Raw genomic sequence first — 50,753 nt, forward strand, 5'->3', positions numbered from 1 at the left:
AGCTTGCCTCGCGATCTTTTAAAAGCCCCAAAGATCGCGAGGCAAGCTCGCTCCTACAGTGAGTCAATGCGCTCGCCATTGCCCCAGGCGTGCGCGCAAACGGGCGGCGCACTGGCTGTGCAACTGGCTGACACGCGACTCGCTGACCCCCAGCACCTCACCGATTTCCTTGAGGTTGAGTTCTTCGTCGTAGTACAGCGCCAACACCAGCCGCTCACGCTCGGGCAACAAGCTGATGGCCTCGGCCAACGCAGCCTGAAAGCGCTCGTCTTCGAGGTCGCGCGATGGCTCAAGGTGCGCGCTGGCGCCATCTTCATGCAGCCCCTCGTGCTCGCCGTCCTGCAACAGGTCGTCGAAGCTGAACAGACGGCTGCCCAGGGTGTCGTTCAAGATGGCGTAATAATCATCAAGGCTTAACTGGAGTTCGGCCGCAACCTCGTGATCTTTAGCGTCACAGCCGGTTTTTGCTTCAATAACGCGAATTGCGTCACTGACCATGCGCGTATTGCGGTGCACCGAGCGTGGCGCCCAGTCACCCTTGCGCACCTCATCGAGCATGGCACCGCGAATGCGAATGCCGGCGTAGGTCTCAAAACTCGCGCCTTTGGTGGCGTCGTATTTGCTCGAAACCTCAAGCAGACCGATCATCCCGGCCTGAATCAGGTCGTCCACTTGCACGCTGGCAGGCAAACGCGCCAACAGGTGATAAGCGATGCGTTTGACCAACGGCGCATAACGCTCGATCAGCTCATATTGGCTGTCACGCGACGGCTTGCTGTACATGCGATAGCCGCTGGCAGTCATCAGACTCGTCCTCCACCTGCTTGCTGAACCAAACGCTCGACAAAGAACTCCAGGTGGCCACGAGGATTAGCCGGCAGCGGCCAGGTATCGACCTTCTGCGCGATAGCCTTGAACGCCAGGGAGCACTTGGAACGCGGGAATGCTTCGTACACGGCGCGCTGCTTTTGTACAGCCTTGCGCACGCACTCGTCGTACGGCACGGCGCCCACATATTGCAGGGCAACGTCAAGAAAGCGGTCGGTCACTTTGGTTAGCTTGGCGAACAGGTTGCGCCCTTCTTGCGGGCTCTGGACCATGTTCGCCAGCACCCGGAAACGGTTCATGCCGTAGTCACGGTTAAGCAGTTTGATCAACGCGTAGGCGTCGGTGATAGAGGTCGGCTCGTCACACACCACCAGCAAGACCTCTTGGGCGGCGCGGACAAAACTGACCACCGACTCACCGATCCCGGCAGCGGTATCAATCACCAGCACATCGAGGTTGTCGCTCAGGTCGCTGAACGCCTGGATCAGGCCGGCGTGTTGCGCAGGGCTCAACTGCACCATGCTCTGGGCGCCAGACGCGGCGGGCACGATACGAATCCCGCCGGGGCCCAGGAGCAATACATCACGCAGCTCGCAGCGACCCTCGACCACATCGGCCAGGGTAAATTTCGGTGTCAGCCCCAACAGGACATCAACATTCGCCAACCCGAGGTCGGCGTCCATCAACATGACGCGCCTGCCCAGTTCGGCCAGCGCGATGGACAAATTGACTGACACGTTAGTTTTACCGACGCCACCCTTGCCGCCGGTCACTGCGATCACCTGTACGGGATGCATGCTGCCCATGATCTTTTTTTACCTTGTCTTACTTAGACGCGGCTACAGAGAGTGCTGCGTGTTCCCCCAGGAACAACACTGTGCAGACCTTCAATGTAGGTACATTGCAACGTTTCATCTTTAACCTAGCCAACCCGTTTGGGCGGGCTGTGGTAAATGTCAGCGAACATATCGGCCATGGCTTCTTCGCTGGGTTCTTCCTGCATTTGCACACTCACCGCCCGGCTCACCAATTGGTGGCGGCGCGGCAAGTGCAGATCGTCCGGGATCCGTGGGCCGTCCGTGAGGTACGCCACGGGCAAGTCATTGCTGATCGCCAGGCTCAGTACTTCGCCAAGGCTGGCGGTTTCATCCAGCTTGGTCAGAATGCAACCGGCCAGCCCGCAGCGCTTGTAGCTCAGGTACGCGGCAGACAGCACCTGCTTCTGGCTGGTGGTGGCGAGGACCAGATAATTGCGCGCCTTGATCCCGCGCCCGGCGAGGCTGTCCAGTTGCAGGCGCAACGCCGGGTCACTGGCTTGCAGCCCGGCGGTGTCGACCAGCACCACGCGCTTGCGCGCCAGCGGCTCAAGGGTTTGGCCCAATGACTGGCCGGGGGCCACGTGGGTCACCGGCACGTTGAGAATGCGCCCCAGGGTTTTAAGCTGCTCCTGGGCGCCGATACGAAAGCTGTCCATGCTCACCAATGCAATATTTTGCGCGCCGTACTTGAGCACATAACGTGCCGCCAGCTTGGCCAGCGTTGTGGTTTTACCCATGCCTGCAGGACCGACCATTGCGATCACACCGCCCTCTTCCAGCGGCTCCAGTTCAGGGGTGGTAATCATCCGCGCCAGGTGCGCCAACAGCATGCGCCAGGCCTGACGCGGCTCTTCAATCTCGGTCACCTGGGTCAACAAACTATGGGACAACGGACCGGACAAGCCGATGCGCTGCAAACGCCGCCACAAATTGGCCTGTTCAGGCCTTGAGCCTTGCAACTGGTTCCAGGCCAGCGAGCCCAGCTGCACTTCGAGCAACTCGCGCAGGCCGTTCAGCTCATTGCGCATGTCGTCAAAAATCCGCTGGTCAATCGATGGCGCCGGTGCAGGTGCAGGCTGTGGCCGCGACGGTTCGTCAAAGCGCGGCTCAATCAACGGTTCTGCGGCGGTCAGCGGCAAGCCGGCAAACAACTGGCGGCTGGCATCCATGTCGCCTTCTGCGCGCAAGCTCAACTCGGCCTGAGCCGAGACAATCTTGGACTGGGTCTTGCGCAGTTCTTCTTCCAGCTCAACGTTCGGCACCCGCGGTGCCAGCGCGGACAGCTTGTAGTCCAGCGCTGCGGTCAACTCAACACCGCCAGCGATGCGGCGATTGCCAATAATGGCGGCATCCGCGCCCAATTCATCACGAATGAGCTTCATGGCCTGACGCATGTCGGCGGCGAAAAATCGCTTCACTTGCATAGATCAAACCCTCAGCCGTTAGGGCCCACTGTCGCAACGATGGTCACTTGCTTGTTGTCAGGGATTTCCTGGTACGCCAGCACATGCAGGTTGGGTACCGCCAAACGGCCAAACCGCGAAAGCATCGCGCGTACCGGGCCTGCCACCAGCAAGATCACCGGGTTGCCTTGCATCTCCTGACGCTGCGCTGCGTCGATGAGTGAGCGCTGGAGTTTTTCTGCCATGCTTGGCTCCAGCAACACACCGTCTTCCTGGCCTTGTCCGGCCTTCTGCAAACTATTGAGCAATATTTGTTCCAACCTTGGTTCCAAGGTGATCACAGGCAGCTCAGACTCAACGCCGACAATGCTTTGCACGATGGCGCGGGACAAGCCGACACGCACGGCGGCAACCAAAGCGGCAGTATCTTGACTCTTGTGGGCATTGTTGGCGACGGCTTCGGCAATGCTGCGTATATCGCGTACCGGCACCTGCTCGGCCAGCAGCGCCTGCAACACTTTGAGCAACTGCGACAGGCTCAACACACCCGGCACCAACTCTTCGGCCAATTTAGGCGACGACTTGGCCAGCAATTGCATCAGTTGCTGCACTTCCTCATGGCCAATCAGCTCATGGGAATGCTTGTACAGAATCTGGTTAAGGTGCGTCGCCACCACCGTACTGGCATCGACCACGGTATATCCCAGCGATTGCGCCTGGCTGCGCTGGCTGACCTCGATCCACACGGCCTCCAGGCCAAAGGCCGGGTCTTTGGCGGTAATCCCGTTGAGGGTGCCAAACACCTGGCCGGGGTTGATCGCCAGTTCGCGGTCCGGGTAAATCTCGGCCTCGGCCAGAATTACGCCCATGAGTGTCAGGCGATAAGCGCTCGGCGCCAGGTCGAGGTTGTCGCGGATGTGCACGGTGGGCATCAAAAAGCCAAGGTCCTGGGACAGCTTTTTACGCACGCCCTTGATCCGCGCCAGCAATTGCCCGCCCTGGTTGCGGTCCACCAGCGGGATCAGGCGATAGCCCACTTCCAGGCCGATCATGTCGATGGGCGTCACGTCATCCCAGCCCAGTTCTTTGGTCTCTTGGGCGCGGGCGGGCGAAGGCAGCAGCTCTTGTTGGCGCTGCACTTCTTGCAGGGCCTGAACCTTGGCCACGTTTTGTTTTTTCCACATCCAGTAGGCGGCGCCACCGGCCACTGCGGCGAGGCTGAGAAAGGACACGTGGGGCATGCCCGGCACGATCCCCATCACCGCCATCAAACCGGCAGACACCGCCAGCGCCTTGGGCGAGGCGAACATCTGGCGATTGATTTGCTTGCCCATGTCTTCGGAGCCCGAAGCACGGGTCACCATGATCGCGGCAGCGGTGGACAACAACAGCGACGGCAATTGCGCCACCAGACCGTCACCGATGGTCAGCAAGGCGTAGACCTTGCCCGCTTCGCTGAAACTCATGCTGTGCTGGAAGATGCCCACGGCCATGCCGCCGATCAGGTTGATAAACAGGATCAACAGACCGGCGATGGCATCACCGCGCACAAACTTGCTGGCACCGTCCATGGAGCCATAGAACTCGGCCTCCTGGGCGACTTCTTGACGGCGCAGCTTGGCCTGGTTCTGATCGATCAGCCCGGCGTTGAGGTCGGCGTCAATCGCCATTTGTTTGCCGGGCATGGCGTCGAGGGTAAAGCGCGCGCTCACTTCGGAGATCCGCCCGGCACCCTTGGTCACCACCACGAAGTTGATGATCATCAAAATCGCGAACACCACCATACCGACCACATAGTTGCCGCCGATTACCACCTCACCGAAGGCCTGGATCACCTTACCGGCAGCGGCGTGGCCTTCCTGGCCGTGGAGCATCACCACCCGGGTCGATGCCACGTTGAGCGCCAGGCGCATCAGCGTTGCGACCAGCAAAATGGTGGGGAACACCGCGAAATCCAGTGGGCGCAGTGCGTACACACACACCAGCAAGACCACAATCGACAGCGCGATGTTGAAGGTAAAAAACACATCCAGCAGAAACGCCGGGATGGGCAACATCATCATTGCCAGCATCACCAGCAACAACAGCGGCACGCCCAACTGCCCGTGACCCAAACCGGCCAGACCGTTGCGTGCGGTGTTGATTAACTGAGAGCGATCCAATGACATGCCTAAACCTTTAGCAAACTTTTGACGCCAGATGCGTCTGCAAGCCTGCCACTGCAAGAAGCCTTCCAACTTTGGCAAAAGGCCACGTCACCGAGAGGTAAACCCAAAATCTGTAGACGCGAGCTGGGGATCAAGATCAAAAGATCGCGAGCAAGCTCGCTCCTACAGGGGTTGTGGTTACACCGGTCTTAAGCGCCAGCCCAGCACGTCGAGCACGTCGCAGCCATCGCGCAGTAATAACACTGCGGCGTTGGCCAGGTGTTTGAGATCAATGGCGTCAGCCTCGACAAGTTCGCGGCTGGCAAAGGTTTCCATCAGTTGGGTGACCGCCAAAACACGGGCAGCCGCGTTGGCATGCAACACATCCAGTGGCGCATTGTGGTCGATCAATAAGGCGGGAATGGTGCAGTCAATAGCGGTCAGCGGGATGTAAGGTGAATTCGTCATAAGTTAAGTCCAATGGTTAGACGCACTAACGTATTCATCTTTTCATTCCAAGTCGCCAAACCTGGTCGCCATGAGGGCGAGCGCGGACTATAAGCGTCGAGGTGCAACAGCGACAAGCGCCAACGCTGTACGAAGCTGCCGATAAATCGGCAGGCAAACACAAAAATCTGTAGGAGCGAGCTTGCTCGCGATCTTTTGATCTGCCTCTGGCGAGGCAAAAAAGTGAGGCTCAGTTCCAGCGCCATTCGCCCAGATCAATCACCAGACACGCACTGCTGTTTGAACCAAACACGACGTCTATCTTGCGGTTGGGCTCATAGCGGTCAGTACCGCAGCCACCAATCAAAATGGCACCACAACGCCCATCCCGTACATGCGGGTGTTCTTCCCACACCGGCACGCTGTCCAGCTGCAACTGGCGAATGAGTTTGTACAGGATAAAACTGCGCACACAGCGCCCGTTGATGCCTTCAAAGCTCAATGACTTGCGCATAAACGTCAGTATCGAATCACGCTCTTTGTAGCAGCGCTCAACGATCGCGCTGTAGTACTGCTCTCGCCCGCTGCTGTGGGGAACCGTTGGCAAGGAAATGACAGCCAGCAGATTAGTGCCTTCCGTGCTGAAGCCCACGATGTGGCGGTCTTGTAATTGATCCAGCCAGAAAATCGCAAATGTGCCGTCCAGCGCAGGAAACTTCGGGAACAACCCCTCAAGATCCACCTTGGCTTTTTCTCGGGTATCGCTCAACACACAGGTTTTGATAGAGCCATTGGGAATAAGGGTTAACTCGATCGACATCGCGCATCTCCATTGCCTGCACACGAACCAAAAGCACTCGACCTCTCAAGTTAAGCAGGTTTGCGCAAAGCCTCTACTGTCAGAAGTGACAGTCCGTCGTGAAATCTATACCTAGCAGATCTGCCAGTACCCACCACTGCGAATAAAGCCCACAGTGAGTACCCGCGTGCTATTGACGATGTGAAGCATCATGAAGAAAACAGTGCTGTGCTCCTATCACTACGACCCCATGAATCGACTCAAGGGCACATCGCCTGCGCTGCAATCAGGCAGCCTGCGGTTTTATTGCCAGAGCCGGATTGCCACAGAATTCCAGGGCAGCACCCAGCACTCGATCATGCAGCATGGCGATCAATTACTGGCCCAACAGACGCACCAGGCCGATCAACACATCAGCACCTTGCTGGCCACCGATTTACAACGTTCTGTGTTGCAGACGACAAACGGAGCAGAACAACAGACCATCGCCTATACACCGTTTGGTCATCATGCGAACGAAAACACCAACACACACTTGTTAGGCTTTAATGGCGAGCGGGCCGACCCTGTCACCGGGCATTATTTATTGGGCAATGGTTACCGGGCGTTTAATCCAGTACTGATGCGATTTAACAGCCCGGACAGCTGGAGCCCATTTGGAGAGGCAGGAATTAATGCATATGCTTACTGCATGAACAATCCTTTACTCACGAATGATCCAAGCGGCCACATATTCAAATTTATTCAGAAATCCTTTAAGAACTTTTTATTTTCCAACCGAAGAGCACCTATGCAGAGTTATGTCCCAGGCAGCCTTAACGTGAGAGCTCCGGGAGGTAGAGTTGTAATGCTTAAAATCAAGCCAGGCGTCTCATTTTCTGCAGCCTGTAAGGCACGTGACGCAATGATTGAACACCGCAAATTGTGGTCTCGCAATGCCGCAGAAAATGCAATATATTTAAACGATTTAAAAAAACCATACTTACAAAAACTTGATTTGCAATACCTAGCAGCCGGCGCCATAAAATCAAACAATATCTCCACAGGCCCCCTTCCACCCCCCCTTAAAAACTTTGTAGCCAATACAATACCCAACCGACCTCATTATGAATTAATCACAAAACTGAAAAACGGAAACTACGACCCATACACTCAAAAAACGGGCGCAATTAATTTATATACATACACTGACAGCTTTGAAGCTATCGACTATTTAGATAGCTTGAGTGCGCGTGGCCATGCCTTAACTATGGAAAGCGAAAGAAACTACCACTCCATTCTGGACGCACATTTCATTAGGATCGGAGGATAAACAACGTCAAAATCACTCCCCCCCACCTCAATCATCCCGCCGTAAATCCGGCGGAATCGGCAGGTCTTTCAGCGGGTCAGGCCGCTTGCCTTTGCCCGCCTGGTGCTGGCGGATCTGGTAGACGTACGCCAACACCTGCGCCACGGCCAGGTAGAGGCCCGCCGGGATCTCCTGCTCAAGTTCGGTGGAGTGGTAGATCGAGCGCGCCAGCGCCGGGGACTCCAGCAGCAGGATGTTGTGTTTGGCGCCGATTTCTCGAATTTTCAACGCCAAAAAGTCGCTGCCCTTGGCCAGCAACATCGGCGCCCCGCCCTTTTCGGGGTCATATTTGAGGGCCACGGCGTAGTGCGTCGGGTTGGTGATGATCACGTCGGCATCGGGGATGGCGCTCATCATGCGGCGCTGGGACATTTCGCGCTGCACCTGGCGAATGCGCTGTTTAACTTCGGGCCGCCCTTCTTGGTCCTTGTGCTCATCACGCACTTCCTGCTTGGTCATCAGCAGTTTCTTATGGCTTTCCCATAGCTGCACCGGCACGTCGACGGCGGCAATCAAGATCAACCCGCAGGCCATCCACAACGCACTCCAGCCCACCACTTGCAGGCTGTGGATCACCGCCAGTTCCAGGGGCTCGTGGGCGATGCGCAGCAGGTCGTCGATGTCGGATTTCAACACCAGCAAGGCGACGATCAAGATGATGAAAAACTTGGCCAGCGCCTTGAGCAGTTCCACCAGCGCCTTGGCCGAGAACATGCGTTTAAGCCCCGCCAGCGGGTTCATGCGGCTGAATTTGGGGGCCAGGCTGCCCGCGGCAAACAGCCAGCCACCGAGGGCGATGGGGCCGACGATGGCGGCGATCAATAAGGTGATCAGCACCGGCTGCAAGGCGATCAGGGCGATTTTGCCCGAGTGCAGCAAAAAGGCGGCCATGGAGTCGGTGTTGTACAAGGTCTCGCGGCTGATGCTGAAGTTGTAACGCATCACTTCCATCAGGTCTTCGGCCAGCGCCCCGCCAAAAATCAGCAGCCCGGCTGAACCCGCGAGCATGATCGCCAAGGTGTTGAGTTCTTTAGAGCGCGCGATTTCGCCCTTTTCCCTGGAGTCTTTTTTTCGTTTCTCCGTGGGGTCTTCTGTTTTATCGGCGCCGCTCTCGCTCTCTGCCATGGCTATTTCGCCTGCGCCAGTTCACGTAAAAACTGCAAAGCCTCGGAGGCCAGCGGCTGATACTGATTGAGAATATCGGCCATGCTGATCCATAGAATGACCATGCCCAGCACCAGGGTCAGCGGAAAACCGATGGCGAAGATGTTGAGTTGCGGCGCCGCACGGGTCATGACGCCAAACGCGATGTTGACCACCAGCAAGGCAGTGATCGCCGGCAGCACCAGCAACAGCGCCGCGCCCAGGACCCAGCCCAGTTTGTTGGCGATTTCCCAGTAATGATTGGTCATCAGCCCGCCGCCAACCGGCAACGTGGTGAAGCTCTCGGTGAGCACTTCAAACACCACCAGGTGCCCGTTCATTGACAAAAACAGCAAGCTCACCAGCATGGTGAAAAACTGCCCGATCACGGCCACGTTGACCCCGTTGGCCGGGTCGACCATGGAGGCGAAGCCCATGCCCATCTGCACCGCGACGATTTGCCCGGCCACCACAAACGCCTGGAAAAACAGCTGCAACGAGAAGCCGAGCAAGGCACCGATAATAATTTGCTCGGCAATCAGCATCAGGCCGCTGAGGTCCAGCGGGTTGACGGTGGGCAACGGCGGCAAGCTGGGCATGATCGCCAGGGTGATCGCCAAGGCCAGAAACAGCTTGATGCGCTTGGGCACCAGCGTGGTCCCGATGATCGGCATGGTGGCCAGCACCGCACCCACACGGAACAGCGGCAGCATAAAGCTGGCGACCCAGGTACTGATCTGCGCGTCCGTCAGGGCCAGCAGCGACATTTAGCCGATCAACTGCGGAATACTGCCGTACAACTGCAGGATGTATTCCATAAAGGTTTGCACCAACCATGGCCCGGCCACGATCAGGGTGACCAGCATCACCAGCAAACGCGGCAAAAAGCTCAGGGTCTGTTCGTTGATTTGCGTCGCCGCCTGGAACATCGCCACCAGCAAACCCACCAGCAAGCTGGGGATCACCAGCACCGCGACCATCATCGTGGTCAGCCACAACGCATTGCGAAACAGGTCGACTGCGACTTCTGGGGTCATGGGCTCAGACTCCGCCGAAACTGCTGGCCAGGGTGCCGATAATCAGCGCCCAACCGTCCACCAGCACGAACAGCATGATTTTGAACGGCAACGAAATGATCAACGGCGAGAGCATCATCATGCCCATGGCCATCAGCACACTGGCCACCACCAGGTCGATGATCAGGAACGGAATGAAGATCATAAAGCCGATCTGGAACGCGGTTTTAAGCTCGGAGGTGACAAAGGCCGGGACCAGAATGGTCAGCGGCGCCGCGTCGGGCGTCGGGATGTCGGTACGCTTGGACAAGCGCATAAACAGCTCAAGGTCGCTGGTGCGGGTCTGCGCCAGCATAAAGTCCTTGATCGGGCCTTCTGCCTTGAGGATCGCGTCCTGGGCCGTGAGTTTTTCCGCCAGGTACGGCTGCAGGGCGTCGCGGTTCACCTTGTCGAACACCGGCGCCATGATGAACAGGGTCAAGAACAGCGCCATGCCGGTGAGTATCTGGTTGGACGGGGTTTGTTGCAGCCCCAGCGCCTGACGCAGAATCGAAAACACGATGATGATCCGCGTAAAGCTGGTCATCAGCATCACGAACGCCGGGATAAAACTCAGGGCGGTCATGATCAGCAAGATTTGCAGGCTGACCGAATACTCCTGCTGCCCGTTGGCGCCGGTGCCCAGGGTGATCGCCGGGATCGACAACGGGTCGGCCGCCAAGGCGACCGGGGCGAGCAAGGCCAACAACAGTGCGACAGCTAAACGCATTACGGCTTGTCCTTTTGCTGGCCGAGGATTTCCATCAGCCGCTTGGCAAATTCAGGCGTGGCCGGTTGCGTGGTGTCCGGCGCTGCAACCGGCTCTTTGAGCACATGCAGCGGGGTGATGCGGCCCGGCGTGAGGCCAAGCAGGATTTGCTCGTTGCCCACTTGCACCAGCACCAGCCGGTCACGGGTGCCCAAGGCCCGCGAGCTGATCAGCTCGATGACTTGCCCCTGGCGTGCGCCTCCTTGCTGAACCCGGCGCAGCACCCAGGCCAGGGCAAAGATCAGCCCCAGCACCAACAGCAAACCCAGCACCAGTTGCGTCAACTGGCCGCCCAGGCTGCTGGCGGCCACGGGCGCAACGGCGCTCGCGGTGCTGGCCACCGGCTCTGCTGCCAGGGCGCTCAAGGGTAACGCCAGTAAACCGCCGAGAAGCCGCTTCACTTAGCGCAACTTCTTGATGCGTTCGCTTGGGCTGATCACGTCGGTCAGACGGATGCCAAACTTTTCGTTGACCACCACCACTTCGCCATGGGCAATAAGGGTGCCGTTGACCAGCACGTCCAGCGGCTCACCGGCCAGGCGATCGAGTTCGATGACCGAGCCCTGGTTGAGTTGCAGCAGGTTACGAATGTTGATGTCGGTGCTGCCCACTTCCATGGAAATCGACACCGGAATGTCCAGAATCACATCCAGGTTGGGACCGTCCAGCGACACCGGGTCGTTGTTGCGCGGCACGCTGCCGAATTCTTCCATGGGCAAGCGGTTGGACGCCGGTTTTTGCGCGGCGTCAGCGGCCAGCAGCGCGTCGATATCGGCCTGGCCAACATCGCCGGTTTCTTCCAGTGCAGCGGCCCATTCATCGGCCAGCGCCTGGTCGGCGGCGCTTGTATCGTTTTCGTTAGCCATCAGGTGTCCTCACTGAGCAATTGGGGGAGTTCGGTGTTTAACGCCGAACGATGGGTTCAAGCACTTGCAAGGCCAGATTGCCTTTGTGCGAACCCAGTTTGACCTTGAACGTGGGCACGCCATTGGCGCGCATCACCAGTTCGTCCTGCAATTCGATCGGGATCACGTCCCCCGGCGCCATGTGCAAAATGTCGCGCAGGCGCAGTTGGCGGCGGGCCACGGTGGCACTCAGCGGCACGCTGACATCCAGCACGTCTTCGCGCAGGGCTTTGCTCCAGCGTTCATCCTGGTCGTCGAGGTCTGACTGAAAGCCCGCATCGAGCATTTCGCGCACCGGCTCGATCATCGAGTACGGCATGGTCACGTGCAGGTCGCCGCCACCGCCATCGAGTTCGATGTGGAAGGTTGACACCACAATCGCTTCGCTGGGGCCGACGATGTTGGCCATGGCCGGGTTCACTTCCGAGTTGATGTACTCGAAATTGACTTCCATGATCGCCTGCCAGGCTTCTTTCAAATCGACGAAAGCCTGCTCCAGCACCATGCGCACGACGCGCAATTCGGTGGGGGTGAATTCGCGGCCTTCGATTTTGGCGTGACGGCCGTCGCCACCAAAAAAGTTGTCCACCAGCTTGAACACCAGCTTGGCGTCGAGGATGAACAGCGCGGTGCCGCGCAACGGCTTGATCTTGACCAGGTTGAGGCTGGTGGGCACGTACAGCGAGTGCACGTATTCACCGAACTTCATCACCTGCACGCCGCCCACCGCCACATCTGCCGAGCGGCGCAGCATGTTGAACATGCTGATGCGGGTATAGCGGGCGAAACGCTCGTTGATCATTTCCAGGGTCGGCATGCGACCCCGGACAATCCGGTCCTGACTGGTCAGGTCGTAACTTTTGACGCTGCCGGGTTCGGCAGCCGTCTCGGCCTGTACCAGACCGTCATCGACGCCATGCAACAGCGCGTCGATCTCATCCTGGGACAGCAGGTCTTGCACGGCCATGTCGTGTCCTACTGCAATACAAAGTTAGTAAAGAGGGCCTGATCAATAACCACTTTGCCGAGTTCTTTTTGCGCCACTTCCTGCACGCTGGCAGTGGCTTTCTGACGCAACATTTCCTGACCCACCGGAGTGGCGAGGCTGTCAAAAGTCTGTCCGGAGAACAGCATGACCAGGTTGTTGCGGATCACCGGCATATGCACCTTGAGTGCATTGAGGTCATTTTGATCCCGCGCCTGCAAGGTGATGCTCACTTGCAGATAGCGCTGGCGGCCGTTGTCATTGAGGTTGACCACAAAAGCGGGTGGCAGCGGCTCGTAGATGGCCGGGCGCTTGATGTTGGCGTCCACCACAGGCGGCGCGGCGCTTTTCTCGCCGCTCATGAAAAACCAGGTGGCACCCACCGACAGGCCGATGGCCAGCAACAACGCCACGACCACCAGAATAATCAGCTTGAGTTTGCCTTTATCGGCGGGGTCTTTCGGTGCGTCGGTCGTCGCCATGCCAATAATCCGTCACTTTTGGGTTTTCACAGGTGCATGACTAGGCAGAGCAAGTGTTATGCCAGAACGGTAGGAGCTGGCGCAGGCTGCGATCTTTTGATCTGTGAAAGATCGCAGCCATCGTTCCTCGGCAGCTCCTACGGGCGCCTCGGGGTTCAGGCGTAGTAGTCCACGGCGCTGGTGCCCAGCACGATGCTCGGGGCGACGGGTTCGGCGGCGGCTAGCGGCGCATCGTCTTCAAGGCGTCCTCCACTGGCTTGAGAACGCTGCTGGCTTTGTTGTTCCTGGCTTTGCCCCTGCCAACTGCGCGATTGGTCAGACACGTTGACGTCGACCTGGCCCATGCCCTGTTGGGCGAGCATGTCGCGCAGGCGGTGCATCTGGCTGTCCAGCGCTTCTCGCACGGCCGCATGGCCGCTGACAAAGTTGACTTGCGTGGACTGGTCCGCCGCGACGTTGACGCGAATATCCAGGCGCCCAAGCTCCGCCGGCTGCAATTGGATGTCGGCGGATTTGAGGTTGGCGCTGGACAGGTACATCACTCGGTTGACGATTTCTTCTGACCAGCCGCTCTGGTGCATGGCCAGCGGCTGGTTGACCGGCAGCGCATTCGCGGTTTTCGGCACGGCCGCCTGGGTCAGCGCAGCCAGACGGTTGGCAAAGTCATCGACGCGGGTGTCGCTGGAAGCGCTTTTAAGGTCTTTGAGGCCGTCATCCACCAGCCCCTTGAAGGCTTTTTCACCACCCTCGCCCGTGCTGGAGGCATCGGCTTTTGGCTCGAGCATCTGCGCGATCGCATTCGGCTGGCCTTGGTTAGAGGCAGCCAAGTTGTCGGGTTGAGCATTTTTCGCCGGTGACTGGCTGCTGGCGGACACATGACCGCCCTGCTCCATGGCCAGGCGCACAGCCGGCATGTCATCCAGCGGATCGGCTTGCGGATCAAAGGTGTCAACCACCGCAGGCGGTGGCGGCGCTTGCACCGCCATGCTTGCGGCGGCGGCCAGTTGCGCGGCTTGCTCATCAGGCGGTGCCGGGGCGACAGGCGCAGGCGTTTCTGCAACCGCCGGGGGCGCTTGCACAGCAGGGGGTGTGATGTCGGGAGTCGGCAGGCCGTCGTCAGGTTTGACTGGGGCGTCATCTTGATCGGTGCTTTGAGACTTGCCAGCAGGCAAGGGTTTGCCGCTATCGGCAACAGCTGACGGTGGGTTTGCAGCGCTGTTATTGCTCGCATCGCGTGTGATAGCAGGCTTGCTGCTGGTGACACCCGAGGTGGCGTCAGACGCTTTGGCATAGACCTTGGAAAACGGCTCGCCCCCTGTTTTTACGGGCTCGACGTCAGGCTGTGCAGCTTTGCCCGTTGCGGCTTTGGACGCAGCGACGGCAGGTGTCTGAAGGAACGGGTTGGCGGCGAGTGGCATTGGCAAAGTCTCCGCTGTACGGCAGGCATCGGTACAGGTAGGAGAGGCAGAGCAAGGTTCGGGCCAGTTTTGCCGTCAGTTCCCCGAAAGGTAACTGGAGACGCTCACCCGCTGGCGCTCGGCGCGATACAGCTGGCGGACCATTTGGTATTCGTCATTGATTTCGATGACCAGCTCTTTGATGTCCGCCAGTTGCTTCTTTTGCGCACGCTCTTCGAGCTGACCGCACAACAGCGCCAGGCGGGTGGCGCCCATGTTGCTGCTGCTGCCTTTGAAGCTGTGGGCAACCAACGTCAGGTCGCGGGCTTCCTGGGCATTGTGCAATTGGTCGATACGTTCTTCGGAGTCAGAGAGAAAGGTGTCCAGCAGGTCTGCAAACCCCCCTTCCATCACCTCGCGCAACGAACTGATGACTTGTTCATCCATATGAATATCAGACACTTGTTCACTCCTTGATCAAGAATGCTCGGATTATGCCAGAGCCTCCCATAAAAACTCTACGGTCGCTGTACGACCCTCGTCGGACCACCTTGCGGACGGACACAGCTGACGCACCAGATTCAACCCGCGCCCCGACAAACGGTCGAGATCAAGCGGTCTGGCCTGCATGCTGGCCACGTCAAAGCCCGGCCCGCTGTCTTCTACGTGCAGGGTCAGGCGACCACCCTGGCGCTCGGGGACCACGCACATGGCAACCCGCACGAAACCACTTTTTAACGCAATCAGGCGCTGATTGCGCAATTCGTAATATCTTGCAAAACCTTTAGCGTCCCGCTTGAGCCGTGAATCCAGCCCCAGCACACCATGTTCCAACGCATTGCTGTACAGCTCGGACAGCACTGCATGGATCTGCGCGCCCTGAGCACGCAGGCCGTGCACCTCCATCAGCATATGCAGCAAATAGGGCAGCGGGTTGAACCGTTGCAGCGTCGACGCCCGGAATTCGAAACGGGCGGACCAGTCGAGCGGGCTGCATTGGCCGCTGTCGGTGTAGAGCATCGCGGGCATCCCCAGGCGCTGCGGCACCTGCGAGGTGATCTGCACCATGCTGACGTCATCACGGGTCTGCCCTTGAAACTGTCGCAACGCCTGCTCGACTTCATCGATCAAGTGCTGCGGATCGCGATTGGCCTCCAGCACGCGCTGCAACCGTTGCGCACCAAACAGCTGTTCATCCGGGCCTGTGGTTTCGGTCACGCCATCGGTGAGCAAGAACAGTTGGTCGCCGGGCAGCATGGGCAGCACCCGGGTCGAATGGTCAAACGCCTTGGCCTTCAACACCCCCAACGGCAAATGCTGCGAACTGAGCGCGGTACGCTGCCCCGTGGCCAGGGTGTGCAAATAGCCATCGGGCATTCCCCCGCTCCACACTTCAAGGCTGCGCCTCAGCGCGCTGACACAGACCACGTGGGCGCAGCAGAACATGTCGACCGGCAGGATACGTTTGAGCTTGGCATTCATTTCACGGAGCATTTCGCCCAGCCCGTAGCCTTTGGCCGTCATGCTGTAGAACACCTCAGCCAAGGGCATCGCACCAATGGCTGCCGGCAACCCGTGGCCGGTAAAGTCGGCCAGCAGCAGGTGGGTATCGCCCGAAGGCGTGTGGGCGGCGAGCAGCAAGTCGCCGTTGAACAAAGCGTACGGCGACTGCCGATACTGGATATTCGGGGCGCTCAGACAGCCCTCGTGGGCCACGCGGTCAAACACCGCCTTGGCCACCCGCTGCTCATTGAGCAAATACACATTGTGCCGGGCGATCTGGTCACGTTGCTGCAACACGGTGTCTTGCAAGCGCCGCAGGCGATCCATAACGGTGATCTTGGCGGCCAACAGCATCGGGTTATACGGTTTGAGCAACACGTCATCACCGCCCGCCTCCAGGGTGCGGGTCAATGCATCGGCGTGATTGAGCGAGGTCAGAAAGATGATCGGCACCAGCACTTCACCGGCCAGCGCCTTGATCTGCCGCGTCGCCTCAAAGCCGTCCATCACCGGCATCAGGCCATCCATCAGCACCAGATGCGGGCGCTGCTGGCGGAAAACCTCCACGGCCTCGGCGCCGTTACTGGCCAGCAACACGGTATGGCCCTGGCGCTTGACGATATTGGCCAGCAACAAACGGTCAACGACGCTGTCTTCGGCGATCAATATCGTCAGGCCGCGAGCCTGGGGCGGGTTCACTTGATGTCAAACAACTGGTCGAAATTGGAGATGGCCAGGGTTTTGCGCACATCGTTGCTGCTGTTGACCACCTGGATCTCGGCCTCATCGCCACCGGCGTGATCGCGCAGCAGCAACAGCATGCCCAGAGCGGAACTGTCGATGTAGGTGGCTTCTTTCAAGTCCACGACAATCGAGTCGGGTTTGGGGACGCTCTTTTCGTAAGCATCACGAAAGTCTTGATGCTTGGCAAAATCAAACCGGCCCTTGATGGCGATGGTCAGTTGGTTGCCGTCGGCTGAAACGTGAGAAGTCACGGCCATGGGGTAGCTCCTGGTTCAGGTATCGATTGACCTGAACTATAGACGCTCTGAAAACCTGCGCAGGCTGTAGGAGCGAACTTGTCTCGCGATCTTTTAAAAGATCAAAAGATCGCGAGACAAGCTCGCTCCTACAGGGCATGCGGGGTTAGTAGACTTCTTTGCGCGGCAGGCGCTGGGACAGTTCGTCCATCAGTTTTTGTTCGCGCTTGTCTTCAAGCTGGCGCGCTTCGTCGGCGTAGCGCTGGACCAGTTTGCGCAACCCTTCAACGCGGGCGTAGGCCTGCTGCCAGGATTCGCGGGCTTTGTTGAGGTTGTTTTCATGCCATTGCAGGCTTTGGCGTTGCTGGCCCACCGCGGTTTCAAGCTGGCCCAGAAAGTATTGGTAGTTGCGCAGCCATTGGCCGGTTACGCCCTGGCTGCCGCGCTCGACCCATTGCGCCTGGTATTCGCCCCGGAAATTCTCAAGGTCGCCCAGCTTGCTGTTGGCCAGATTGACCTGGCCCTGAAAGTGGCCCAATCGCTGGGCGGCTGCCTTTTCAGTTTTTTCGGCCATTTCGACCACCGGCGCCAGACGCGCTGCCCTTCCTCCGCTCGCCATAATCGATTAACCACCCGCTGCCGGGGCAAACAGGCTGGCCAGGTGGCCGCCGCTTTCGCCCAGGCTGATGTTGTCGTTCAGACCTTGGCGCAGGTACGCGACCATGGCCGGTTGCAAAGCAATGGCGGTGTCGGTTTCACGGTCACCACCGGCCACGTAGGCGCCCACGCTGATCAAGTCCCGCGCTTGCTGGAAGCGTGACCACAGTTGTTTGAATTGCTGCGCCCGGCGCATGTGCTCGGCGCTGACCACCGACGGCATGACCCGGCTGATGGACGCTTCAATGTCGATGGCCGGGTAATGGCCCTCTTCGGCCAAACGCCGCGACAGCACGATGTGCCCGTCAAGCACGCCCCGCGCCGAGTCGGCAATCGGGTCTTGCTGGTCATCGCCCTCGGACAACACGGTATAAAACGCAGTAATCGAGCCACCCCCGGCCTCGGCATTACCGGCGCGCTCCACCAGCTTGGGCAGCTTGGCGAACACCGACGGCGGGTAGCCCTTGGTTGCAGGAGGCTCGCCAATGGCCAGGGCAATTTCCCGCTGGGCCTGAGCAAAACGGGTCAGCGAGTCCATCAGCAGCAGGACGTTTTTACCCTTGTCGCGAAAATATTCGGCAATCCGCGTGCAGTACATGGCCGCGCGCAAACGCATCAGCGGCGCATCGTCGGCGGGCGAAGCAACCACCACAGAACGCTTGAGGCCTTCTTCACCGAGGATGTGCTCGATAAATTCCTTCACCTCACGGCCCCGCTCACCGATCAGGCCCACCACGATAATGTCGGCCTCGGTAAAGCGCGTCATCATGCCCAGCAGCACGCTCTTGCCCACGCCGGTACCGGCAAACAGGCCCAGACGCTGGCCACGGCCGACCGTCAATAATCCGTTGATGCTGCGAATGCCCACGTCCAGCGGCACGCTGATGGGGTCGCGCTTGAGCGGGTTGATGGTCGGGCCGTCCATCGGCACCCAGTCTTCGGCTTTCATCAAGCCTTTGCCGTCCAGGGCCCGGCCCGCGCCGTCGAGCACCCGGCCGAGCATGCTCATGCCCATCGGCAAGCGGCCGGTGTCGGCCAAGGGCACCACGCGGGCACCTGGCGCGATCCCGGCCACGCTGCCCACCGGCATCAGGAAGATTTTGCTGCCGGAAAAACCCATCACTTCGGCTTCGACTTCAACCGGGTGAAAGAGGTCGTCGTTGATCACCAGGCAGCGGCTGCCCATGGCGGCACGCAGGCCTTCGGCTTCAAGGGTCAGGCCGACCATGCGCAACAGCCGCCCTTCGACCACCGGCTGGGCCGGTAAAGACACCGCCGGGGCGTAGCCGCTCAGGCGCTTGGCGAAGCTGGTGCGCTTAAGGTGCATGGGGCTGGTCCAGGTCGACGTCGATGTCCGGCGCGGCCGGGTGCAGCGACTGCTCGTGCAGTTGGTCAAACATCTGGCTCATTGCCAGTTTGATCCGCGTTTCGATGCTGGCGTCGATGCGGCTGTGTTCGGTTTCGATGCGGCAGCCGCCCGGTTGCAGGCTGTCGTCTTCGACAATTTTCCAGCGTTCGTCATGACGCTCGCGCAGGGCCTTGATCTGGTCAAAGTCTTGCGGGTTGATAAACAGGCGGATGTTGTCGGCGCCCATCGGCAGCAGCTTCAAGCCGTCGCGCAGCACTTGCTCGATGTGGCTAGAATCGGTTTTGAGCTCGCGCTGGATCACCAGCCGGGTCATGTGCTCGACCAGCCCGACCATGGCTTTTTCAAGCTGCTGGTCCTGCTCGGCCAACGGCGCCAGCAGGCTGCCCATCAAGCGCTCCAGGCTGGCGACCTTGGCATTCAAGGCCACTTCGGCTTCCTGGCGTACTTTGAGCTGGGTACTGTGAAACCCTTCTTTTTCGCCGGTGGCAAAGCCTTCGTTCCAGGCTTCCTGGCGAATGCTTTCTAGCTCTTCGAGGGTCAGCGGCTGGACTTCTTCGAGCGGCACTTCTTCGCTATCGGCGGGCAGTTCTTCAACCGGTTCCGGCTCGGGCTCTTCGGGTTCTTCCTGCCAGGGGTCAAAACTGGGCAGCCCCCATACGTCGAAAGCACCGACATCCTTGGCGCGGATTACATCCCCGGGTGACTCGCCGTTGCTCACTTAGATCATCTCTTCGCCGCCCTTCCCGCCGAGAACGATTTCTCCGGCTTCGGCCATACGGCGGGCAATGGTGAGGATTTCTTTTTGCGCGGTTTCGACGTCGCTGACGCGCACCGGGCCTTTGGCTTCCAGGTCGTCGCGCAGCAGCTCGGCCGCGCGCTTGGACATGTTCTTGAAGATCTTGTCCTGAACGTTGTCGTCCGAGCCCTTGAGCGCCAGCACCAGCACGTCCGAAGACACTTCGCGCAGCAACGCCTGAATGCCGCGGTCGTCGACATCGGCCAGGTTGTTGAAGACGAACATCAGGTCTTCGATCTGCCCGGACAGGTCTTCGTCGATGTCGCGGATCGAGTCCATCAACTGCGCTTCCATCGAGCTGTCGAGGAAGTTCATGATGTCGGCGGCCCGCTTGATCCCGCCCAGCGAGGTACGCGCCGCGTTGGAGTTACCGGCGAATTGCTTCTCGAGGATCTGGTTGAGCTCTTTCAACGCCGCCGGTTGCACGGTGTTGAGCGAGGACACGCGCAGGATGATGTCCAGCCGCGCCTTCTGGTCAAAATGGCCGAGCACTTCGCCCGCCTGATCGGGGTCGAGGTAGGCCACCACGATGGCCTGGATTTGCGGGTGTTCGAAGCGGATCACGTCGGCCACGGCGCGCGGCTCCATCCACTTCAGGCTGTCAAGACCGCTGGTGTTGCCGCCCAGCAGAATGCGGTCGATCAGGCCATTGGCCTTGTCTTCGCCGAGGGCCGAGGTGAGCATTTTGCGGATGTAGCTGTCAGAGCCGACGCCGAGGCTGGTCTGATCGCCGACGATTTCGACGAACTCGCTCATCACCTGCTCGACTTGCTCACGGTGCACGTTGCGCATTTGCGCCATCGCCACACCCACGCGCTGCACTTCTTTGGGCCCCATGTGCCGCAACACTTGCGCGGCATCGGCTTCGCCCAGCGACAGCAGCAAAATGGCTGCCTTGTCGACCCGGGTCAGCTTGGCATTGGCGGCAGCTCGGTTATCACTCATCGGCGTTGATCCACTCTTTGACGACCTGGGCCACGCGGCCCGGGTCTTCGGCTACCAGACTCTTGATGGCATTCAGTTGTGCGTCATAGCCTTCGCTCGGGCTTGGCAACATGATGCTTTGCGGCCCGCCCAGGCTCACGCGATCGTTTGCCAACTCACCGTCCAGACCGCCCATGCCGGCCATTTCGGCATCGCTGCCAATACCCGCCACCTGCTTGTTGCGGCCGTTGCCGGTGATGTTGTTGAGCACCGGGCGCAGCACGCCGAATACCAGCACCAGAATGAACAGCACGCCCAGCACTTGCTTGACCACATCCCAGAACCAGGGCTGCGAGTAGAACGGAATATCAGCAATCACTTCGCCGCGCTCGGAGGAGAACGGCACGTTGATCACGCTCACGCTGTCACCGCGGCTGGCATCAAAGCCCACGGCGTCCTGCACCAGGCGGGTGAAGCGCGCCAATTGATCGGCGCTCCACGGCGTGCGGGTGACTTCGCCGTTGGCCGGATTGACGATGGCCTGATCATCGATGACCACGGCCACCGACAAACGATTGACTTTGCCCTGCTGCTGTTTGGTGTGGCTAATGGAGCGGTCGAGCTCAAAGTTGCGGGTCGACTGCGAGCGCTTGTCGGCCGGGTACGGCGCCAGCATCGGCTGGCCGGTGGCCGGGTCCATGATTTGCTGGCCGTTGGCATCCAGCAGCGGCTGGCCCGGTTGCACCATGCCTGCACCCGCCGCTCCGGCCTGGCCGGTTTGCTGCGGCGCGGTGGCCGGGGCTGGCGGCTGATTGCTCAATGCCCCCGGTACGCCTTGCGGGCCGTTGCTGGCGGTGCGTTGTTCGTTGGTGGATTGCTCGCTGCGCAAGGCCGGCTGGTCAGGGTTGAACTGCTCGGAGGTGGACTCGACCGAGCTGAAATCAACGTCTGCCGACACTTCGGCCTTGTAGCGATCATTGCCCAGCACCGGTTGCAGGATGTTGTGCACGCGCTGGGTGAGCATGCCTTCCATGCGGCGGCTGTAATCAAATTGCTTGCCGGCCATGGTCAGTTCGGAGTTTTCCGCCTGATCCGAGAGCAGGTTGCCCTTTTGGTCGACCACGGTGACCTGGGACTTGATCAATTCCGGCACGCTGGTGGCCACCAGATTGATGATCGCCATCACCTGCCCCGGCTCCAGCGAGCGGCCGGGGTACAGTTCAACCAGCACCGAGGCGCTAGGCTTGCGCTCATCGCGCACGAACACCGAGCTTTTCGGGATCGCCAGGTGTACGCGGGCAGCCTTGATGTTGTTGAGGCTGGAAATAGTCCGCGCCAGTTCGCCTTCCAGACCACGGCGATAGCGCGTGGCTTCCATAAACTGGCTGGTGCCCAGGCCCTGGTCTTTGTCGAGGATTTCGAAGCCGATGTTGCCGTCTGAAGGGGTGACGCCTGCGGCTGCGAGCTTGAGCCGCGCGCGTGAGACGTCATCGGCCTTGACCAGCAAGGCGCCGGAATTGGGTTCAACGGTGTAGGCAATATCGGCGGCGGCCAGGGTTTCCATGACCTGCTTGGCGTCCATCCCGGCCAGGCTGCCGTACAGCGGCCGGTAATCGGGCTGTTGCGACCACAACACCACGGCAAAACCGATTGCCACGCTCGCCGCCAGACCGACCATAAGGCCGACCTGACGCAACATGGTCATCTCGGCCAGGTTGTCCAGAAAGGACAAGCCGAACAGCGGCCCTTTGCCGCCACCCAGGCCTGACTTGGCCGGAACGTTTTCCGGAAGTGCATCTGCCATGACTTAATATCGCCCTTAAACCGGCATCTGCATGATGTCTTGGTACGCCTGAACCAGCTTGTTACGCACTTGCGTGATCGCCTGGAAAGACACGCTGGCCTTTTGCGAGGCCACCATCACGTCGGTCAGGTCGACACCGCTTTTACCGATTTCAAACGCGTTGGACAGCTGCGACGACGCTTGTTGCGTCTCGCTGACCTTGTTGATCGCGTTGCCGAGCATGTCGGAGAAGCTCGGTGCACCCGCTTCAGGAGCGGCCTGCACAGCCGATTTCGGTTGAGCCATGGCGTCCATTTGCATGGCCCGCATATCCAACATCAATCGATTAAATTCAATACCTTGGCTCATGGACTATGGCCTCCGCCGACCCGCATTTTTTTGACACTTTCACTGCTCGTAGTGAGGTATAGCAACAAGGGTGCCAGCTCTTTGTCGTTTTCGCACGATTAACGTTACAAAACATCGCAAAGGATAGGTTGAACATCAAAAGCCCCTCTCCCTAGCCCTCTCCCGGAGGGAGAGGGAACTGACCGGGGGATACCGGTGCTTCGCTGCAATCTGCAAGTCGTGCTCTGAATCCAGAAACACCCGAGATAAAGCTCCCTCTCCCTCCGGGAGAGGGTTGGGGTGAGGGGTTTTTCAGGTTGCGGCAAACAAGTACGCCTCGACATCCATCCCCGCATCACGCATTTGCGCCAGCTTGTAGCGCAAGGTGCGCGGGCTGATGCCCAGGCGTTCGGCCGCTTCTTTGCGCCGCCCCCGCTCGGCTCGCAAGGTGTCGATGATCATTTCAAACTCATGGCGACGCAGGTCGTCGCCCAATACGCCGGACGACTCGACCGGCGCCACCGCAGGCAGCGGCGCATAGGTCACCGGCCCGGCCAGGCAAAAGTCGGCCGCTTCTATCAAGCCGCTTTGTTGCAGAATCAGCGCCCGCTGGATCGCGTTGTCCAGTTCACGCACGTTGCCCGGCCACGGGTAACCCACCAGACACGCCTGGGCTTGCGCCGAGAAACGCACCGGGGCGTGTTTCATTTTGCTGATGTGCTTGGCCAGCAGCCGCTCGGCCAACGGCACGATATCGGCGGTGCGTTCGCGCAACGGGCGCCAGGCCAGCGGGAACACCGACAGCCGATAGTACAAATCTTCGCGGAAGCGCCCCGCCGCCACTTCCCCGGCCAGATCACGGTTGGTGGTGGCGATCACGCGGATATCCAGGGCAATCGGTTTACGCCCGCCCACGCGCTCGACTTCACGCTCCTGCAACACCCGCAGCAACTTGGCTTGCAGGCCCAGGGGCATTTCCGAGATTTCGTCGAGCAGCAAGGTGCCGCCATCGGCCTGTTCAAACTTGCCCGCCTGCGCTGCAATGGCGCCGGTAAACGAGCCTTTTTCGTGGCCGAACAAGGTGGCTTCGAGCATGTTGTCCGGGATCGCCGCGCAGTTGATCGCCACGAATGGCTGATCGACCCGGCTGGAATGCTGGTGGATGTAACGCGCCAGCACTTCTTTACCGGTGCCCGACTCCCCGGAAATCAACACCGTCGAGTCACTTTTGGCCACCCGTGCCGCCAGCGCCAACAGCTGCGTGCTGGCCGGTTCAACCGCCACCGGGCCTTCGCTGTCAGCCGCGCCCAGGCTGCCCAGCGCATGGCGCGCCACCAGATCAAGCAAGGCCTTGGGTTCAAACGGCTTGACCAGGTAATCCGCAGCGCCCTGGCGCATGGCATCTACGGCGCGTTCTACCGCGCCGTGGGCGGTCATCAACAGCACCGGCAACTGCGGATGGCTGGCGCGCAGGCGGCCCAGCAGTTGGTGGCCATCCATGCCCGGCATATTGACGTCGCTGACCACCAGGCTGAATGCCTCGCCCGCCACCGCGTGCAGCGCTTCTTCGCCGGAACCGACGGCCTTGAAGTCATGACCGGCTAATAACAACGTGTCAGCCAGCGCTTCACGCAAGGCGCGGTCATCCTCGACCAGCAGCACTTTGATTTGCATCGCCATCAGTTAGCCTCCCCTGCAACGGCAATCAGCGGCAAGCTGAGCAAGGCACAGGTGCCTCGCCCCAGCCGCGAACGTAAGCCCAGATCACCCTGGTGCGCACGCACCACGGCGGTGACCACAGCCAGACCGAGCCCGGTGCCGGTGGCCTTGGTGGTGAAAAAAGGTTCGCCCAAACGCTCCAGCACTTTGGGTTCGATGCCGCTGCCGCTGTCGCTCACGCACAGGCGCAACTGGTTGTCGCGGGCATATAAGTGCACCTTGAGGCGCACCGCACCGGCTTGCAGGGCGTTTTCGATGAGGTTGAGCAACGCGCCCACCAGCGTGTCGCGGTTGCACAGCACCAACCCGCCGTGCACATCGCACTGCCAACGCATTGACACACCCTCAACGTGGGTCTGTGCCGCTGCCTGCAATGTTTGCATCAAGGCCTTGGGGGAAACCCGATCCGCCAGCGGCAGTTCGCCACGGGCAAACACCAGCATGTCGCGCACCTGGTGTTCCAGTTCGTGCAGGCGCTCTTTCAAGCGCCCGGCAAAGCGCTGCTGGGTTTCGACCGGCAGCGTTTGTTCAGTCAAATGGCTGGCGTAGATCAACGCCGCCGACAAGGGCGTGCGGATCTGATGCGCGAGGGAGGTGACCATGCGCCCCAGCGACGACAAACGCTCATGCCGGGACAGCTGGTCTTGCAGGCGCCGGGTTTCTGTCAGGTCGTTGAGCAACACCAGTTGCCCCGGCTCCGGGTCCAGCGAGCGGGTGGCAATCGACAGGCGACGGCCGTCTTTAAGCGAGATTTCATGGCCATCGTCTTCACGCGGCGCAAAGCTGCGGGCAATCACCTGGCGCCACAACTCACCTTGCAGCGGCAGCCCCAACAGCTCGCACGCCGCCGGGTTGGCCTCGCTGACCAGGCCGCGATCGTCGATCACGATAACGCCGCCGGGCAGCAAGTCCAGCAGGTGCTGCAAGCGATTGGCCAGTCGCTGGTTTTCTGCCAGCTCAGCCACGCGCCGCTCACCGGCCAGCGCCAGCTCGCCTTTAAGCTCTGCAACCCGGGCTTCCAGCAGGCTGTAGGAGTCGGTCAACTGGGTCGACATCTGATTGAACAGCGAGAACGCCTGCTCAAGCTGCGCCGCGTTGGCGGGCATATTGCTCAGAGACGCGGCAGCCCCTGCGAGATCAGGGACCGAGGACTGTTGGGCGGCGTGGGGCATGGGACGTTCTCGCTTGGCTGACCGTCATAAAACGGTTCGTTAACCCAAGCAAAGCAATACCCGTGCCCGAAAAATAACATTGGCGAACTGAAGGGGGATGTGTTGATGCAGATCAAAGGATTGAAACTGGACCTTGTAGGAGCGAGCTTGTCTCGCGAGCTTTTAAAAGATCAAAAGATCGCGAGACAAGCTCGCTCCTACAGTTAGGGCGGGGTTAGTCGTCGCCCTGCTCTTCACCTTCGCGGCGGCTCATGCCGTATTTGCGCATTTTTTCAACCAGGGTGGTACGGCGGATCCGCAGGCGTTCGGCCGCACGGGCGACGATGCCGTTGGCGTCGTCCAGCGCTTGCTGGATCAAGCCTTGTTCCAGCCCGCCCAGGTAGTCCTTGAGGTCCAGGCCTTCGGGCGGCAGCATCGCGCCGGTGGTGAAGTCCGGCGTGTGGCTGTTGATGGCCACGCGTTCTTCCATGTCACTGCGCAGGCTGTCGACCAGATGCTCGTCTTCATCGTCGACATAGCGGAATTTTTTCGGCAGCTCTGCCACGCCGATGACGCCATAGGGATGCATGATCGCCATGCGTTCAACCAGGTTGGCCAGCTCGCGGACGTTGCCCGGCCAGGCGTGGCGGCACAGCGACATGATGGCGCCCGAGTTGAAGCGGATCGAGCCGCGCTTTTCGTGTTCCATGCGTGAAATCAGCTCGTTTAGCAGCAGCGGAATGTCTTCCACGCGCTCGCGCAAAGGGGCCATTTCAATCGGGAACACGTTGAGGCGGTAGTACAAGTCTTCGCGGAAGGCGCCGACCTCGATCATGCTTTCGAGGTTTTTATGGGTGGCCGCAATGATCCGCACATCGGCGCTTTGGGTCTTGTTGCTGCCCACGCGCTCAAAGGTGCGCTCCTGCAACACCCGCAGCAGTTTCACCTGCATCGGCAGCGGCATGTCACCGATTTCATCGAGGAACAATGTGCCGCCATTGGCCAGTTCAAAACGCCCGGCGCGGCTGGTGATTGCCCCGGTGAACGCGCCCTTTTCGTGCCCGAACAGCTCGCTTTCAAGGAGTTCTGCCGGGATCGCCCCGCAATTGACCGGCACAAACGGCGCATCGCGGCGCTTGGAATGGTAATGCAGGTTGCGCGCGACCACTTCCTTGCCGGTCCCGGACTCGCCGAGGATCAACACGCTGGCATCGGTATCGGCTACTTGCTGCATCATCTGGCGCACGTGCTGAATCGCCCGGCTGGTGCCGACGAGGCTGCGAAACAGGTTGGGTTCACGATGACGACCGCGCTCGCGGGCCTGATCGTACATTTCACGATAGACCTGGGCACGGTGCAGCGAATCGAGCAGTTTGCTGTAGCTGGGCGGCATTTCGAGGCTGGACAGCACGCGGCGACGCTGGTCGTCGGGCAGCTCGGTCGAAGAAATATCACCTAAAAGCAGAATGGGCAGGAACTCATCCCAGGCTGCGAGTGTCTTAAGCAGGCTTGAGATTCCGCCAGCAGCGCTCACCGTGCCAATCAGCACGCAGAGCACCTCACGGCTGGACGACAAGCCTGTAACCGCCTGCTCCCACTCGTGACTAGGGCTGGTTAAATTCTCTTCGCCGAGAAAACTTAAAATTACCGCCAGGTCATGGCGGCGGACGCTATCGTCATCGATCAGCAGAATTTTGGTTTCACGCCACATGCAATAGCAACTTCCCTAGTCAACTCAGCGCTCCGGATAATGTGGAGCACACTAGCCGCCTCGATCCTGTTGGATGTGTGAGGCGACTGAAACAGAATACGTACTAGTTAAGTCAAAAAAACATACACAGTCAAATTTATGGCGCCGCTTAAACGGATTAACCCTATACTTCTTATGCCTTAACCGAACAAATGGTAAACCTTTGAAGCATTTTTTGCTTGGTTGATCTGCGCCATTTGCTCGACCACCAGTTGTCGCTCGTCCGTAGCAGCCTCCAGCAGCATGCGATACACCACCAACAACCCCTCCAGATTTTCGCGCAGCACCGCTTCGTCCAGCGGGCTTTCGTCGAGTACTGTCTCAACACATTCACGGCACGCCGAGTCCAGCTCGCCGATGGCATCCCAATTGCGCGCGGCCAGGGCATCGATCAGCGCGTCGCGGGTTTCTTGAATTCGTTGCAGTTGGCTCATGACGCACTCCTCAGGCCATTAGATTGATTGCGGGGCGATCTCGTCCCAGCCGCTTTTCACCGTGATTAGCAGGCGCGCGACTTCGTCGATGATTTCAGGATCGTTTTTGATATTGGCTTGGGTCAGACGCACGGCCATGTATTCGTACAGGTCATCGAGTTGCTGCAGCGCCGCCTTGTCGTCGGTCTTGTCAGCATCCAGGCCCTGACGCAAACCGCCAATAATGTCGACGGCCTTGGTCAGCAACAGTGCCTTCTGCGGGATATCACCACGGCTCAACGCACCTTTGGCCTGGGCCATGCGCTCCAGGCCGCCTTCCATCAGCATTTGAATCAAGCGATGAGGGCTGGCTTCGGAAATTTGAGCGTGGGAATTGACCTTCTGATACTGACGAAGGGCGCGCATCGGGTTCATGTTTCTACCTCATCACAAATGGGCTAAGTCTTACTTCTTATGTCGGCGCCGGGGCTCAAAGCTTTAGCGCTCAAGCCGCACCAGATGCCCGAAAAATCAGTTATTCGACTTCGGGTTATTCAGCGAATTGAGCGTGGTCATGATGCTGGAACTGCTGGCGTTGATCTTCGCGATCAGGCCGTCCATTGCCGTGTATTTGGCGGTGAGCGTGGTTTTCAGCGTGTCCATGCGGCTGTCCAGCGCTTTTTGCTGCTCGGTCAGATCGGTCAACTTGGTGTTCAAGTCGGCGGCACGGGTGGTCAGCAGCCCGCTGGTGCCGACATAACTGTCCGTGGCCTTGGTCATGCGCGTGATCAAACCGGTGTCGCCGGTGAACACCTTGGCAATCTCGGTCGGACCATTGGGGGTCGCCACTGCGGCGTTCCACTTGGTGTCATCCAGGGTCAGCAAACCGGTTTTCTGATCGGTACTGATGCCCATTTGCGCCAGGTTGCCCACGGTGGAACCGCCGGAGTTTTGCAACAGTTCGCTACGAATGCCGTTGACCAATTGGCGCATCGACGAATCACCGGTCAACGCACCGGTTGTGGTCGTCGCCGCATCACCGGTTGCAGTGACTTTGGTCTGGGTGTTGATGCTGGTCATCAGTGCGTTATAGGCACTGACAAACGACTGCACCGATGTCTTCAAGGTGGTGGTGTTGGACGCCACGGTAATGGTCGACGGCTTGGTGTCCAGCAACTCAAGGCTCACACCACTGATGGCCGAGGTGATTTTGTTGCTCTTGGACTCCATGGCAATGTTGTCGATGGTGTACTCGGCGTTGACCGGCGGTTTTCCGGCGTCATAGCCAGTTGCCAGCTCAGAATCGCCACTGAGGGTAATGTCCGTGCCCTTACCGGTGGTTTGCGAACTGATGACCAGACGCGAGCCGTTGGCGTCGGTCAGCACGTTGGCGCTGATGCCCTTGGATTGCAGCTGCGTGTTGATTGCGTCACGGGTCTGCTGCATCGTCGCACCCGCCGGGACCTTGACGTCGTAACTGCTATCGGACTGCGAAATGGTCAGCGTGGTGTCTTTGCCGCTGGAGTTAACCACGGCAGAACTGCCTTCGAACACCTTGCTGGTGACCTTTGAAGCAGTGGCCAATTGCGTGACGTTAAGCGCATAGGTACCGCTTGCGGCTTTGTCGCCCAGGGTGACCTTGGAAATTTTCTCGTCAGAAGACGTGCCCGCAAGCCCGTTAAAACTGGCTTCCGTGTTGAGTTTGGCGATGGCCGCACGATAGGTATCAAGCGACGCCTTGACCGTGCCCACCGCCGACAGCTGGGTGGTGGTCGTGGTTTGCAGCTTGGTGATTTGCGCCTGCTTGGGGGCTTTTTCAGCATCCACCAACGCTTTGACGATCCCTACCGTATCGAAACCCGAACCGACGCCGGTAATCGTTGAACTGGCCATCTTTATTCTCCTTGTTCGGTGGCTGTCGCTTTATTGGCTAAGAACAGCGAAGCCACAAACACCATCACATTTCATGCCACCTTCAAACGCTGGCGTTAAAAAGCAGGCTGTTGGGGTCTGCCAGATTTTGCGCCAACTTGAGGGCCACTTCTGAAGGTAGCTGGCGAATCACTTCACCGCTTTGGGTGGCGATGACCTTGACCACCATGATGCCGGTGGTGTCATCAATCGAAAAATCCAGCTGACGCTGGTGAGACTGCGCGAAGTCGCGTAAATCACTGACCGCTTTTTCAACCTCGATACGCTCAGGCGGTTTGCCTGGCGGCACGATGTCACTGGCATCAGCCCTGGCAAGGGCAGCCGGTGCTGGCGCGGGGCTGGACGGCCCGACGGCGGTTGGGTAGGCGGAATTCAGTTTGATGCTCATGTCCATGTCATCACCTCACCACTGAAAAAACAAAAGGGCACGTAAACGCGCCCTTCCGTTATCAACCGCGCGCTGAAATTACTGAAGCAGCTTCATCACAGCGGATGGCAGTTGGTTCGCCTGAGACAGGATCGCGGTGGACGCCTGTTGCAGGGTTTGTTGCTTGGTCAACTGAGCAGCTTCCGATGCGAAGTCAGTGTCCTGAACACGGCCCAGAGCAGCGGTCGAGTTCTCGGAAATGCTTTGCAGGTTAGCCACGGTGCTGTCGAAACGGTTTTGTACGGCACCCAGTGCAGCACGTTGAGTATCGATCTGCTCGATCGCACCCGACAGCGCCTGGATGGTTTTCTGAGCCGAGTTGGCGTCCAGAATGCTCAGGTCAGCAACGCTGGATTCTTGGCTGACGGCTTTTGTAACACCAAGATTCGGCGCAGTACCAACAGCGGCAGCAGCATCCAGACCCAACTCTTTCAGACCCGATGCGGTGCTGCCATTGCCAACCTTGATGTCCTTGGTGGAGAACAGACTCAGTGTGCCATCATCCTTCAGACTGGCTGTTACGCCGGTGCTTGCACTGTTGATGGACGAAACAACATCAGCAATGGACGAATTGGCAGCGAATTTGATATCGGTACCGTTCAGGTTGATAGAGGACGCTTCGGCAAGCTTAGGAGCGCTCGTGCCGGCTGCCAGGCCGATCTTGCTCAGTGCACCTGCACCATCAGCACCGTCACCGTTTTCCAGCTTGATGGATTTACCGTCAAGCGAAGTCAACTGCAGACGACCTTCTACTACTGTTGCTTTAACCCCGGTACCAGGTACAGGTGGTGTGTCAGCGCTATCAGCAGTCGCCTTGTTAATTTCACCAGCAACTGCTGTCGCATCAGCCAAAGCGGCTGTCAATTTAATGGTAGTGCCATTGATTTTGATATCTGCAGCACTGCCCAACCCCGCAGTACCATCAGCAGCACCAGGATAAGTCACAGCCTGACCCGTTACCGAAGCCGTCAACGAAGTCTTGGTACCCGCAACAGTGGCTTCGCTCGAAGTACCCTTCAACGATGCAGCACTGATGTCGGTCATGCCGAAGGTGATGGTCTGGTTAGCATCCGCGCCGACCTGGAAAGATTGGTTCTGGAACGAACCGTCCAGGATGTTACGGCCACCGAAGGTGGTGGTTTGAGCAATACGGGTCAGCTCACCGGTTTTAGCCGTGAATTCTTGCTGCAGCGCAGCACGGTCGTCGGCGCTTTTGTCACCGTTGGACGCTTGCAGGGCCAGTTCACGCAGACGTTGCAGAATGTTGGTCGACTCTTGCATCGCGCCTTCAGCGGTCTGAGCAATCGAGCTGGCGTTGTTGGCGTTGGCGATCGCTACGGTCATGCCTTTGGTCTGCGAAGTCAGACGGTTGGCCATTTGCAGGCCAGCGGCGTCGTCTTTGGCGCTGTTGATTTTCAGGCCGGAAGACAGACGGGTCATCGAGGTGCTCAGCGCATCACCGGCTTTGTTCAGGTTTTTCTGAACGGTCAGGGACGTGACGTTGGTGTTTACGGATAAAGCCATGACGAAATCCTCATTAGATAAATACTGCGGCTTCCGGCCCTGGCAACCGCCGGGTGTGGCCTAGAGAACCTTCGTAATAGTTATCGTCGTGATGGCAGGATGCTTGAGGGCTTTTTTGATTTTTTTTACAGGCGGGGTTTCATGCCTTGTGTTTCAAGGGGTTGCGCATTGCCTGTAGGAGCGAGCTTGCCTCGCGATCTGTTGATCTTCTAAAAGATCGCGAGGCGAGCTCGCTCCTACAGAGGCGATGGAACGCAAAACGCCCAAGGCTTTGCGGCCTTGGGCGTTTTGTGTTTAAGCGAGTGTTTAGTCGCGATAGATGATCGCCGAGCCCCACGACAGGCCCACACCGAACCCGCTTAGCGCGACGCGCTTCCAGGTGGCGTCCATCACGTGCTTTTCCAGCAGCAACGGAATGCTCGACGACACGGTGTTGCCGGTCTCGACCATGTCCTTGATGAACTTCTCGGGCTCGCTTTCTTCAAAACGACGGGCCACGGCGTCAACAATCGCTGCGCTGCCCTGGTGGATGCAGAACGCGTCGATGTCTGTGGCTTTGAGTTCGGACTCGTCCAGCAGCTCGTGCAGGTGCGCCGGGACTTTGACCAAGGCGAAGTTGAACACCTGGCGACCGTTCATAAAGAACACGCCGTCGCTGACTTTCAGGTGCGGTGCGCCCGAGCCGTCGGTGCCGAATTTGGCTTTGCCCAGCTGCCAGGTGGCGTCTTCGCCCATCCAGGTGGCGGTGGCGGCGTCGCCAAACAGCATGGTGGTGTTGCGGTCTTCGGGATCGACGATTTTGGAATACGGGTCGGCGGTCACCAGCAAGCCGTTTTTCAGGCCCGCGGCTTCCATAAAGCCTTTCATGGCGTAGATGCCATACACGTAGCCCGAACAGCCCAGGGAAATGTCGAACGCGGCCACGTGGGTCGGCAGGCCCAGCTTGTCTTGCACGATGGCGGCGGTGTGCGGCAGGCCTTCGGCGTCACCGTTCTGGGTGACGACGATCAGCGCGTCGATGGATTCACGCGAGAGCTGCGGGTTGTTGGCGAACAGTGCGTTGACGGCTTCGACGCACAGGTCTGAGGTTTCCTGGTCAGCATCTTTACGCGGCAAGAAGGCCGAGCCAATCTTGCCCAGAATGAAGTCTTCGTCCTTGGAGAACTTCGCGCCCTGAGCGTAGTTGTCTACGCCGTTTGCAGGCACGTAACTGGCGATGCTTTTAATGCCAATCATTGTGGCTTCCCAATACTAATAGCTGGAGATCACCCGCTCAGCTAACCGAGGGGCGTTGACAATAAGAGGGCTTCGTCGCGCAAAAACAGCGGCGAAATGGGCACCTGACACCTGCAAAAAACCACACAAATCAGCTGAAAATAGCCCGGCGCCCGCCCAAACGTTTCACACGATACAGTGAAGATGCGCGTTGTGACTCATAGGTCACTCTAATTTGTGTGGTTTTATACAAAAGATTTCAGAGAAGTTGTAGTCGCTGTCGAGGCACGAGGCTGCGATGCGGGCCGCAGGACCGCCAAAACGGGGGTCGCTTCGCAACCCATCGCAGCCTCGTGCCTCGTGCCTCGTCAGCGACTACGGGTTTAGATCACAGCTGGTTGAACAGGCTGAGCTGGGAGATTTTGACGAACGCCAGTTGCGAGGCTTCGAGCATGGATTTCTGGAAGGCCAGTTGGGTGGCCGCGCTCGCGGTGTCGGTGTTGCCGATGGCCGCGGTGGTGGAGTCGTTGGCCAGGCCCATGCTGGTGTTTTCGTCGAATTGAATGTCTACCGCGTTCAACCGCGCACCGATTGAGCCTCGGGCGGTGTCGATGCTGGCGCTGGCGTTTTTCAGGTTGCCAATCGCGGTGTTGATGGCGTCACGCTGCATGCGCGAAGCCGCCGCGTCTTTTTCACTCGGCACCACTAACGCCTTGCGCAATTCGCTGATGGTGTCCAGCGCGCTCTGGCTCTGGTGGTTGTTGTTGCTGACAACAAACTGGTCGCCCGAGGCCGGGGTACCGGTGAAGTCAAATTTGACGCCCATGGCTTCCAGCGAGCCATCGGCCAGGGTGCCCTTGGCAATCGACTTGCTGCTGTCTGTCACTGGCTGCGCGTAGACCTCGTACTCGGTGGCGCTGGTGAACTTGATCACCGCGCCATTGCTCGGAAAACTGTCGCTGTAAGTGCCCGCGCTGGTCACGTTGGAGCCGGTGATTTGCGCCGTCGAGCTGTTGCTCGGGGTGCGCGAGGCATTGAAGGTGTCGGGCTTGGCTTGCAGGGTGAAGGTATGGCCCTTGACCGCCGCGTCCTGGTCGGTCGGGGCAATGTCCTTGAGGTTCAGGTTGATGTCAAAGGACACCCCGCGCAGGCTGATGCTGTGCGCGCCCTCTTTGGTCGAATCGAACACGCCGTTGCCCGGGATCTCCGAGGTCACGTCTTTGCCCTCGGCATCTTTGAGGGTGTATTGGGTGCTGCTGGTGAATTCCAGGGTATACGGCTGGCCTGCGGCAAAGCTCTTGTTGAACACCGCGCTGGAGGTCACCAGACCCGATGACACGGCAACCACGCCTTTGTCCGGCACCACCGCGCCGTCCGGGTCGAGCATCGGCTGCAAGGTGCTCTGGGTGCGCCCGGTGTTTACCGAGTTCTCCATAAAGCTTTTGGCCGTGTCGCTGCCCGCCAGGGTCAGGGTGTCCGAGACCTTGAGGTTGAGCTGAGTGTCATCGCCCTGATAGGTGTAGGTGCCATCGTTGTTGCGGATGTACGGCTGGGTGTCGGTCTTGGAGCCCGAGAACATGTAGTTGCCCGCGGAATCTTTGCTGTTGAGCAGGCTGAACACCTGGTCTTCGATGCTGCCCAGTTCGTTGGCCACCGCCAAGCGGTCGGCGTCGTTGGTCAGACCGCCCGCCCGCAGCGCCAGCTCACCGGCTTTTTGCAGGGAGTTATTGATGCTGTCGAGCACGCTTTCCTGATTGCTCAGCGACGACTTGATGCTGTCCATGTTGGCGGAGTACTGACCCAACATGTCTTTTTGCTGCTGCAGTTGCAGCAAACGCGCAGCCCCCACCGGATCATCGGCAGCGGTCTGGATGCGCACGCCGGAGTCTATCTGCTGCTGGGTCTTGATCACCGACGAGAAGTTGTTCTGGTAGGTGGTGCTGGTCGACTCAAAAAACTGGGCAGTGGAAATACGCATCGTCGAGTGCTCCCTTAAAGACTGTTGATCAGCGTGCTGAAGGTTTCTTGCGCCGCTTTGATGATTTGCGACGATGCGGTGTAGTACTGCTGGAACTTGACCAGGTTGGAGGCTTCTTCGTCCAGGTTGACCTGCGACACCGAGTTGCGGGTTTGCGTGGCGTACGCCAGGGCAGCCGTGTTGGCGGTGCCGTCGACGCTGGCCTGGCTGGCTTTGCCGCCGACCTTGGAGACCAACTGGCTGTAGGAGGTGCCGAGGCTCGCCCCGCCTCCACCGCCGGTCACGCCCACGGTCTGCTTGGTTTGCAGGCCCAACAGTTGGTTGGCGTTGCTGTTGTCAGCCTTGCCGTCCTTGTTGAAGCGAATATCAAAACTGTCCCCTTTGGCCGGGGAGCCGCTGAGGGTGGTGTCGAAGTTAACAGTTTTTGGCGTGCCGTCCGGGTTGGTCACCGCCGCGCCCGAGGCATCGAGCACCGGCACCTTGATCGTGACTTTGTTGTCCTGGCCCGGAACGATGGTGCCTTCGCCGATCTTCTCGCCCTTTTCATTGAGGATGCGATAGCCCTGGGTGCCGCCGCTGGCTTCGTCAAAGGCAATGCGCACCGGCATCGCACCTTCGATTTCGCTTTGCGCTTTGCCCAAGTCCGCGCCGCCATAAATATTCAGCGCTTGCGACAGGCTCAGGCCGCTCGCCGCGCCGGTGCCGCTGTTGGAGCCGCCTTTAACGGCCACCAAAGGCCCGGCGAACGCCAATTTACTGGCATCGGTCATTTGCACGCTGAGGCTGCTGGCGCCATTGGCGGTGGGGCTGACTTTGAAGCTGTCGCCCTTACTCAACGCGCCGCCATTAAGGCTCATGCTGAAGCCGTCGATCACCGCCGGCGGGTCTTGATCGAGCTTGAAGGCGCCCATGTTGGTGCCGTCCGAGCGCTTGACCGTGTACTCGTTGTCGCTGGTGAACGTGACCTGATAGTCGTAGGTGGTCAGTGCGCCGCTGTTGGTGATTTTTACGTCGAGGTTGCCCGAGCCTGCGCTATTGCCGGTCGCGGCCAGGCTGCGCTGGCTAATCGCCTTGTCACTGTTGATGCTGCTGAACAGGGACGAGCCAAACTCACCGTTGGCGTCCAGCCCCTGCCCCAACTGCTGATTGAAGGCATCGGCCAACACAATGGCCGTGCGCCCCAGTTCATTGATGGACGGGGCCAGCACGTCTTCGCGATAACGCAGCAGGCCGCCGATTTTGCCGCCGGTGAGCACCGAAGTGACGTCGGAGCTGGACTGCGGGTAGTTGATCTGGATGCTGAACTGGCTTTTGTCGGTTTTGCTGGGCACCGCCGACAAGGTGTTCGAGGTATTGCCCTGCACCAGCGCCTGACCAGTGCCGAGGGTGATGTCGTACACGTTGTCGTGCTCTTGAACCGACACCCCGACCAACTCGTTGAGGGTGCGCACCGCTTCGTTGCGGGCATCCATCAGGTCGTTGGGAGTGTTGCCTGCGGTGGTGGCCTGGGCAATTTGCTTGTTCAGCGAGGCAATGGTGGCTGTGTGCTGGTTGACCATCGAGGTCAGGGTGTCCAGCTGGCTGTTGATGCCGTCGTTTTGCTGGTTGAGTTGAGTCGAAATCGAGTTGAAGCGGTTGCTCAGGGTTTGCGCATTGGTCAGCAGCAATTGCCGCGTGGAACTGTCACCTGGCGCCCCGGCCGCTGTCTGCAAGGAGGCGAAAAAGCTGTTCAGCGCCGACGACACACCGGTGCTTTTGTCCGAGAGCAGTTTGTCGATCGAGCCGATCTGGTCGAGATACGCCTGGGCGTCGCCGTTGAGCGATGTGGTGGCTTGCAACTGGGCGTCGAGGTAGGAGTTGTACACCCGGCGCACGTCGGCCAGGGTGGTCCCGGTACCGATAAACACCCCGCTCACCTGTTGCGAGCCCGCGCTGCTCTGCACCACTTGCTGACGCGAGTAGCCCGAGGTATTGGCGTTGGCAATGTTATTGCCCACGGTGGCCAAGGCCCCTTGGCTGGCGTTAAGCCCCGACATCCCGATGTTGATCAAACTCGCCATGGTTCAAACCTTATAAATGCGTGAGAGAACCCGTCGAGACGTAGCTCTGGTAGGTTTTCATTTGCTTGGCAATCTGCGAAATCTTGCTCGCGTACTCAGGGTCGGTCGCGTAACCGGCCTTCTGCAGCTCACGAACAAACTGCTCTGGTTTATCGGCTGCGTTGAGCACATCTTTATAACGATTGTTGCTCTGCAGCAGGGTCACCAGGTCGTGGAAGCTGTCTTGGTAGGAGTTATAGGAACGGAAGTCCGCCGTCTCCTTGACCATCTGCCCGTCACGGAACTCACTGGTAATGGCCCGCGCCTGCGCGCCCTGCCAATTGCCGGTGGCCTTGATGCCGAACAGGTTGTAACTGCTGTTGCCGTTTTGTTGACGCATGACCGATTTGCCCCAACCGGTTTCCAGTGCCGCTTGCGCGACCAGGTACAGCGGGTCGACGCCAATCCGGTCGGCCGCTTGCTGCGCCATCGGCAACATGGTGGCAACGAACGCATCCGGCGATTCAAAGGCTTGTTTGGCCGGTGCCAACGGCGGCTGGGCCACGGCGCGACCATAAATCTGCATGCGCCCGTGCACCCCGGAGGCGCTGAGCATCGGCTGACGGCTGCCCTTGATCACCGCGTCCAGCGCCGGGCTGGTACGGCCCGGCACGGTGCTGGTGTTGAGGGTGGAACGCGCCGAGTCAGCCGACGGCACAATCCCGGCCAACAGGCGGTCGGTCAATTTGCTCGGTAACGCCAGACGACGCTGGTTGAGCATCGCCATGTCATTTTTGTGCCCGCCATCGACCGCAGGCGTGGCCACCCGCGCGGCCCACAAGGCCCGTTGGCCGTTGGAGCGCACGAACGGGCTGTTGGTGGTGGTCGTGGCAGGCGCTGCGGCCTTGGTTTCTGCGGCCACAGCGGGCGTGGCGGGCACGTCACCCGGCACCACTGATTTGTTTTTCGACATCTGGCGCATCAGCACATCGGCCAAGCCAATGCCGCCGCCCTGGCGTGACAGGGTCACCGACAGTTGCTGGTCGTACATTTCCTGGTATTGCTTGGCCGCAGGCGTGTTCAGCGGGTTGTCCTTGCCCAGCACTTCGTTGGCCGAACGCATGGACTTGAGCATTTCGTTGAGGAACAGCGACTCGAATTCCTGCGCAACCTTGCGCATATTGCCGTCGCTGTTACGGTCGCCGACCTTCAGGTTGTTCAGACGATTGAGGTCGCTGAACGCCCCCGAATCGCTGTCACCGACGACGCCACTCTTACGCATGTCCATGCCGTTGGCCTCAGATCACGATCAGGTCGGCTTGCAAGGCGCCGGCCTGTTTCAGGGCTTCGAGGATCGCCATCAGGTCCCCCGGCGCCGCGCCCACCTGATTCACCGCCCGGACGATTTCGTCGAGGGTGGTGCCCGGGCCAAACTTGAACATCGGCTTGGCTTCTTGCTGGGCGTTGATCCGCGAGCGCGGCACTACCGCCGTCTGGCCGTTGGACAGCGGGCCCGGCTGGCTGACGATCGGGTCTTCGGTGATGGTCACGGTCAAGCTGCCGTGGGTCACCGCCGCAGGCGATACCTTGACGTTCTGCCCGATCACGATGGTGCCGGTGCGCGAGTTGATGATGACCTTGGCCACGGCCTGGCCCGGATCCACTTCGAGGTTTTCCAGAATCGACAGGTAGTCGACGCGCTGGCTAGGGTCCAAGGGCGCGGTGACGCGGATCGAGCCGCCATCAATCGCCTGAGCCACACCCGGCCCCAGCAGGTCGTTGATCTTGTCGACCACGCGCTTGGCGGTAGTGAAGTCGGAACGGTTGAGGTTCAGGGTCAGGCTGTTGCCCTGATTGAAACCGCTGGGTACGGCGCGCTCAACCGAAGCACCGCCCGGAATGCGCCCGGCTGACGGTACGTTGACGGTGATTTTCGAGCCGTCACGGCCTTCTGCGTCAAAGCCGCCGACCACCAGATTGCCTTGGGCAACGGCGTAGACGTTGCCGTCAATGCCCTTGAGCGGGGTCAGCAACAGTGTGCCGCCGCGCAGGCTTTTCGAGTTGCCGATGGAGGACACGGTGATGTCGATCACCTGCCCCGGCTTGGCGAACGCGGGCAGATCGGCGCTGATCGACACGGCTGCGACGTTTTTCAACTGCACGTTGCCCGAACCCGGCGGCACTTTAATGCCGAACTGCGAGAGCATGTTGTTGAAGGTCTGCAGGGTGAACGGGGTTTGCGTGGTCTGGTCGCCCGTGCCGTTAAGCCCGACCACCAAGCCATACCCAATCAATTGGTTGGAACGCACACCCGAAATGCTGGCGATGTCTTTCAACCGCTCGGCGTGAGCGCCCAGGGTTGTCGACAGCAGCAATACGGCTGCCAGCAGGTGCTTGAGGTTCGGCATGGTCGGTCCGGTCAGAAAGGAAACAGTGGGCTAAGGAAGAAGCGGTCAAACCAGCCCGGCTGGCTGGCATCGGCAAACGAGCCCGTCCCCGAGTAGGTAATGCGCGCATCGGCCACGCGGGTCGAGGACACGGTGTTATCGGTAGAGATGTCATCCGCGCGGACCAGCCCGGCGATTCGCACCAGTTCGTCGCCAGTGTTCAAGGTCATCCACTTCTCGCCGCGCACGGCGATGATGCCGTTAGGCAGAACGTCGGCCACGGTCACGGTGATCGAACCGGTCAGGCTGTTGCCCTGCCCGGCCTTGCTGTCGCCCTTGGTGGCGCGGCTGCCGCTGTAGCCTGCGTTGAGGCTCAGGTCGGCACCGCCCAATGGGTTGTTGGTGGTCATGCCGCCACCGAACAGCGAAGTCAGGCCGATGTTGGTGTTGCTGTTTTTACCGATGGCCGAGTTGGCGTTTTTGCTCGCCTGGGTGCGCTCGTTCAGGGTGATGGTGATGATGTCACCCACCCGGAATGCCTTGCGGTCGCTGTACAGGTTCTGTTCAAAACCGGCCTGGTAAATCGAGCCGTTGTTCGCCGCCGCCGGCAGCGGTGTGCGCGGCAGTACCGGGGCGTAGTACGGATCATTAGGGCGTGGCGGCGGGCTGACACAGCCCGCCAGAAACGTAACGCCACCCAGTGCCAGAACAGAAATAAAGCGTTTCATGACCTCTCCCGCTTCACGTAATTACAGATTTTGCGTCACAAACGACAACATTTGATCGGCGGTGGAGATCACTTTGGAGTTCATCTCGTAAGCGCGTTGGGTGGTGATCATGTTGACCATCTCTTCAACGGTGCTGACGTTCGAGGTTTCGAGGGTGTTCTGCATGGTGGTGCCGAAACCGTTCAGGCCCGGCGTGCCGATTTGCGGCGCGCCACTGGACGCGGTCTCAAGGAACAGGTTACCGCCCTGTGCCTGCAAGCCGGCCGGGTTGATGAAGTCGGCGGTTTGCAGGTTGCCGATGATCTGCGCAGCGGCGTTGCCGGGCACGGTGACCGACACGGTGCCGTCCTGGCCGACGGTGAACGTCTCGGCATCGGCAGGCACGACAATCGCAGGCTCCAGGGTGAAACCGCTGGCAGTGACGATCTGGCCGTTGGAATCAAGGTGGAAAGTACCGTCACGGGTGTAGGCCGTGGTCCCGTCGGGCTGCATGATCTGGAAAAATCCACGGCCATTGATGGCCATGTCCAGCGGCTGCTCGGTGGTTTGCAAACTACCGGCGGTGAAGTTCTTTTGCGTGCCGACAATGCGCACACCGGTACCCAGTTGCAGGCCGGAAGGCAGCTCGCTGTCTTGGGTCGATTGCGCGCCGGGCTGGCGTTTGATCTGGTAGAGCAAGTCCTGGAACTCGGCACGATCACGCTTGAAGCCAGTGGTCGAGACGTTGGCCAAGTTGTTGGAAATGGTCGTCAGGTTGGTGTCTTGTGCAGCCAAACCCGTTTTTGCAACCCACAGTGCCGGAAGCATGCGTGCTCTCCTCGTGCGCCGGTTTTTCGGCGCAACGTTTCAGTAATTAGCTCATGGCCAGGACGCGAGTCATGGCCTGGTCGTCTTCTTTGGCGGTGTTCATCATTTTGATGTGCAACTCGAACTGCTTGGACAGGGCCAGCACCGAGGTCATCTCTTCGACGGCATTCACGTTGCTGGCCTCCAGAAACCCCGAGGTCACCCGCACATTGGCGTCGAATGGCGCAGGCTGGCCGTTGGCGGTGTGGATCAGGCCGTCGAGGCCTTTAGTCATGGAGCGCAGGTCCGGTTGAACCAGCTTGATGCGGTCCACTTCAGCCATCACGCGCGGGCCTTCGCCCATGGCGCGAATGCTGATGGTGCCGTCTTCGCCCACTTCAATTTGTTGCTGCGGCGGCACGGCGATCGGCCCGCCGTTGCCCATGACCGGCATGCCATTGCCGGCCCGCAGAATGCCCAGCGAGTCGACATTCATGCTGGCGGTACGCACATAGGCTTCGCTGCCATCGGGGGCCTGCACGGCCAGCCAGCCATCGCCTTTGACGGCGATGTCCAGATCACGCCCGGTTTGCACCAGCGCACCCGGCGTGAAATCCGTGGCAGGTCGCTCGGTCATGGCAAAAGCCCGCGCAGGAAAGCTGTCGCCAAACACCGGCATCGAACGCGCCTGTTCCAGATCGCGCTGAAAGCCGTTGGTTGAGATGTTCGCCAGATTGTTGGCATGTGCCTTTTGCGCCAGAGCATTCTGACTGGCGCCGGTCATTGCCACATAAAGGTACTTGTCCACACTCATTCCTCTGCCTGACGGACGCTTGCCGCCCACCGCTGTACTGAATGGGTACTAGCAATTTGCGCACCAACTTTTTATTGACGGTGAAAAGGCCGTGCTGGCGGGGCTTGAGAGGGGTTATGTAGCGTCACAGAAATGGCAAACCGGCGTGGTTATGCCGGTTGCGGCAAAGGGCGGCCTGTTCGGCACAAAAAAACGGTGGGAGCGGGCTTGCTCGCGATGCAATCGACTCGGTGTACTTGACACTGCGTGTCGATCCAATCGCGAGCAAGCCCGTTCCCACAAGGTTTTTGCGCGTTTTTAATCCCGACCAGGCTTGATGATGTCGTGCTCGCGCAGTTTGTTGGCGATGGTGGTGTGCGATACGCCCAAACGCTTGCCCAGCAGGCGGCTGCTCGGGTGTTCGGAGTACAGGCGCTCCAGCACGGCTTTTTCAAAGCGCCCGACGATTTGGTCCAGCCCGCCTTCCATCGAGAATTCGCCCAGCGGCTGGCGCACGCCGTAGTCCGGCAAACGGATGTGTTCAGCCTTGACCACGCCGCCATCGCACAGCGACACCGCCTGGAACAACACGTTTTCCAATTGCCGCACGTTGCCCGGCCAATGGTAGTGGCTCAAGCGGTCCATGGCCGCCGGGGCCAGGCGGGGCAACGCGCAGCCAATTTGCCGACTGGCCTGATCGAGAAAATGCTCGACCAACGGTTCAAGGCCATCCAGGCAATCGCGCAGCGGCGGGATGTGCAACGACAGCACGTTAAGGCGGTGGTAAAGGTCCTGACGGAATTCGCCTCGGGCGCACAGCTCAGACAAATCCACCTGCGTGGCGCACATCACGCGCACATCGAGGTAGACCTCTTCGTCGCTGCCCACACGGCGAAAGCAACCGTCCTGCAGAAAACGCAGCAATTTGACCTGCAAACGGGGGCTCATTTCGCCCACGCCATCCAGGAACAACGTACCGCCTGCGGTCAGTTCCAACAGCCCCAGTTTGCCCTCGGCCCGCGCCCCTTCGAATGCACCCGGCCCGTAGCCAAACAGTTCGGTTTCGGCCATCGACTCGGGCAAACCGGCGCAGTTGAGCGCCATCAGCGGCGATTGCCCCCGCGGGCTGGCCAGGTGACAGGCGCGCGCCAGCAATTCTTTGCCGGTGCCGGTTTCGCCTTCTATTAATAGAGGCGCATCCAGCGGTGCCATGCGTCGGGCTTCACGGACCACGGCGGCCATGACTTTTGAGCTTTGGAAAATGCTGTCGAAGCCACGCAGTTCCTGCTTGCGCACGTTATAGATCTGCTCACCCAGACGGTCGGCCCGGTGCAAGGTGAGCACCGCGCCGGCCATGGCTTCGCTGTCGTCGTGTTCCAGTTGCAGTGGCGCGATGTCAGCCAGGAACACATGCCCCTTGATCTTGACCCGCAGGCCGTTGATCCGCGATTTGTTGGCCCGCACCAGCTCCGGCAAGTCGAAGTCTTCGGCGTAGCGCGACAGGGCAATGCCCGGCACTTCATCGACGCGCACACCAAGCAACTGCGCCGCCGCACGGTTGGCCGCCACAATCGAGCCGCCCATGTCGATGGACAGCACGGGGAATTCCAGTGCGCCGAGCAAGGCGTTGAGTTCCATGTGCCTGCGTTCGCTGGGCATCAGCCCTACGCGTTTGACGCCAAAAACCCCAGCGATGGTTTCAAACTTCGGGCGCAGTGCCTGGAACTGAAGGTTGATCAGATTTGGGCAAAACAGATAGATCGCATTGCCCTGATCACCGCCCACCTCGCCGCGCTTGACGTTGATGCCGTAGGCCACCAACAGGTTGAGGATGTCACGCAGGATGCCAATCCGGTTTTGGCAGTGGACTTTGATACGCATGGGGCAAGGCTCGGCTATTGATCTGCTAACTGTAGGAGCGAGCTTGCCTCGCGATCTGTTGATTTTTTTAAAAGATCGCGAGGCGAGCTCGCTCCTACAGGGGTGTTTATTTGTTCGGGAGAGCATTTTGCTGTCACGATTTTTTGACGATTTTGCAATTACTCACGCAAGAATGACAGTTCAATTGTCTTGTCGTAACGAATTATTTACGAAATATGCACATCACTCCGGCAATAGAGATATTTGCCCGGCTGCATCCGGCGAGCACTTGGGATATCACTTAACCAACGAATACGCGCCGTCCCTGACAGAACAATAAAAACGATTTCTCTGCGGAGAGCACCATGAAGCAAACGAAATACGTCGCCCGTGAGCCGGATGCCAATGGCTTTATCGACTACACACCCGAGGAACACGGGGTGTGGAATACGCTGATTACCCGCCAGCTCAAATTGCTCGAAGGCCGTGCCTGCCCTGAATACCTGCAAGGCATCGACAAACTCGGGCTGCCCCACGACCGCATCCCGCAACTGGGCGAGATCAATAAAGTGCTGGGCGAAACCACCGGCTGGCAAGTTGCCCGCGTGCCGGCTTTGATCCCCTTCCAGACCTTTTTCGAATTACTGGCCAGCAAGCAGTTCCCGGTTGCAACGTTTATTCGCACCCGTGAAGAACTGGATTACCTGCAAGAGCCGGATATTTTCCACGAGATTTTTGGCCATTGCCCACTGCTGACCAACCCGTGGTTTGCTGAATTCACCCACACCTACGGTAAGCTCGGCCTGCAAGCCAGCAAAGAACAGCGCGTGTATCTGGCCCGCCTGTACTGGATGACCATCGAGTTCGGCCTGGTGAATACCCCTGAAGGCAAACGCGTGTATGGCGGCGGAATTCTGTCTTCGCCTAAAGAAACGGTTTACAGCTTGTCTTCAGAACCTGAACATCAGCCATTCGATCCGCTGGAAGCCATGCGCACGCCGTATCGAATTGATATTTTGCAGCCGCTGTATTTTGTTCTGCCGGACTTGAAGCGCCTGTTTGACCTGGCCCACGAAGACATCATGGGCATGGTTGAAAAAGGCATGGAGCTGGGCTTGCATGCGCCCAAGTTCCCGCCCAAGCCGAAAGCGGCTTAACCCTTATTTTTTCAAGACCAATAAAAAATCGATTTCAGGAATACACCATGAGCACATTGAACCAAGCCCACTGCGAAGCCTGCCGCGCCGATGCTCCACAGGTCAGCGACGAAGAGTTGCCGATGCTGATCAAGCAGATCCCGGACTGGAACATCGAAGTTCGCGACGGCATCATGCAGCTGGAAAAGGTTTTTCTGTTCAAGAACTTCAAGCACGCTTTGGCGTTCACCAACGCCGTTGGCGAAATTTCTGAAGCCGAAGGCCATCACCCAGGCCTGCTGACCGAGTGGGGCAAAGTGACCGTGACCTGGTGGAGCCACTCGATCAAAGGTCTGCACCGCAACGATTTCATCATGGCTGCGCGCACCGATGATGTTGCCAAAACTGCCGAAGGTCGTAAGTAATGCACTTCTCAGCCATTGGCCGCGTGCCAGGCGATCCGATTCTGGGGTTGATCGACGCCTATAACCAGGACAGCAACCCGAACAAATTCGACTTAGGCGTGGGCGTCTATAAAGATGCCAACGGCCTGACGCCGATTTTGCCGTCAGTCAAACAGGCCGAACAGCGCCTGGTGGATCAGCAACAGACTAAAACCTACATCGGCGGCCACGGCGATAGCCGTTTTGGCCAACTGATCAGTGAACTGGTACTGGGCACTGATTCGCCGCTGCTGGCGACCAAACGTGCGGGCGCCACGCAAACGCCGGGCGGTACCGGCGCATTGCGTCTAGTGGCCGACTTTATCGCCCACTGCCTGCCAGGGCGCGGGATCTGGCTGAGCGACCCGACCTGGCCGATCCACGAAAGCATTTTCGCCGAAGCCGGGTTGAAGGTGGGTCATTACCCGTACGTGGGCCGCGACAACACCCTCAACGTGGCCGCCATGCTTCACGCCCTGGAGCACGTACCCAAGGGCGACGTGGTGTTGCTGCACGCGTGCTGCCACAACCCGACCGGCTTTGACCTGTCGCAGGAAGACTGGCTGCAGGTGCTGGATGTCGTGCGTCGGCGCGAACTGCTGCCCCTGATCGACTTTGCCTATCAGGGCTTCGGCGATGGCCTGGAAGAAGATGCCTGGTCAACACGCCTGTTCGTGAACGAACTGCCTGAAGTGCTGATCACCAGCTCTTGCTCGAAGAACTTCGGCCTGTACCGTGAGCGTGTCGGCGCGTTGATCGTGTGTGCCAATGACGCCGAAAAATTGACCGATGTGCGCAGCCAACTGGCGTATCTGGCGCGTAACTTGTGGTCCAACCCGCCGGATCATGGCGCCGCCGTGGTGGCGACCATCCTCGGTGATGCGCAGCTCAAGGCGCAGTGGGCCGCCGAAGTGGAAGCCATGCGTAGCCGCATCGCGCAACTGCGCAGTGGGTTGGTCGAGGCGCTGACGCCGTTCGGTTTGGCCGAGCGTTTTGCGCACATCAACCAGCAACGCGGGATGTTCTCGTACACCGGGTTGAGCACCGAGCAAGTGCAAGTGCTGCGTGAAAAACACAGCGTTTACATGGTCGGCTCAGGGCGCGCCAACATGGCCGGGGTCGATGGCACCCGCCTGGACCTACTCGCCAAGGCCATAGCACAGGTCTGCCAGCACTAAACCTGTAGCCGCTGCCGCAGGCTGCGATAAGGGCCGCAGGACCTTCGCTTTCTTTCAGACAAGAAGCCTGGGGCCGCTACGCAGCCCATCGCAGCCTGCGGCAGCGGCTACACATTGCAAGATGAATAAATCGCCACAATCGGCGCCAGACGCAATAAAAAGACAAATTGTCACACTCCCTCCTGTATCCTGCCCTTGCTTTTTAAAAGCGCCGATTTACCCAGCGATTTAAAAACACACCTTACGAGGAGCGCGACGATGCACGAGATCCCAAACCTCCCCTTCCCAAGCCTGCATGAAACTCAGCAGCCAACCCCGCAACACACCAGTGGCGAAAACCCCGCACTGGAAGAGGCTCAAGACAGCCTCCAGGCCGACAGCGAAGACTGACCGGCCATCTATCAGGCGGTGCGAAAAGCTTCAGGTTTTTCATACCGCCTGACACAATTGCGCCACCCTTCTCTTCTCGCGGACAACAGCGTGACTGACACCTTCAGCGACACCCAGGCCAGCGTCCTGATCGGCACCGCCGAAAAAATGATCGAGCTCTGGGAGCGTCTCAGCCCACAAAAGCAGGCCCTGCTGCTTAAGCGCTTCGGCACCCAGGAAAACGCATTGGCTGCTTTAATTGCGACACAATTGGTTGCACCGTTGTAATCTGCACCTTACCGCTCCCCGCAGGACCCCTACCCAATGCCTGAAACACAACGCCCTATGGCAATCACGCTGCAAGTGGTTTCCATCGTTCTGTTTACCTTTATCGGCTATTTGAACATCGGCATCCCGCTGGCCGTATTGCCCGGTTACGTTCACAACCACCTGGGCTATGGCACGGTCATCGCCGGGCTGGTGATCAGCGTGCAATATCTGGCCACGCTCCTGAGCCGCCCTTACGCCAGCCGCATCATCGATAACCAGGGCAGCAAGCGCGCAGTCATGTACGGCTTGGCCGGTTGCGGCCTCAGCGGTGTGTTGATGCTGACTTCAAGCTGGCTGGCCGCGGCACCTGCCTGGAGCCTGGCCAGCCTGCTGTTGGGCCGGCTGGTGCTGGGCAGCGCTGAAAGCCTGGTGGGTTCGGGGTCGATCGGCTGGGGCATTGGCCGGGTGGGCGCCGCCCACACCGCCAAGGTCATCTCCTGGAACGGCATCGCCAGCTACGGCGCCATTGCCATTGGTGCACCGCTGGGCGTGGTGATGGTCGGTCATTTGGGCATGTGGAGCCTGGGCGTGAGCATCATTGCCCTGGCCACGCTGGGCTTGCTGCTGGCCTGGCCAAAAGTGGCCGCGCCCATTGTCAGCGGCGTACGCTTGCCGTTTCTGCACGTGCTGGGCCGGGTGCTGCCCCACGGTACAGGTTTGGCGCTGGGCTCGATTGGTTTTGGCACCATCGCCACCTTTATCACCCTGTATTACGCCACCAACCACTGGGAAAACGCCGCGCTGTGCCTGAGCCTGTTTGGCGCCAGTTTTATCAGTGCGCGGTTGCTATTTGGCAACATGATCAACCGCCTGGGCGGCTTTCGCGTCGCTATTGCCTGCCTGAGCGTCGAAACCCTGGGCTTGCTGTTGCTGTGGCTGGCGCCTGACCCGCACCTGGCATTGGCCGGTGCGGCGCTGAGCGGTTTTGGCTTTTCGCTGGTGTTTCCGGCGCTGGGCGTTGAGGCGGTTAACCTGGTGCCTGCCTCCAGCCGAGGCGCAGCGGTGGGCGCGTACTCGCTGTTTATCGACCTGTCATTGGGCATCACCGGGCCGCTGGTGGGCGCGGTGGCGGCAGGTTTTGGCTTTACCTCGATCTTCCTGTTTGCAGCATTGGCGTCGTTTAGCGGGGTGCTGCTGAGTGTTTATTTGTATCGGCAGGCAAAGCTTGCACGAGACAGTTAAGAACAACCCCCTTCTGGCTGAGGTCTTTTGACTTAAAAGTCCACCTTGCCCCGCCCGGCTTTGATGCTGCCGCGTTTGGTCTTGGATTCGAGGCGACGCTTTTTTGAGCCCAGGGTCGGCTTGGTCGGGCGGCGCTTTTTCTCGACCTTGGTCGCGCTCACGATCAATTCAAGCAAACGCTCCAGCGCATCCGCCCGGTTCTGTTCCTGGGTGCGGTATTGCTGCGCCTTGATGATCAACACCCCGTCACTGGTGATGCGACTGTCACGCAGCGCCAGCAGTCGCTCTTTGTAAAAAGGCGGCAAGGATGAGTTGGGGATGTCGAAACGCAAATGCATGGCGCTTGAGACTTTGTTGACGTTCTGCCCGCCCGCGCCCTGGGCACGAATAGCCGTCAGTTCGATTTCGGTATCGGGGATATGCACGTTGTTGGAAATCACCAGCATTACAAAGGTCCATCAGCAGGGCGTGCAGCATACCCCACAAACAACACACCCGGCGCGGTGGCCGGGTGTGTTGTTTAACAGATCAATTTACTTGGCCGGGCTGTAAACCTCGGCAGAGGCGTGTTCTACACGCTTGGGTTTCAACCAGTAGCAGAGCCCCATAAAGGCCACCCAAATCGGCATCGCGAACACCGAGATGCGAATGCCCGGGATCAACAGCATGATCACCAGAATGAACGCTACAAACGCCAGGCAGATGTAGTTGCCGTACGGGTACCACAGCGCCTTGAACAGCGGGGTTTGCGCGGTTTTGTTCATGTGCTGGCGGAACTTGAAGTGCGAGTAGCTGATCATCGCCCAGTTGATCACCAGGGTCGCAACCACCAGCGACATCAGCAGTTCCAGCGCGTCGTGCGGCATCCAGTAGTTGAGCAGTACCGCAATCACCGTCACTGCTGCCGAAGCCAGAATGGCATTGACCGGCACGCCGCGCTTGTCGATCTTGGCCAGCGCTTTGGGCGCATCGCCCTGCTGCGCCATGCCCAGCAGCATACGGCTGTTGCAGTAGGTGCCGCTGTTGTACACCGACAACGCCGCAGTCAGTACCACGAAGTTGAGGATGTTCGCTGCGGTGCTGCTGCCCAGCATCGAGAACACTTGTACGAACGGGCTGCTGCTGTAGCTGTCGCCACCGGCGTTGAGGGTTTCAAGCAGCGAGTCCCACGGGGTCAGCGACAGCAGAACCACCAGCGCACCGATGTAGAAAATCAGGATGCGGTAGATTACCTGGTTGATCGCTTTAGGGATCACCGTGCGCGGCTTGTCGGCTTCTGCTGCGGTGAAACCGAGCATTTCCAGACCACCGAACGAGAACATGATGAAGGCCATGGCCATCAACAAACCGGTCACGCCGTGCGGGAAGAAACCACCGTGCGACCACAGGTTGCTGACGGAAGCCTGAGGGCCGCCGCTACCACTGGTGAGCAAGTAACTGCCCAGAGCGATCATGCCGATAATGGCCACGACCTTGATGATCGCGAACCAGAACTCCGCCTCGCCAAACACTTTGACGTTGGTCAGGTTGATCACGTTGATCAGCACGAAGAAGGCTGCCGCAGAGGCCCAGGTCGGGATCTCGGGCCACCAGTAGTGCACGTATTTACCGACCGCAGTCAGTTCCGACATGCCCACCAGAATGTACAGCACCCAGCAGTTCCAGCCCGACAGGAAGCCGGCAAAGCCGCCCCAGTATTTATGCGCAAAGTGGCTGAAGGAGCCGGCAACGGGCTCTTCGACGATCATTTCGCCGAGCTGGCGCATGATCATGAAGGCAATGAAGCCGCAGATGGCATAGCCCAGAATCATTGATGGACCGGCCGATTTGAGCACCCCGGCCGAGCCGAGGAACAGGCCAGTACCAATCGCGCCGCCGAGGGCAATCAACTGGATATGACGATTTTTCAGGCCGCGTTTAAGCTCACCTGATTGCGAGGTTTTTCCACTCATTGAAAGCGTTCCACACAAGGTTTGATGTGATTCAGTGCGATGTAGCTTGAGCACCAGAGGCAGTGATCGAAGGGTCTACAACACACATCAAACCCCAGCGCAGACGCCAGGAATCCAAAGTTGTTTCACGAGTCATGCGTCACCTGTTTGTTTTTATCTGTGACGGAATCGAACCCGCAACGCTTGTGGCGATGCGGAGTTAACAAGGCGGGTTAGCCTCGAGGTTTTGGCCACTCATCACGGGGTTGAGCAGCGCAAAAAGCGCGGGTACGCAATTGGGTCACAGTTAAAACGCGGCGCATTGTACACCCGCTCGTAGGCAAGATCCCATCACACCGCCGTTTGCAAGACGAAACAAGCCAATAAACGGTCAGAAATATTACCAGCAGCCCTTTTTATGGAAAATTTTCTTTACAGAAGGGGTAAAACGGGTAGTTATGCCGGATAACCTGTTGATTTTGTAGAGATAGCTTTACGGAGCGTAAAGAAATATTTCCACGTGAAAACCTGATTTTGTAGGAGCGAGCTTGCCTCGCGATCTTTTAGAAGATCAAAAGATCGCGAGGCAAGCT

51 protein-coding genes are annotated in these 50,753 nt (G+C 59.3%); 8 read left to right on the top strand and 43 right to left on the bottom strand.

What is annotated here, in order from left to right; genetic code table 11:
• Positions 1-63: 63 nt before the first annotated feature.
• The 6 genes from fliA to QMX84_RS12225 all read right to left on the bottom strand — a co-directional run bounded on the left by fliA (position 64) and on the right by QMX84_RS12225 (position 6,463).
• Positions 64-807 (bottom strand): RNA polymerase sigma factor FliA, encoded by a 744-nt coding sequence (gene fliA, locus QMX84_RS12200; protein WP_227024854.1) that lies wholly within the window; start codon positions 805-807, stop codon positions 64-66.
• Positions 804-1,634 (bottom strand): flagellar synthesis regulator FleN, encoded by an 831-nt coding sequence (fleN, locus tag QMX84_RS12205; RefSeq protein WP_048371384.1) that lies wholly within the window; start codon positions 1,632-1,634, stop codon positions 804-806. Before fleN ends, fliA begins: the two co-directional genes overlap by 4 nt.
• Before the next feature lie 116 nt (positions 1,635-1,750).
• On the bottom strand, positions 1,751-3,070 hold the full coding sequence (gene flhF, locus QMX84_RS12210) for a flagellar biosynthesis protein FlhF (protein WP_282363900.1): 1,320 nt from the start codon (positions 3,068-3,070) through the stop codon (positions 1,751-1,753).
• Positions 3,071-3,081: 11 nt separating this feature from the next.
• Entirely contained in the window at positions 3,082-5,211 is a 2,130-nt protein-coding gene (gene flhA, locus QMX84_RS12215) for a flagellar biosynthesis protein FlhA (RefSeq protein ID WP_048371631.1), read from the bottom strand.
• A 183-nt stretch (positions 5,212-5,394) separates the two neighbouring features.
• Positions 5,395-5,664 carry a short-chain dehydrogenase gene (locus tag QMX84_RS12220; protein ID WP_282363901.1) on the bottom strand — a complete coding sequence of 90 codons (270 nt, stop codon included), beginning with the start codon at positions 5,662-5,664 and terminating at the stop codon, positions 5,395-5,397.
• Positions 5,665-5,893: 229 nt separating this feature from the next.
• Positions 5,894-6,463 (bottom strand): hypothetical protein, encoded by a 570-nt coding sequence (locus QMX84_RS12225; protein ID WP_153375610.1) that lies wholly within the window; start codon positions 6,461-6,463, stop codon positions 5,894-5,896.
• A gap of 190 nt (positions 6,464-6,653) precedes the next feature.
• On the opposite strand from QMX84_RS12225, the gene QMX84_RS12230 reads away from it, so the two are divergent.
• Positions 6,654-7,754 carry an RHS repeat-associated core domain-containing protein gene (locus QMX84_RS12230; protein ID WP_282363902.1) on the top strand — a complete coding sequence of 367 codons (1,101 nt, stop codon included), beginning with the start codon at positions 6,654-6,656 and terminating at the stop codon, positions 7,752-7,754.
• 27 nt (positions 7,755-7,781) lie between these two features.
• Here the strand turns inward: QMX84_RS12230 and flhB are convergent, their stop codons facing one another.
• From flhB to QMX84_RS12405, 35 genes are all read right to left on the bottom strand, one after another.
• Positions 7,782-8,918, bottom strand: coding sequence for a flagellar biosynthesis protein FlhB (gene flhB, locus QMX84_RS12235; RefSeq protein WP_048371394.1), 1,137 nt, complete (start codon positions 8,916-8,918; stop codon positions 7,782-7,784).
• A 2-nt stretch (positions 8,919-8,920) separates the two neighbouring features.
• A complete protein-coding gene (gene fliR, locus QMX84_RS12240; RefSeq protein ID WP_048371396.1) occupies positions 8,921-9,703 on the bottom strand; it encodes a flagellar biosynthetic protein FliR in 783 nt (260 codons plus the stop codon).
• Complete coding sequence (gene fliQ / locus QMX84_RS12245) at positions 9,704-9,973, bottom strand: flagellar biosynthesis protein FliQ (protein WP_016781562.1); 270 nt, start codon at positions 9,971-9,973, stop codon at positions 9,704-9,706. It lies immediately after the preceding gene.
• A 4-nt stretch (positions 9,974-9,977) separates the two neighbouring features.
• Positions 9,978-10,721: a flagellar type III secretion system pore protein FliP gene (fliP, locus tag QMX84_RS12250; protein WP_048390404.1), complete on the bottom strand. Its 744-nt coding sequence runs from the start codon at positions 10,719-10,721 to the stop codon at positions 9,978-9,980.
• The gene (gene fliO / locus QMX84_RS12255; protein ID WP_048371402.1) at positions 10,721-11,161 is read right to left on the bottom strand and encodes a flagellar biosynthetic protein FliO; all 441 of its coding nucleotides are present in this window, start codon (positions 11,159-11,161) and stop codon (positions 10,721-10,723) included. Before fliO ends, fliP begins: the two co-directional genes overlap by 1 nt.
• Positions 11,162-11,626 (bottom strand): flagellar motor switch protein FliN, encoded by a 465-nt coding sequence (fliN, locus tag QMX84_RS12260; RefSeq protein ID WP_048371405.1) that lies wholly within the window; start codon positions 11,624-11,626, stop codon positions 11,162-11,164.
• A 37-nt stretch (positions 11,627-11,663) separates the two neighbouring features.
• On the bottom strand, positions 11,664-12,632 hold the full coding sequence (gene fliM / locus QMX84_RS12265; RefSeq protein WP_282363903.1) for a flagellar motor switch protein FliM: 969 nt from the start codon (positions 12,630-12,632) through the stop codon (positions 11,664-11,666).
• 8 nt (positions 12,633-12,640) lie between these two features.
• Positions 12,641-13,132: a flagellar basal body-associated protein FliL gene (gene fliL, locus QMX84_RS12270; RefSeq protein WP_048371409.1), complete on the bottom strand. Its 492-nt coding sequence runs from the start codon at positions 13,130-13,132 to the stop codon at positions 12,641-12,643.
• 155 nt (positions 13,133-13,287) lie between these two features.
• Positions 13,288-14,550, bottom strand: a complete 1,263-nt coding sequence (locus QMX84_RS12275; RefSeq protein ID WP_278938962.1) for a flagellar hook-length control protein FliK — start codon at positions 14,548-14,550, stop codon at positions 13,288-13,290.
• 75 nt (positions 14,551-14,625) lie between these two features.
• Entirely contained in the window at positions 14,626-14,991 is a 366-nt protein-coding gene (locus tag QMX84_RS12280) for an Hpt domain-containing protein (protein ID WP_282363904.1), read from the bottom strand.
• 30 nt (positions 14,992-15,021) lie between these two features.
• The gene (locus QMX84_RS12285) at positions 15,022-16,731 is read right to left on the bottom strand and encodes a fused response regulator/phosphatase (RefSeq protein ID WP_282363905.1); all 1,710 of its coding nucleotides are present in this window, start codon (positions 16,729-16,731) and stop codon (positions 15,022-15,024) included.
• Entirely contained in the window at positions 16,728-17,033 is a 306-nt protein-coding gene (locus QMX84_RS12290) for an STAS domain-containing protein (protein WP_282363906.1), read from the bottom strand. The genes QMX84_RS12285 and QMX84_RS12290 overlap by 4 nt, the downstream gene beginning before the upstream one ends.
• A gap of 145 nt (positions 17,034-17,178) precedes the next feature.
• Positions 17,179-17,631, bottom strand: coding sequence for a flagellar export protein FliJ (gene fliJ / locus QMX84_RS12295; protein ID WP_048371419.1), 453 nt, complete (start codon positions 17,629-17,631; stop codon positions 17,179-17,181).
• Positions 17,632-17,637: 6 nt separating this feature from the next.
• The gene (gene fliI, locus QMX84_RS12300) at positions 17,638-18,996 is read right to left on the bottom strand and encodes a flagellar protein export ATPase FliI (RefSeq protein ID WP_262126159.1); all 1,359 of its coding nucleotides are present in this window, start codon (positions 18,994-18,996) and stop codon (positions 17,638-17,640) included.
• Positions 18,986-19,756: a flagellar assembly protein FliH gene (gene fliH / locus QMX84_RS12305; RefSeq protein WP_123752029.1), complete on the bottom strand. Its 771-nt coding sequence runs from the start codon at positions 19,754-19,756 to the stop codon at positions 18,986-18,988. The genes fliI and fliH overlap by 11 nt, the downstream gene beginning before the upstream one ends.
• Positions 19,757-20,779, bottom strand: coding sequence for a flagellar motor switch protein FliG (gene fliG / locus QMX84_RS12310; RefSeq protein WP_048371424.1), 1,023 nt, complete (start codon positions 20,777-20,779; stop codon positions 19,757-19,759).
• On the bottom strand, positions 20,772-22,562 hold the full coding sequence (fliF, locus tag QMX84_RS12315) for a flagellar basal-body MS-ring/collar protein FliF (protein WP_048371426.1): 1,791 nt from the start codon (positions 22,560-22,562) through the stop codon (positions 20,772-20,774). Before fliF ends, fliG begins: the two co-directional genes overlap by 8 nt.
• 15 nt (positions 22,563-22,577) lie before the next feature.
• A complete protein-coding gene (fliE, locus tag QMX84_RS12320) occupies positions 22,578-22,910 on the bottom strand; it encodes a flagellar hook-basal body complex protein FliE (RefSeq protein ID WP_048371428.1) in 333 nt (110 codons plus the stop codon).
• A gap of 291 nt (positions 22,911-23,201) precedes the next feature.
• Complete coding sequence (locus QMX84_RS12325; protein ID WP_282363916.1) at positions 23,202-24,563, bottom strand: sigma-54 dependent transcriptional regulator; 1,362 nt, start codon at positions 24,561-24,563, stop codon at positions 23,202-23,204.
• Between the two features lie 5 nt (positions 24,564-24,568).
• The gene (locus QMX84_RS12330) at positions 24,569-25,714 is read right to left on the bottom strand and encodes an ATP-binding protein (RefSeq protein WP_282363917.1); all 1,146 of its coding nucleotides are present in this window, start codon (positions 25,712-25,714) and stop codon (positions 24,569-24,571) included.
• A gap of 280 nt (positions 25,715-25,994) precedes the next feature.
• Complete coding sequence (locus QMX84_RS12335; RefSeq protein WP_153351274.1) at positions 25,995-27,470, bottom strand: sigma-54 dependent transcriptional regulator; 1,476 nt, start codon at positions 27,468-27,470, stop codon at positions 25,995-25,997.
• A gap of 179 nt (positions 27,471-27,649) precedes the next feature.
• Complete coding sequence (locus tag QMX84_RS12340; protein WP_282363908.1) at positions 27,650-27,943, bottom strand: flagellar protein FliT; 294 nt, start codon at positions 27,941-27,943, stop codon at positions 27,650-27,652.
• 18 nt (positions 27,944-27,961) lie between these two features.
• The gene (gene fliS, locus QMX84_RS12345; protein WP_048371436.1) at positions 27,962-28,357 is read right to left on the bottom strand and encodes a flagellar export chaperone FliS; all 396 of its coding nucleotides are present in this window, start codon (positions 28,355-28,357) and stop codon (positions 27,962-27,964) included.
• A gap of 96 nt (positions 28,358-28,453) precedes the next feature.
• The gene (gene fliD / locus QMX84_RS12350; RefSeq protein ID WP_153329222.1) at positions 28,454-29,815 is read right to left on the bottom strand and encodes a flagellar filament capping protein FliD; all 1,362 of its coding nucleotides are present in this window, start codon (positions 29,813-29,815) and stop codon (positions 28,454-28,456) included.
• 82 nt (positions 29,816-29,897) lie between these two features.
• Positions 29,898-30,248 (bottom strand): flagellar protein FlaG, encoded by a 351-nt coding sequence (locus QMX84_RS12355; RefSeq protein ID WP_282363909.1) that lies wholly within the window; start codon positions 30,246-30,248, stop codon positions 29,898-29,900.
• A gap of 72 nt (positions 30,249-30,320) precedes the next feature.
• A complete protein-coding gene (locus QMX84_RS12360; protein WP_123752024.1) occupies positions 30,321-31,805 on the bottom strand; it encodes a flagellin in 1,485 nt (494 codons plus the stop codon).
• 306 nt (positions 31,806-32,111) lie between these two features.
• The gene (locus tag QMX84_RS12365) at positions 32,112-33,041 is read right to left on the bottom strand and encodes a ketoacyl-ACP synthase III (protein ID WP_153392199.1); all 930 of its coding nucleotides are present in this window, start codon (positions 33,039-33,041) and stop codon (positions 32,112-32,114) included.
• A gap of 367 nt (positions 33,042-33,408) precedes the next feature.
• A complete protein-coding gene (locus QMX84_RS12370) occupies positions 33,409-34,998 on the bottom strand; it encodes a flagellar hook-associated protein 3 (protein WP_282363910.1) in 1,590 nt (529 codons plus the stop codon).
• 14 nt (positions 34,999-35,012) lie between these two features.
• Positions 35,013-37,058: a flagellar hook-associated protein FlgK gene (flgK, locus tag QMX84_RS12375; RefSeq protein WP_262126166.1), complete on the bottom strand. Its 2,046-nt coding sequence runs from the start codon at positions 37,056-37,058 to the stop codon at positions 35,013-35,015.
• 10 nt (positions 37,059-37,068) lie between these two features.
• The gene (flgJ, locus tag QMX84_RS12380) at positions 37,069-38,325 is read right to left on the bottom strand and encodes a flagellar assembly peptidoglycan hydrolase FlgJ (RefSeq protein WP_282363911.1); all 1,257 of its coding nucleotides are present in this window, start codon (positions 38,323-38,325) and stop codon (positions 37,069-37,071) included.
• 10 nt (positions 38,326-38,335) lie between these two features.
• Positions 38,336-39,445: a flagellar basal body P-ring protein FlgI gene (locus QMX84_RS12385; protein ID WP_048371451.1), complete on the bottom strand. Its 1,110-nt coding sequence runs from the start codon at positions 39,443-39,445 to the stop codon at positions 38,336-38,338.
• 11 nt (positions 39,446-39,456) lie between these two features.
• Entirely contained in the window at positions 39,457-40,152 is a 696-nt protein-coding gene (gene flgH, locus QMX84_RS12390; protein ID WP_048371453.1) for a flagellar basal body L-ring protein FlgH, read from the bottom strand.
• Between the two features lie 21 nt (positions 40,153-40,173).
• Positions 40,174-40,959, bottom strand: a complete 786-nt coding sequence (gene flgG / locus QMX84_RS12395) for a flagellar basal-body rod protein FlgG (RefSeq protein WP_048371455.1) — start codon at positions 40,957-40,959, stop codon at positions 40,174-40,176.
• A gap of 46 nt (positions 40,960-41,005) precedes the next feature.
• Entirely contained in the window at positions 41,006-41,746 is a 741-nt protein-coding gene (locus QMX84_RS12400) for a flagellar basal body rod protein FlgF (protein ID WP_048371638.1), read from the bottom strand.
• A gap of 303 nt (positions 41,747-42,049) precedes the next feature.
• Positions 42,050-43,612 (bottom strand): sigma-54-dependent transcriptional regulator, encoded by a 1,563-nt coding sequence (locus QMX84_RS12405; RefSeq protein ID WP_048371457.1) that lies wholly within the window; start codon positions 43,610-43,612, stop codon positions 42,050-42,052.
• 43 nt (positions 43,613-43,655) lie between these two features.
• Here QMX84_RS12405 and QMX84_RS12410 point away from each other — a divergent pair, with 43 nt between their 5' ends.
• The 7 genes from QMX84_RS12410 to QMX84_RS12440 all read left to right on the top strand — a co-directional run bounded on the left by QMX84_RS12410 (position 43,656) and on the right by QMX84_RS12440 (position 48,229).
• A complete protein-coding gene (locus QMX84_RS12410; protein WP_282363912.1) occupies positions 43,656-43,931 on the top strand; it encodes a hypothetical protein in 276 nt (91 codons plus the stop codon).
• Between the two features lie 25 nt (positions 43,932-43,956).
• Entirely contained in the window at positions 43,957-44,748 is a 792-nt protein-coding gene (phhA, locus tag QMX84_RS12415) for a phenylalanine 4-monooxygenase (RefSeq protein ID WP_123752020.1), read from the top strand.
• A 47-nt stretch (positions 44,749-44,795) separates the two neighbouring features.
• Complete coding sequence (locus QMX84_RS12420; protein ID WP_048371460.1) at positions 44,796-45,152, top strand: 4a-hydroxytetrahydrobiopterin dehydratase; 357 nt, start codon at positions 44,796-44,798, stop codon at positions 45,150-45,152.
• Positions 45,152-46,348 (top strand): amino acid aminotransferase, encoded by a 1,197-nt coding sequence (locus QMX84_RS12425; protein WP_282363913.1) that lies wholly within the window; start codon positions 45,152-45,154, stop codon positions 46,346-46,348. The genes QMX84_RS12420 and QMX84_RS12425 overlap by 1 nt, the downstream gene beginning before the upstream one ends.
• Positions 46,349-46,606: 258 nt before the next feature.
• Positions 46,607-46,738, top strand: a complete 132-nt coding sequence (locus QMX84_RS12430) for a hypothetical protein (RefSeq protein ID WP_256665532.1) — start codon at positions 46,607-46,609, stop codon at positions 46,736-46,738.
• Positions 46,739-46,828: 90 nt separating this feature from the next.
• The gene (locus QMX84_RS12435; protein ID WP_088500399.1) at positions 46,829-47,005 is read left to right on the top strand and encodes a hypothetical protein; all 177 of its coding nucleotides are present in this window, start codon (positions 46,829-46,831) and stop codon (positions 47,003-47,005) included.
• 36 nt (positions 47,006-47,041) lie between these two features.
• Positions 47,042-48,229 carry an MFS transporter gene (locus QMX84_RS12440; protein WP_153434539.1) on the top strand — a complete coding sequence of 396 codons (1,188 nt, stop codon included), beginning with the start codon at positions 47,042-47,044 and terminating at the stop codon, positions 48,227-48,229.
• 32 nt (positions 48,230-48,261) lie between these two features.
• Here the strand turns inward: QMX84_RS12440 and arfB are convergent, their stop codons facing one another.
• Together arfB and QMX84_RS12450 are read right to left on the bottom strand one after the other, a co-directional pair.
• Complete coding sequence (gene arfB / locus QMX84_RS12445) at positions 48,262-48,675, bottom strand: alternative ribosome rescue aminoacyl-tRNA hydrolase ArfB (protein WP_282363914.1); 414 nt, start codon at positions 48,673-48,675, stop codon at positions 48,262-48,264.
• 87 nt (positions 48,676-48,762) lie between these two features.
• Positions 48,763-50,181 carry an amino acid permease gene (locus QMX84_RS12450; RefSeq protein ID WP_282363915.1) on the bottom strand — a complete coding sequence of 473 codons (1,419 nt, stop codon included), beginning with the start codon at positions 50,179-50,181 and terminating at the stop codon, positions 48,763-48,765.
• Between the last annotated feature and the right edge of the window lie 572 nt (positions 50,182-50,753).

The sequence above is a fragment of the Pseudomonas sp. PS01297 genome, from assembly GCF_029959305.1.
GTDB classification, from domain to species: Bacteria; Pseudomonadota; Gammaproteobacteria; order Pseudomonadales; family Pseudomonadaceae; genus Aquipseudomonas; species Aquipseudomonas helleri.

Coding starts and splice junctions, on each gene's coding strand:
- flgH (WP_048371453.1), bottom strand. CDS start 40,152: ATGAAACGCTTTATTTCTGTTCTGGCACTGGGTGGCGTTACGTTTCTG.
- QMX84_RS12230 (WP_282363902.1), top strand. CDS start 6,654: ATGAAGAAAACAGTGCTGTGCTCCTATCACTACGACCCCATGAATCGA.
- QMX84_RS12340 (WP_282363908.1), bottom strand. CDS start 27,943: ATGAGCCAACTGCAACGAATTCAAGAAACCCGCGACGCGCTGATCGAT.
- flhF (WP_282363900.1), bottom strand. CDS start 3,070: ATGCAAGTGAAGCGATTTTTCGCCGCCGACATGCGTCAGGCCATGAAG.
- fliM (WP_282363903.1), bottom strand. CDS start 12,632: ATGGCCGTGCAAGACCTGCTGTCCCAGGATGAGATCGACGCGCTGTTG.
- fliP (WP_048390404.1), bottom strand. CDS start 10,721: ATGCGTTTAGCTGTCGCACTGTTGTTGGCCTTGCTCGCCCCGGTCGCC.
- phhA (WP_123752020.1), top strand. CDS start 43,957: ATGAAGCAAACGAAATACGTCGCCCGTGAGCCGGATGCCAATGGCTTT.
- QMX84_RS12275 (WP_278938962.1), bottom strand. CDS start 14,550: ATGCCACTCGCCGCCAACCCGTTCCTTCAGACACCTGCCGTCGCTGCG.
- fliR (WP_048371396.1), bottom strand. CDS start 9,703: ATGTCGCTGCTGGCCCTGACGGACGCGCAGATCAGTACCTGGGTCGCC.
- QMX84_RS12385 (WP_048371451.1), bottom strand. CDS start 39,445: ATGCCGAACCTCAAGCACCTGCTGGCAGCCGTATTGCTGCTGTCGACA.
- QMX84_RS12330 (WP_282363917.1), bottom strand. CDS start 25,714: ATGCCCGCCAACGCGGCGCAGCTTGAGCAGGCGTTCTCGCTGTTCAAT.
- QMX84_RS12220 (WP_282363901.1), bottom strand. CDS start 5,664: ATGACGAATTCACCTTACATCCCGCTGACCGCTATTGACTGCACCATT.
- QMX84_RS12225 (WP_153375610.1), bottom strand. CDS start 6,463: ATGTCGATCGAGTTAACCCTTATTCCCAATGGCTCTATCAAAACCTGT.
- fliQ (WP_016781562.1), bottom strand. CDS start 9,973: ATGACCCCAGAAGTCGCAGTCGACCTGTTTCGCAATGCGTTGTGGCTG.
- flgK (WP_262126166.1), bottom strand. CDS start 37,058: ATGGCGAGTTTGATCAACATCGGGATGTCGGGGCTTAACGCCAGCCAA.
- fliF (WP_048371426.1), bottom strand. CDS start 22,562: ATGGCAGATGCACTTCCGGAAAACGTTCCGGCCAAGTCAGGCCTGGGT.
- QMX84_RS12440 (WP_153434539.1), top strand. CDS start 47,042: ATGCCTGAAACACAACGCCCTATGGCAATCACGCTGCAAGTGGTTTCC.
- QMX84_RS12425 (WP_282363913.1), top strand. CDS start 45,152: ATGCACTTCTCAGCCATTGGCCGCGTGCCAGGCGATCCGATTCTGGGG.
- arfB (WP_282363914.1), bottom strand. CDS start 48,675: ATGCTGGTGATTTCCAACAACGTGCATATCCCCGATACCGAAATCGAA.
- fleN (WP_048371384.1), bottom strand. CDS start 1,634: ATGGGCAGCATGCATCCCGTACAGGTGATCGCAGTGACCGGCGGCAAG.
- fliJ (WP_048371419.1), bottom strand. CDS start 17,631: ATGGCGAGCGGAGGAAGGGCAGCGCGTCTGGCGCCGGTGGTCGAAATG.
- QMX84_RS12450 (WP_282363915.1), bottom strand. CDS start 50,181: ATGAGTGGAAAAACCTCGCAATCAGGTGAGCTTAAACGCGGCCTGAAA.
- fliG (WP_048371424.1), bottom strand. CDS start 20,779: ATGAGTGATAACCGAGCTGCCGCCAATGCCAAGCTGACCCGGGTCGAC.
- flhB (WP_048371394.1), bottom strand. CDS start 8,918: ATGGCAGAGAGCGAGAGCGGCGCCGATAAAACAGAAGACCCCACGGAG.
- QMX84_RS12335 (WP_153351274.1), bottom strand. CDS start 27,470: ATGTGGCGTGAAACCAAAATTCTGCTGATCGATGACGATAGCGTCCGC.
- flgJ (WP_282363911.1), bottom strand. CDS start 38,325: ATGGACATGCGTAAGAGTGGCGTCGTCGGTGACAGCGATTCGGGGGCG.
- fliD (WP_153329222.1), bottom strand. CDS start 29,815: ATGGCCAGTTCAACGATTACCGGCGTCGGTTCGGGTTTCGATACGGTA.
- fliE (WP_048371428.1), bottom strand. CDS start 22,910: ATGAGCCAAGGTATTGAATTTAATCGATTGATGTTGGATATGCGGGCC.
- fliN (WP_048371405.1), bottom strand. CDS start 11,626: ATGGCTAACGAAAACGATACAAGCGCCGCCGACCAGGCGCTGGCCGAT.
- QMX84_RS12420 (WP_048371460.1), top strand. CDS start 44,796: ATGAGCACATTGAACCAAGCCCACTGCGAAGCCTGCCGCGCCGATGCT.
- fliS (WP_048371436.1), bottom strand. CDS start 28,357: ATGAACCCGATGCGCGCCCTTCGTCAGTATCAGAAGGTCAATTCCCAC.
- QMX84_RS12290 (WP_282363906.1), bottom strand. CDS start 17,033: ATGGCCGTGACTTCTCACGTTTCAGCCGACGGCAACCAACTGACCATC.
- fliL (WP_048371409.1), bottom strand. CDS start 13,132: ATGGCGACGACCGACGCACCGAAAGACCCCGCCGATAAAGGCAAACTC.
- QMX84_RS12325 (WP_282363916.1), bottom strand. CDS start 24,563: ATGCAAATCAAAGTGCTGCTGGTCGAGGATGACCGCGCCTTGCGTGAA.
- QMX84_RS12405 (WP_048371457.1), bottom strand. CDS start 43,612: ATGCGTATCAAAGTCCACTGCCAAAACCGGATTGGCATCCTGCGTGAC.
- flgG (WP_048371455.1), bottom strand. CDS start 40,959: ATGCTTCCGGCACTGTGGGTTGCAAAAACGGGTTTGGCTGCACAAGAC.
- fliI (WP_262126159.1), bottom strand. CDS start 18,996: ATGCACCTTAAGCGCACCAGCTTCGCCAAGCGCCTGAGCGGCTACGCC.
- QMX84_RS12430 (WP_256665532.1), top strand. CDS start 46,607: ATGCACGAGATCCCAAACCTCCCCTTCCCAAGCCTGCATGAAACTCAG.
- QMX84_RS12370 (WP_282363910.1), bottom strand. CDS start 34,998: ATGCGTATTTCCACTGCCCAGTTTTTTGAGTCGACCAGCACCACCTAC.
- QMX84_RS12355 (WP_282363909.1), bottom strand. CDS start 30,248: ATGGACATGAGCATCAAACTGAATTCCGCCTACCCAACCGCCGTCGGG.
- QMX84_RS12360 (WP_123752024.1), bottom strand. CDS start 31,805: ATGGCTTTATCCGTAAACACCAACGTCACGTCCCTGACCGTTCAGAAA.
- QMX84_RS12365 (WP_153392199.1), bottom strand. CDS start 33,041: ATGATTGGCATTAAAAGCATCGCCAGTTACGTGCCTGCAAACGGCGTA.